This window comes from Arthrobacter sp. 05T420, from assembly GCF_056396305.1.
In genome coordinates, this window is record NZ_JBFTLG010000007.1 from 115,344 (window position 1) to 169,521 (window position 54,178).

General features: G+C 64.0%; 59 protein-coding genes and 4 pseudogenes (2 of these 63 only partly in view). 29 read left to right on the forward strand and 34 right to left on the reverse strand.

The window, feature by feature from the left end; all coding sequences use genetic code 11:
* The 4 genes from AC1DEM_RS08880 to AC1DEM_RS08895 form a co-directional block, all read right to left on the reverse strand.
* On the reverse strand, positions 1 to 50 hold the 5' portion of the coding sequence (locus AC1DEM_RS08880; protein WP_476884078.1) for a hypothetical protein. Its footprint begins 346 nt before the window's first position; only the first 50 of its 396 coding nucleotides appear in the window; its start codon is at positions 48 to 50; the stop codon falls past the left edge of the window.
* Between the two features lie 80 nt (positions 51 to 130).
* Positions 131 to 580, reverse strand: a complete 450-nt coding sequence (locus AC1DEM_RS08885; protein WP_476884079.1) for an alpha/beta hydrolase family protein — start codon at positions 578 to 580, stop codon at positions 131 to 133.
* Between the two features lie 701 nt (positions 581 to 1,281).
* Positions 1,282 to 2,268 carry a hypothetical protein gene (locus AC1DEM_RS08890; protein WP_476884080.1) on the reverse strand — a complete coding sequence of 329 codons (987 nt, stop codon included), beginning with the start codon at positions 2,266 to 2,268 and terminating at the stop codon, positions 1,282 to 1,284.
* Positions 2,268 to 2,798, reverse strand: a complete 531-nt coding sequence (locus tag AC1DEM_RS08895) for a hypothetical protein (protein WP_476884081.1) — start codon at positions 2,796 to 2,798, stop codon at positions 2,268 to 2,270. Before AC1DEM_RS08895 ends, AC1DEM_RS08890 begins: the two co-directional genes overlap by 1 nt.
* Before the next feature lie 483 nt (positions 2,799 to 3,281).
* On the opposite strand from AC1DEM_RS08895, the gene AC1DEM_RS08900 reads away from it, so the two are divergent.
* Together AC1DEM_RS08900 and AC1DEM_RS08905 are read left to right on the forward strand one after the other, a co-directional pair.
* On the forward strand, positions 3,282 to 3,518 hold the full coding sequence (locus AC1DEM_RS08900; RefSeq protein ID WP_476884082.1) for a hypothetical protein: 237 nt from the start codon (positions 3,282 to 3,284) through the stop codon (positions 3,516 to 3,518).
* A 193-nt stretch (positions 3,519 to 3,711) separates the two neighbouring features.
* Positions 3,712 to 5,562, forward strand: coding sequence for a MarR family transcriptional regulator (locus tag AC1DEM_RS08905; protein WP_476884083.1), 1,851 nt, complete (start codon positions 3,712 to 3,714; stop codon positions 5,560 to 5,562).
* Between the two features lie 188 nt (positions 5,563 to 5,750).
* Here AC1DEM_RS08905 and AC1DEM_RS08910 read toward each other — a convergent pair whose 3' ends face one another.
* Positions 5,751 to 6,518 carry a hypothetical protein gene (locus AC1DEM_RS08910; RefSeq protein WP_476884084.1) on the reverse strand — a complete coding sequence of 256 codons (768 nt, stop codon included), beginning with the start codon at positions 6,516 to 6,518 and terminating at the stop codon, positions 5,751 to 5,753.
* Positions 6,515 to 7,456, reverse strand: a complete 942-nt coding sequence (locus tag AC1DEM_RS08915) for a ParA family protein (protein WP_476884085.1) — start codon at positions 7,454 to 7,456, stop codon at positions 6,515 to 6,517. Before AC1DEM_RS08915 ends, AC1DEM_RS08910 begins: the two co-directional genes overlap by 4 nt.
* A gap of 711 nt (positions 7,457 to 8,167) precedes the next feature.
* Here AC1DEM_RS08915 and AC1DEM_RS08920 point away from each other — a divergent pair.
* Positions 8,168 to 8,365: a hypothetical protein gene (locus AC1DEM_RS08920; protein ID WP_476884086.1), complete on the forward strand. Its 198-nt coding sequence runs from the start codon at positions 8,168 to 8,170 to the stop codon at positions 8,363 to 8,365.
* Between the two features lie 431 nt (positions 8,366 to 8,796).
* Here the strand turns inward: AC1DEM_RS08920 and AC1DEM_RS08925 are convergent, their stop codons facing one another.
* From AC1DEM_RS08925 to AC1DEM_RS08935, 3 genes are all read right to left on the reverse strand, one after another.
* The gene (locus tag AC1DEM_RS08925) at positions 8,797 to 8,943 is read right to left on the reverse strand and encodes a lmo0937 family membrane protein (RefSeq protein ID WP_441410653.1); all 147 of its coding nucleotides are present in this window, start codon (positions 8,941 to 8,943) and stop codon (positions 8,797 to 8,799) included.
* Positions 8,944 to 9,123: 180 nt separating this feature from the next.
* On the reverse strand, positions 9,124 to 9,321 hold the full coding sequence (locus AC1DEM_RS08930; protein WP_476851104.1) for a hypothetical protein: 198 nt from the start codon (positions 9,319 to 9,321) through the stop codon (positions 9,124 to 9,126).
* A gap of 100 nt (positions 9,322 to 9,421) precedes the next feature.
* Positions 9,422 to 9,796, reverse strand: a complete 375-nt coding sequence (locus AC1DEM_RS08935; RefSeq protein ID WP_476851103.1) for a hypothetical protein — start codon at positions 9,794 to 9,796, stop codon at positions 9,422 to 9,424.
* Positions 9,797 to 10,282: 486 nt separating this feature from the next.
* Between AC1DEM_RS08935 and AC1DEM_RS08940 the strand changes: the two genes are divergently transcribed.
* Both AC1DEM_RS08940 and AC1DEM_RS08945 read left to right on the forward strand, forming a co-directional pair.
* Entirely contained in the window at positions 10,283 to 10,711 is a 429-nt protein-coding gene (locus tag AC1DEM_RS08940) for a hypothetical protein (protein ID WP_476851102.1), read from the forward strand.
* 25 nt (positions 10,712 to 10,736) lie between these two features.
* A complete protein-coding gene (locus AC1DEM_RS08945) occupies positions 10,737 to 11,624 on the forward strand; it encodes a response regulator (protein WP_476851101.1) in 888 nt (295 codons plus the stop codon).
* A 969-nt stretch (positions 11,625 to 12,593) separates the two neighbouring features.
* On the opposite strand, the gene AC1DEM_RS08950 is transcribed toward AC1DEM_RS08945, so the two are convergent.
* Positions 12,594 to 13,022, reverse strand: a complete 429-nt coding sequence (locus AC1DEM_RS08950) for a hypothetical protein (protein WP_441410660.1) — start codon at positions 13,020 to 13,022, stop codon at positions 12,594 to 12,596.
* Positions 13,023 to 13,275: 253 nt separating this feature from the next.
* On the opposite strand from AC1DEM_RS08950, the gene AC1DEM_RS08955 reads away from it, so the two are divergent.
* On the forward strand, positions 13,276 to 14,253 hold the full coding sequence (locus AC1DEM_RS08955) for an MIP/aquaporin family protein (protein WP_476851100.1): 978 nt from the start codon (positions 13,276 to 13,278) through the stop codon (positions 14,251 to 14,253).
* 108 nt (positions 14,254 to 14,361) lie between these two features.
* Here AC1DEM_RS08955 and AC1DEM_RS08960 read toward each other — a convergent pair whose 3' ends face one another.
* Entirely contained in the window at positions 14,362 to 14,592 is a 231-nt protein-coding gene (locus AC1DEM_RS08960; protein WP_476851099.1) for an SRPBCC domain-containing protein, read from the reverse strand.
* Positions 14,593 to 14,678: 86 nt separating this feature from the next.
* Positions 14,679 to 15,866 carry an FAD-dependent monooxygenase gene (locus AC1DEM_RS08965; RefSeq protein ID WP_476851098.1) on the reverse strand — a complete coding sequence of 396 codons (1,188 nt, stop codon included), beginning with the start codon at positions 15,864 to 15,866 and terminating at the stop codon, positions 14,679 to 14,681.
* A gap of 98 nt (positions 15,867 to 15,964) precedes the next feature.
* Between AC1DEM_RS08965 and AC1DEM_RS08970 the strand changes: the two genes are divergently transcribed.
* The gene (locus AC1DEM_RS08970; RefSeq protein ID WP_476851097.1) at positions 15,965 to 16,369 is read left to right on the forward strand and encodes a VOC family protein; all 405 of its coding nucleotides are present in this window, start codon (positions 15,965 to 15,967) and stop codon (positions 16,367 to 16,369) included.
* A 346-nt stretch (positions 16,370 to 16,715) separates the two neighbouring features.
* On the opposite strand, the gene AC1DEM_RS08975 is transcribed toward AC1DEM_RS08970, so the two are convergent.
* The 4 genes from AC1DEM_RS08975 to AC1DEM_RS08990 all read right to left on the reverse strand — a co-directional run bounded on the left by AC1DEM_RS08975 (position 16,716) and on the right by AC1DEM_RS08990 (position 19,160).
* Entirely contained in the window at positions 16,716 to 17,543 is an 828-nt protein-coding gene (locus AC1DEM_RS08975) for a DUF1648 domain-containing protein (protein ID WP_476851096.1), read from the reverse strand.
* A gap of 60 nt (positions 17,544 to 17,603) precedes the next feature.
* Positions 17,604 to 17,762 (reverse strand): hypothetical protein, encoded by a 159-nt coding sequence (locus tag AC1DEM_RS08980; RefSeq protein ID WP_476851095.1) that lies wholly within the window; start codon positions 17,760 to 17,762, stop codon positions 17,604 to 17,606.
* Positions 17,759 to 18,151, reverse strand: coding sequence for a GntR family transcriptional regulator (locus AC1DEM_RS08985; protein ID WP_476851094.1), 393 nt, complete (start codon positions 18,149 to 18,151; stop codon positions 17,759 to 17,761). The genes AC1DEM_RS08980 and AC1DEM_RS08985 overlap by 4 nt, the downstream gene beginning before the upstream one ends.
* 394 nt (positions 18,152 to 18,545) lie before the next feature.
* Positions 18,546 to 19,160 (reverse strand): hypothetical protein, encoded by a 615-nt coding sequence (locus tag AC1DEM_RS08990; RefSeq protein ID WP_476851093.1) that lies wholly within the window; start codon positions 19,158 to 19,160, stop codon positions 18,546 to 18,548.
* A 623-nt stretch (positions 19,161 to 19,783) separates the two neighbouring features.
* On the opposite strand from AC1DEM_RS08990, the pseudogene AC1DEM_RS08995 reads away from it, so the two are divergent.
* A pseudogene (locus AC1DEM_RS08995) lies at positions 19,784 to 19,929 on the forward strand (IS110 family transposase); the annotation flags it as partial.
* A gap of 370 nt (positions 19,930 to 20,299) precedes the next feature.
* The gene (locus tag AC1DEM_RS09000) at positions 20,300 to 21,319 is read left to right on the forward strand and encodes an SDR family oxidoreductase (RefSeq protein ID WP_476851092.1); all 1,020 of its coding nucleotides are present in this window, start codon (positions 20,300 to 20,302) and stop codon (positions 21,317 to 21,319) included.
* A gap of 357 nt (positions 21,320 to 21,676) precedes the next feature.
* Here the strand turns inward: AC1DEM_RS09000 and AC1DEM_RS09005 are convergent, their stop codons facing one another.
* Positions 21,677 to 22,162 (reverse strand): MarR family transcriptional regulator, encoded by a 486-nt coding sequence (locus AC1DEM_RS09005; protein ID WP_476851091.1) that lies wholly within the window; start codon positions 22,160 to 22,162, stop codon positions 21,677 to 21,679.
* A gap of 84 nt (positions 22,163 to 22,246) precedes the next feature.
* On the opposite strand from AC1DEM_RS09005, the gene AC1DEM_RS09010 reads away from it, so the two are divergent.
* The 6 genes from AC1DEM_RS09010 (at position 22,247) to AC1DEM_RS09035 (ending at position 29,739) form a co-directional block, all read left to right on the forward strand.
* The gene (locus AC1DEM_RS09010; RefSeq protein WP_476851090.1) at positions 22,247 to 22,702 is read left to right on the forward strand and encodes a hypothetical protein; all 456 of its coding nucleotides are present in this window, start codon (positions 22,247 to 22,249) and stop codon (positions 22,700 to 22,702) included.
* Positions 22,699 to 23,349, forward strand: coding sequence for a gluconate 2-dehydrogenase subunit 3 family protein (locus AC1DEM_RS09015; RefSeq protein ID WP_441410672.1), 651 nt, complete (start codon positions 22,699 to 22,701; stop codon positions 23,347 to 23,349). Before AC1DEM_RS09010 ends, AC1DEM_RS09015 begins: the two co-directional genes overlap by 4 nt.
* The gene (locus AC1DEM_RS09020; protein WP_476851089.1) at positions 23,346 to 25,007 is read left to right on the forward strand and encodes a GMC family oxidoreductase; all 1,662 of its coding nucleotides are present in this window, start codon (positions 23,346 to 23,348) and stop codon (positions 25,005 to 25,007) included. Before AC1DEM_RS09015 ends, AC1DEM_RS09020 begins: the two co-directional genes overlap by 4 nt.
* On the forward strand, positions 24,985 to 26,778 hold the full coding sequence (locus AC1DEM_RS09025; protein ID WP_476851088.1) for a thiamine pyrophosphate-requiring protein: 1,794 nt from the start codon (positions 24,985 to 24,987) through the stop codon (positions 26,776 to 26,778). The genes AC1DEM_RS09020 and AC1DEM_RS09025 overlap by 23 nt, the downstream gene beginning before the upstream one ends.
* 5 nt (positions 26,779 to 26,783) lie before the next feature.
* Positions 26,784 to 27,890: an enolase C-terminal domain-like protein gene (locus AC1DEM_RS09030; protein WP_476851087.1), complete on the forward strand. Its 1,107-nt coding sequence runs from the start codon at positions 26,784 to 26,786 to the stop codon at positions 27,888 to 27,890.
* Positions 27,891 to 27,972: 82 nt separating this feature from the next.
* Positions 27,973 to 29,739: a glycoside hydrolase family 15 protein gene (locus AC1DEM_RS09035; RefSeq protein WP_476851086.1), complete on the forward strand. Its 1,767-nt coding sequence runs from the start codon at positions 27,973 to 27,975 to the stop codon at positions 29,737 to 29,739.
* A gap of 78 nt (positions 29,740 to 29,817) precedes the next feature.
* On the opposite strand, the gene AC1DEM_RS09040 is transcribed toward AC1DEM_RS09035, so the two are convergent.
* Positions 29,818 to 31,056 (reverse strand): IS256 family transposase, encoded by a 1,239-nt coding sequence (locus AC1DEM_RS09040; RefSeq protein WP_476851112.1) that lies wholly within the window; start codon positions 31,054 to 31,056, stop codon positions 29,818 to 29,820.
* Between the two features lie 272 nt (positions 31,057 to 31,328).
* Complete coding sequence (locus AC1DEM_RS09045; RefSeq protein ID WP_441410677.1) at positions 31,329 to 32,024, reverse strand: hypothetical protein; 696 nt, start codon at positions 32,022 to 32,024, stop codon at positions 31,329 to 31,331.
* Positions 32,025 to 32,320: 296 nt separating this feature from the next.
* On the opposite strand from AC1DEM_RS09045, the gene AC1DEM_RS09050 reads away from it, so the two are divergent.
* Entirely contained in the window at positions 32,321 to 32,995 is a 675-nt protein-coding gene (locus AC1DEM_RS09050; protein WP_476851085.1) for an acetate uptake transporter, read from the forward strand.
* A 6-nt stretch (positions 32,996 to 33,001) separates the two neighbouring features.
* Complete coding sequence (acs, locus tag AC1DEM_RS09055; protein ID WP_476851084.1) at positions 33,002 to 34,981, forward strand: acetate--CoA ligase; 1,980 nt, start codon at positions 33,002 to 33,004, stop codon at positions 34,979 to 34,981.
* A gap of 137 nt (positions 34,982 to 35,118) precedes the next feature.
* On the opposite strand, the gene AC1DEM_RS09060 is transcribed toward acs, so the two are convergent.
* The 5 genes and pseudogenes from AC1DEM_RS09060 to AC1DEM_RS09080 all read right to left on the reverse strand — a co-directional run bounded on the left by AC1DEM_RS09060 (position 35,119) and on the right by AC1DEM_RS09080 (position 38,585).
* Entirely contained in the window at positions 35,119 to 35,868 is a 750-nt protein-coding gene (locus AC1DEM_RS09060) for a GTP cyclohydrolase II (protein ID WP_476851083.1), read from the reverse strand.
* Between the two features lie 190 nt (positions 35,869 to 36,058).
* A complete protein-coding gene (locus AC1DEM_RS09065; RefSeq protein WP_476851082.1) occupies positions 36,059 to 36,907 on the reverse strand; it encodes a Rieske (2Fe-2S) protein in 849 nt (282 codons plus the stop codon).
* Between the two features lie 369 nt (positions 36,908 to 37,276).
* Positions 37,277 to 37,360, reverse strand: a pseudogene (locus AC1DEM_RS09070) (recombinase family protein); the annotation flags it as partial.
* Between the two features lie 271 nt (positions 37,361 to 37,631).
* Complete coding sequence (locus tag AC1DEM_RS09075; RefSeq protein WP_476851111.1) at positions 37,632 to 37,823, reverse strand: ANTAR domain-containing protein; 192 nt, start codon at positions 37,821 to 37,823, stop codon at positions 37,632 to 37,634.
* Positions 37,824 to 38,042: 219 nt separating this feature from the next.
* Entirely contained in the window at positions 38,043 to 38,585 is a 543-nt protein-coding gene (locus AC1DEM_RS09080; protein ID WP_476851081.1) for a hypothetical protein, read from the reverse strand.
* 36 nt (positions 38,586 to 38,621) lie between these two features.
* Between AC1DEM_RS09080 and AC1DEM_RS09085 the strand changes: the two are divergent.
* Together AC1DEM_RS09085 and AC1DEM_RS09090 are read left to right on the forward strand one after the other, a co-directional pair.
* A pseudogene (locus tag AC1DEM_RS09085) lies at positions 38,622 to 38,732 on the forward strand (response regulator receiver protein); the annotation flags it as partial.
* On the forward strand, positions 38,709 to 39,320 hold the full coding sequence (locus AC1DEM_RS09090) for an ANTAR domain-containing protein (RefSeq protein WP_476851110.1): 612 nt from the start codon (positions 38,709 to 38,711) through the stop codon (positions 39,318 to 39,320). The pseudogene AC1DEM_RS09085 and the gene AC1DEM_RS09090, both read left to right, overlap by 24 nt.
* A 103-nt stretch (positions 39,321 to 39,423) precedes the next feature.
* Here the strand turns inward: AC1DEM_RS09090 and AC1DEM_RS09095 are convergent, their stop codons facing one another.
* The 3 genes from AC1DEM_RS09095 to AC1DEM_RS09105 form a co-directional block, all read right to left on the reverse strand.
* The gene (locus AC1DEM_RS09095; protein WP_476851080.1) at positions 39,424 to 39,726 is read right to left on the reverse strand and encodes a putative quinol monooxygenase; all 303 of its coding nucleotides are present in this window, start codon (positions 39,724 to 39,726) and stop codon (positions 39,424 to 39,426) included.
* Positions 39,727 to 39,804: 78 nt separating this feature from the next.
* The gene (locus AC1DEM_RS09100; RefSeq protein ID WP_476851079.1) at positions 39,805 to 39,966 is read right to left on the reverse strand and encodes a hypothetical protein; all 162 of its coding nucleotides are present in this window, start codon (positions 39,964 to 39,966) and stop codon (positions 39,805 to 39,807) included.
* Between the two features lie 354 nt (positions 39,967 to 40,320).
* Positions 40,321 to 40,485, reverse strand: a complete 165-nt coding sequence (locus tag AC1DEM_RS09105; RefSeq protein ID WP_476851078.1) for a hypothetical protein — start codon at positions 40,483 to 40,485, stop codon at positions 40,321 to 40,323.
* 520 nt (positions 40,486 to 41,005) lie between these two features.
* Between AC1DEM_RS09105 and AC1DEM_RS09110 the strand changes: the two genes are divergently transcribed.
* From AC1DEM_RS09110 to AC1DEM_RS09130, 5 genes are all read left to right on the forward strand, one after another.
* A complete protein-coding gene (locus tag AC1DEM_RS09110) occupies positions 41,006 to 41,785 on the forward strand; it encodes an alpha/beta fold hydrolase (protein WP_476851077.1) in 780 nt (259 codons plus the stop codon).
* Positions 41,786 to 42,119: 334 nt separating this feature from the next.
* The gene (locus AC1DEM_RS09115) at positions 42,120 to 42,446 is read left to right on the forward strand and encodes a YciI family protein (RefSeq protein ID WP_476851076.1); all 327 of its coding nucleotides are present in this window, start codon (positions 42,120 to 42,122) and stop codon (positions 42,444 to 42,446) included.
* On the forward strand, positions 42,446 to 43,813 hold the full coding sequence (locus tag AC1DEM_RS09120) for an RNA polymerase sigma factor (RefSeq protein ID WP_476851075.1): 1,368 nt from the start codon (positions 42,446 to 42,448) through the stop codon (positions 43,811 to 43,813). The genes AC1DEM_RS09115 and AC1DEM_RS09120 overlap by 1 nt, the downstream gene beginning before the upstream one ends.
* Positions 43,810 to 44,148, forward strand: a complete 339-nt coding sequence (locus AC1DEM_RS09125; protein WP_476851074.1) for a YciI family protein — start codon at positions 43,810 to 43,812, stop codon at positions 44,146 to 44,148. Before AC1DEM_RS09120 ends, AC1DEM_RS09125 begins: the two co-directional genes overlap by 4 nt.
* Before the next feature lie 128 nt (positions 44,149 to 44,276).
* Positions 44,277 to 44,657, forward strand: a complete 381-nt coding sequence (locus tag AC1DEM_RS09130) for a VOC family protein (protein WP_476851073.1) — start codon at positions 44,277 to 44,279, stop codon at positions 44,655 to 44,657.
* 156 nt (positions 44,658 to 44,813) lie between these two features.
* On the opposite strand, the gene AC1DEM_RS09135 is transcribed toward AC1DEM_RS09130, so the two are convergent.
* Complete coding sequence (locus tag AC1DEM_RS09135) at positions 44,814 to 44,984, reverse strand: hypothetical protein (protein WP_476884087.1); 171 nt, start codon at positions 44,982 to 44,984, stop codon at positions 44,814 to 44,816.
* Positions 44,985 to 45,130: 146 nt separating this feature from the next.
* Positions 45,131 to 46,291, reverse strand: coding sequence for an alkaline phosphatase family protein (locus AC1DEM_RS09140; protein ID WP_476856338.1), 1,161 nt, complete (start codon positions 46,289 to 46,291; stop codon positions 45,131 to 45,133).
* 342 nt (positions 46,292 to 46,633) lie between these two features.
* Between AC1DEM_RS09140 and AC1DEM_RS09145 the strand changes: the two genes are divergently transcribed.
* Positions 46,634 to 46,960: an ArsR/SmtB family transcription factor gene (locus AC1DEM_RS09145; protein ID WP_476851071.1), complete on the forward strand. Its 327-nt coding sequence runs from the start codon at positions 46,634 to 46,636 to the stop codon at positions 46,958 to 46,960.
* The gene (locus tag AC1DEM_RS09150) at positions 46,957 to 47,475 is read left to right on the forward strand and encodes an SRPBCC domain-containing protein (RefSeq protein ID WP_476851070.1); all 519 of its coding nucleotides are present in this window, start codon (positions 46,957 to 46,959) and stop codon (positions 47,473 to 47,475) included. The genes AC1DEM_RS09145 and AC1DEM_RS09150 overlap by 4 nt, the downstream gene beginning before the upstream one ends.
* A 191-nt stretch (positions 47,476 to 47,666) precedes the next feature.
* Here AC1DEM_RS09150 and AC1DEM_RS09155 read toward each other — a convergent pair whose 3' ends face one another.
* From AC1DEM_RS09155 to AC1DEM_RS09165, 3 genes and pseudogenes are all read right to left on the reverse strand, one after another.
* Entirely contained in the window at positions 47,667 to 47,843 is a 177-nt protein-coding gene (locus tag AC1DEM_RS09155; protein ID WP_476851069.1) for a hypothetical protein, read from the reverse strand.
* Between the two features lie 504 nt (positions 47,844 to 48,347).
* Positions 48,348 to 49,349: pseudogene (locus tag AC1DEM_RS09160) on the reverse strand (IS30 family transposase); the annotation flags it as partial.
* 122 nt (positions 49,350 to 49,471) lie between these two features.
* Positions 49,472 to 50,338 (reverse strand): sulfurtransferase, encoded by an 867-nt coding sequence (locus AC1DEM_RS09165; RefSeq protein ID WP_476851068.1) that lies wholly within the window; start codon positions 50,336 to 50,338, stop codon positions 49,472 to 49,474.
* 99 nt (positions 50,339 to 50,437) lie between these two features.
* On the opposite strand from AC1DEM_RS09165, the gene AC1DEM_RS09170 reads away from it, so the two are divergent.
* Entirely contained in the window at positions 50,438 to 50,608 is a 171-nt protein-coding gene (locus AC1DEM_RS09170; protein WP_476851067.1) for a helix-turn-helix domain-containing protein, read from the forward strand.
* Between the two features lie 419 nt (positions 50,609 to 51,027).
* On the opposite strand, the gene AC1DEM_RS09175 is transcribed toward AC1DEM_RS09170, so the two are convergent.
* Together AC1DEM_RS09175 and AC1DEM_RS09180 are read right to left on the reverse strand one after the other, a co-directional pair.
* Positions 51,028 to 51,321: a YsnF/AvaK domain-containing protein gene (locus AC1DEM_RS09175; RefSeq protein WP_476851109.1), complete on the reverse strand. Its 294-nt coding sequence runs from the start codon at positions 51,319 to 51,321 to the stop codon at positions 51,028 to 51,030.
* 598 nt (positions 51,322 to 51,919) lie between these two features.
* A complete protein-coding gene (locus tag AC1DEM_RS09180; RefSeq protein WP_476851066.1) occupies positions 51,920 to 52,186 on the reverse strand; it encodes a GlsB/YeaQ/YmgE family stress response membrane protein in 267 nt (88 codons plus the stop codon).
* Positions 52,187 to 52,680: 494 nt separating this feature from the next.
* Here AC1DEM_RS09180 and AC1DEM_RS09185 point away from each other — a divergent pair, with 494 nt between their 5' ends.
* On the forward strand, positions 52,681 to 52,962 hold the full coding sequence (locus tag AC1DEM_RS09185; protein ID WP_476851065.1) for a DUF3311 domain-containing protein: 282 nt from the start codon (positions 52,681 to 52,683) through the stop codon (positions 52,960 to 52,962).
* On the forward strand, positions 52,959 to 54,178 hold the 5' portion of the coding sequence (gene mctP, locus AC1DEM_RS09190) for a monocarboxylate uptake permease MctP (RefSeq protein ID WP_476851064.1). It continues 475 nt past the right edge of the window; 1,220 of the gene's 1,695 nt are visible here — the first part of the coding sequence; it begins with the start codon at positions 52,959 to 52,961; its stop codon lies beyond the right edge, outside the window. Before AC1DEM_RS09185 ends, mctP begins: the two co-directional genes overlap by 4 nt.

Consider the following 54,178-nt stretch of genomic DNA (forward strand, 5'->3'; position numbering starts at 1 on the left):
TCATAGGGTTCTCCGCCTTCGGCCACCACGACGTCCAGGAGGAGGTTCACCTTGCGAGCAAGGGTCTCCGCCCGCTCTAGCCGATCGCGGGGACTGTCACCGCCAACCATAAATTCAACCCCATCCAATTTCATTCGCTGTTTGCCGCAGCTTGTTCTCCGGCCGGGCCCGGCGGGAACCAATATTCGTACCAGCGGCGGACAGCTAGATTCCACCATACCGGGTCGGAATTCCATTCTTGAGTGTGTCCGGAACAGTCGAACTCCACGAGTTCTATCCGGTCTTTGTGTGTTTGCGCGAAGCGAGCGGAAGTTTCAAAAGGAACAGACCAGTCATTCCTGTTGTGGAGGATCAGGACCGGGATGCTCAGGGCGCCCTGGAATCTGGCCCGGTCAGCACCGCGCACCTCCAACGGCCCCTCGAGGCCGGCCAGTCTGCTGAATGCGCTGAGCGCCAGGAGCCGGGCTATAAGTGAGCCAACGACTTGTGGACAGCGTTGATGGCGGGCGTTGGCACGCAGCACATCCTCCCAGACCAATACCGGCGAAACCACAATGAGGCCCTTGATCATCTCTGCCAACGACGACCGCTGCACGGTATTTAGAGCCATCGTTGCCCCGAGTGACCATCCGAACACTACACATTCAGTTCCGCCGCGCTCCGCAACAAACCGAAGAGCCGCTTCTACATCGCGCCATTCCGATTCGCCCAAATGAGATCTAGCGTCCCCCGAGCGAGGGCCCTCGCCGTCATTCCGATATGAGATGACCAATGAGCTGAGTCCCATGCTCGATGCGCTCTCAACCCCACGCAGTGTCTGTGCCCTGGCACTTCCTTGCCCATGGACGTGGATGGCCCAGCGGTCAGTTCCCCGGTCGATTAACCACGCAGGGGCTGGGCCGAGAGCTGTCTCGACAAAAGTCTCGACCACGTCAGCTGCAACGGACGATGGATCGACCGAGACAATGCCACTCCACCGTCCCCTGGACTCCAGGGACAGGCCCGCAGGCCGATGAAGGAGGCGCCGTGTGACTTTTCCTTCACGGGTGGATATGACCGGACCGATGACGGCCGGAGGGCCGCCTGCCGAGAGCTGCAGACCGAACTGCCCCGGCGCCAGCGTGTGTCTCGTGACTGGGAGCTCGATCTCGTTATCGGAAATTGCCAGAGGGACGATGCCATAGCGGCGCCTGTACGTCGCTGAAGTCGCCTGACGGGCCGCCCACGTCGCACCTGCAATGGCGCCCGCAGCACCAAGTAGCCCGGCGCAGGCAACAGCCTTCAGCGGGGACGCCACGACAGCCGCTCGAGGTGGTCGGAGGCGCTGGCCAGTTTTCGGAGGCCTTCGGCGCCAATTCTGTCTCTTACTTCGGGATCCCGGGCCAAGGAGTCCTGGATTTCCACAATCATGCGGTGCAGCTCGCTGCGCCGGCGGTCCGGGCGTTTCGGAACCACATCAAGGTCCAGCGTAAGCCCGGCATTTCCCGCTACTGCCTGCCCCCAGATAGGTTCTAGCCCCGCAAGCACCGAGCTGGTTCGCGCCGTTTCGTGGATGGCAGTGATTTTGCGGCTGGCAGGAGGCAAAGCCATACCGGTGCAAAGAAAGAGGAACGTAGCCGAATTCAACACCGAATATATTACGGACAAGGCGGAGAGTGTCTCAACCATACCGAGCACGTGAAGTGCATCGAGTACGAGCACATCAACGACGAACAAAACGGCGGACAGGCACCCCACGCCAACGAGCGCGAACGCTACGGTGTAGATTCCGGTGGTCCAAGCCTTCCGAAAGCGCGCGCAGGTCCAGCCTGCGGCGGCCATAACCGCGCCTATGTAGAGATACTGCCCGGCCGAATACAGACCCGCCGGCCACTGCCCTCCATAGTCCCGCATAAACGACGTCGACGTAACAGGAGCATCGATCAGAATGAACAGGATGGTTGCCGATATCGCCGTACCCACAAGTCCTGCTTTGGCCGACGCGTCGTACGAGGATTTCCTGCCGTAGGATGCCGGCTGTGCAGCCCGATGAATGGCCCGGGCGAGAAAATAGACACCCGCCAGCAGGAGAAAGTTTGCTCCCAGGTCCGCATAGTTCCTCCCGCCGACCCACCCGTCTGCGAGCACGTAAACAGGGCTTATATTGAGGACCATGGACACGGAAATCAGCACCGATGCCCATAGGATGCTGGTGTCCTTACCCTGGCCGCGTGATGCGATGACGATGAGCGTCAGGCTGACCATCAGCCCCGCTGCGATGATCTCCATCAGCCGAAGACGTCCTCGAAGGCGCCCGGTTCACCAGGCCCCGCCCTCAACGCCTCGGCCATGAGATCGGCAAGGTACTCGGCCGTGGCCTCTTCCAAGCTCCGGAACTCGGTCCGCATGAGGGCCCTGCGCACAACCTCCGGAGACAGGCCGCGAAAACCGCTCTTCAAGACGGTACCCGCACCGGGCGTTGTGTCGTGGCCAAGGACCATGTGAGCAAGTTCGTGAAGAATGAACTGCTGACGCTGCAGCTCCCAGGGCGTCGGGGGATGAAACACCCACTCGATCTTCGCCCCCGGCAGCCACAGACCACAGATCGATGTGCCGACCAACTTTTCGGTGGCACGAATCCGGATCTGCCTGCCGCGGATTCCTTCGATGACGCTCAAAAGCTGAGTCAGAGTCAGGGCACCTGGCAGTTCCAGTGCTGCGAATGCAGCAGATGCATCGCGGAAAGCCTGTTCAGAGGTAGTTACAGACAGGGAACGCAGAGATTGCGTCACAACAACAGGACCCTTCAATAGCTTCAACAGGGATAGGGTAGGTTGAAACATGTTTCAACCATGTTTTAGTCTGGGTTCAGCATATCCCGGGCAGAACGGGCCCAACCATATCAAGTGGTCCCTAGAAGCGCCTGCTTCGCCAGGAGAAGAAAGGACCCGCATGATCAACACCACGACATCGCCGCCACCCACAATGTGTCCGAATAACCCTTCGCTTTCAATGTCCCAACTCGGCGGGCTGCAGAAAGGGGTGACCCATGTCGGCAGATCGAGCCGTCACCCGACTATGAAGCTAGGGTTTCAGCGCAGGTCTGCGAAGCCAAATAAGAGTGTGGGGCGACACGCGGAGCCGTTTTCTGTAAACAAATCCCCGGATGCCGCTGCAAGCAGTGCTAACTTCGACTCAGCCGATAGCCGTAGACAGAAACTTCACGGTGGTCGACTCCAGGTAGCACCAGCGATGAAGCAGTCACAACCGCGTGTTGTGCGAGATTCAAAGGACTAAAGCACATGACGGCAATAGCAGTTAATCGAGGCGGCGGGCGTCCTAGCAAGGGCCTGCGCAGGTTTATTGGCTTCAGGGCGCAGGAGTGCACCGCTGACGGCATTGCAAAAGTGGCAGCGGCAAAGGGCCTGACCGTTTCGGAATACGTTCTGTCCGCTGTTGAACCGCAGATGAAGTCCGACCTGGCTGCCCTCGACCAGCACGAGTACCAGCAGGAGCTCCCCATTCGAATAGCCTCATAACAGAAGAAGGCCCGCACTAGGCGGGCCTTCGAAGCTGAAGATCCACGATCCGGGAAGCTTGCCGGCGAACAGATCGTAGATCGGATGGAAGACCTTCACAGGCCTTCATTTGTGTTGCAAAACCGATCCTGCAAGATCGGCCCTTAGTCATTCCCTCGACAGGAACAGCATCATCGTACAACAGCACGCCCGCGTGCTGCCAGCCATATACGGCGCTGGCGTGTCGCACGGGCCATCCTCTACACACAGCCCCGCTCAGGCGTGGGCTGCCTTGGCGCCTATCCTCGCAGGTCAGCCCCGAGTTCGCCTCTCTCGGGACGCAGGCAAGACGTACCCGCAAAAGCACGAGCGCACTCTCACTGAGACCCTGCCCACGCTCCCGGCGGCGGTCCGGATTTTCGGCAAGGACGGTACGTGCGCTGCGATTTTCCTTGACTTTGACTCGTCCGTTGCTGGTGTTGACTGGGTCGAAGCCGATGCCCGCGCTGTCCAGACTTGGTTACATTCCTGCGGTGCGCGGTGGATTGAGGACTACTCCCCCAATGGCGGCCGGCACGTCTACGTCCCGCTCGAGAAGCGGGTCACCTTTTCTGAAGCGCGTGATCTTGTCGAGGCGCTGGGCACCCGGTACCGGAGCCTGGACAAGACCCCACACCAGAACCTTTTGCATGGCTGCATGCGCACACCCGGATCCCCGCACAAGCGCGGCGGCCACCAGGAACTGGCGATGTCATTGTCGATGGCCTACGACGTTGCCCGCCGGCCCAACTCGACCACGGTCTGGGCAGCCATGAACACAGACCTGGCGGCGGAGATCGCCGCGGTCAAGGCACTCCGCCTCGAGGGCACCTTCACGACCACGGCCGCGGAAGCCCCGAACCTCCAGCACCCGGCCGGGCGGATGTCCCGCACCATGCAAGTCATGGCTCAAACCGGACTGTACGACACGAACCGGTACGCCTCCGACTCAGAAGCACGCCAGGCCATCGTCGCCGGCGCCGCGGCCGCCGGCCTGGAACTCATCGAGGTCGAGCGCCGGATGCTGCAGGGGACCTGGCCGGGCCTGGCGTCCTTCTATGCCCGCTACGCCGCCCGCCACCGGGCACCGGCACTGCGAAGGGACTGGCTGAAGGCGGTCGCCTACCTGAGCAAAAACCCCGGAACGAAGGCGGGAAAGAACAATGCCCGTATATCCCCCACAAGCCAGCCAAATACACAGGGGCCACTAATACAAGGGAATCCGCTTTCATCGGATCCCGCTGCAGAGCACCGGCACATCCTGACCTGGCGGAATGCCCTCAGGCTTAGGGAATACAGCTATACAGAATCGAGAACCGGGCTGGCACGACGAATGGTGTTGCGGGCGTTGGGGGAGGCAGCCCACATGACCGGTTCTCGATTCATTGAATTCGGCGACCGGTCCATTGCTGTGGCCACCGGTCTGGACCACACTACGGTCGGATCACATCTGCGGGCGCTCAGGAGCGAGATGGATCCCCTGGTGACTTTGGTTGAGCAGGGGCGCGGTACCAAGGGGGACCTCTACATGCTGACCATCCCGGAAGACGTGAGGACCGCTGCGGAAGACCTGAGCTGGCGAAAGGGGAAGATCCGCGCACTTCGGCCTGTTTTCAGGGAACTCGGGCTGCCGGCGGCCTTCGTGTACGAAGCGCTGGAGCACTCCCCCGGCCTGTCGACGGCCGAGATTGTCCGGCTGACCAGGCTGTCTAGGACGGCAGTGAATGAAGCACTTGAGGTCATGGCGGCGTGGAACATGGTGTCCCGCGGGAAGGAGCGCGGTTGGTCGGTGGTGCCGTCGACGTCGCTGAAGGACCTCGCCGAGCATTTCGGGGTCATGGAAGCTGTCGCGGCGCAGCTGCAGCGATACCGGATCGAACGCATCCTGTGGAAGGAATGGCTGTCCAAGAACGTCAACACCGTCGCCGAATTGCTCTCCCCCGGTGAAGACTATCCGTGGGAGGCATTCGAGGGGCCGCCGGACGAGTGGGCCCTGGCGGACATGGCGTTCACGCGGGCCGGATGATGTGGACGGGAGATTCAACGCGCGCAGGACACCACTCCCCTGTTTTGGAGTGGCCCCACTCCCCCGGTGTGAACGGCCGGCATCCGGGCCGGACCAAGATTTCGTGCCATAAGCCACGCCATAAAACCTATGGGACGTCAGGCCCTTGAGTCACGCACGATGGTCAAGTCGGATTCCACGCGCCCTCACTACCCTGCGTCCGGAGCTGTTGTCTGGTCGAGATGAAGCTTGAAGACGGCTGAGACGAGCGCGCTCCGCGACGGTGCGTCAAACTCCTGGACTTTCTCGTCGAGCCAGGCGATCTGCACCCCGTCGAGGCGCAGCTGGATTTGGATGCCGGCTTCCCCTCGACGCCGCGGCGCGCGGCGCGGCATGCCGGAGCTGGTGAGCACGGTCTCTGTCGCGAACTGGCTCGCGATCTGCTCGTTGGCTACGGACTCAAAGGCGTCGATGAGCAGGTCGGCGTATGTGGTCCGGTCCCGGTACACGGCGTCCTTGACGTCAGAGAGCAGCGGAGGAGGCAGGTAGACCCCGACGTTGCGCAAGCCGCCCGGTACGGTCTCTGACGCCTTCTGCGCTGGCTTCGCTGCGGGAGCCTGTCTGGCGGAGGGGCGCGGTGCGGCCTCCGGTGCCAGATTCGGCTCCCCTTCCGGCTTTGGCTTTGCCGGTTCGTTTTCGACTGGTTCGGAGGCGACGCCGGCCGGTGCGGGCGCAACCACAGGAGCAGCTGCCGGCTCCTGGGCATCCTCAGCTTCCTGAACCACCTGCGAAACAGTGTCGACGGGTGCCTCCACGGCCACCTTTACAGCGGGCTCCTGCACCGGCTCCTGGGGAGCAGTGCGTTCCGGCGCCTGTGTGCCCTTCCCCCGCCGGGGTGCCAGCAAGCCCTCCAGCTTTGCCCCGCGAGCCGGTGTGACGGGCGTGAAGGCTTCTGCCAGGCTCTGTCGGCCGCTCATGCCTGGTCACCGCTTTCGATCTCGTTCAGCCGGGCAAGGATCTCGCCGGTCAGTTGTTCGTATTCTTCAGCCAGTCCGCCGGCGTTGCGCGAAAAGAACCCCGCTTCCGGCTTCTGTCCCGAGCGCAGCGCCTTGAGCCGGTTCTTCTGGGCCTCGGTCACGGCACCTTCGAGCTCGTGGAAGAGGAGGCCCTTGCGGCGCGCGTCGGCGCTGGCGCTTTCCAAGTTACGGATGCGGGTCTCAAAGACCGGGGCGACCGTTCCGAGCATCTCTTCAAGGGTGTCGCGAACGCTGCGTTCCAGGCGCAACGAGCGCGGGCCGACACTGAACAGGACGATGCCGGCCAGCTGCAGTGAAGGGTTCCGGTCCCGCACGGCCAGGAAGCGCCGGGCGATGCGTTCAACACCGTCGATGCTTGCGTCGTCGGAGCGAGTGGGGATGACGACAGCGCTGGAGATGGCGAAGGCACCCTCAACGAGGATCCGCTCCCCCGGTGGTGTGTCGATCAGGATCAGGTCGTAGTCGTCGGCCAGCGGCGCTAGGACGGCGTACAGCATGTCTCCAAAGTCGCCGGCGTCGGAACGGCTCGAGCGGGAGACCATGAGTCCCTGGATGTCTTCAAGGTCCTGGCCGCCGGGGATGACGTCGAGGTTTTCCCGGACGTCCCGAAGGATCATTGGCTCGGTGCCGGCGATGAGTGCCTGGAACAGTTCGCGGCCGGTCTGCCGTTCGTAGCCTAGGTCGCGGGCCAGATCCCCCTGCGGGTCAAGATCAACCATCAGCACACGGGAGCCGGCCAGTGCGACGTAGCCGCCGACGTTGGCGGCAGTGGTGGTTTTCCCTACCCCTCCTTTACCGTTCGCCAGAGATACGACCCGGTCGATTGCCTGTGTTTGGCGTGTTTTCGGGCTTGCTGGGGCTGTTATTGATCGTGCCATCGGCCGGTAGTCTCTCCTACGTGGTGGGGCATGTAGTGCTCTGCTTTCAACGCTATGTGAAGTCACCCGGGAATCATGGCAGTGACACGCGCAAGATGGATCACACAAAGTCTGGTGGGAACGCCTGCGGTGCAGCACATGTGAACCCCTATTGGTCATTTCGTTGGCGGTCCGGCTATCCCTTCGATTGGACAGCTTGTTGTATCTAACGCTGTTCCAGGCGTTGTTGATCCCATTGGATGTTCTGTGAGTTTTCCTGTGGAATGCCCCGATGTTAAGTCACGCTATAAAAACTGTTGGGTAATTAGCTGGCCTGCCTGTGGATATCTGCATTGACCGGTCTATTTGCCTAGCAATTGACCTATCCGATTGATGGACTGTGTTTAGTCATGCAGAACGGTATATTTTGTCACCAACCCAGACTCCTGTTGCTCAGTAGGCATTTCTGCCTGTTGTGTGTGTGGCGTCACATCTGGCCCATGAGACGATGGTGCATCCAATGGGAACTATGGCATGACTTATGGCATGAAATCTCGTTGTCTTGAGAGTGTGGGCCCTGTGGGCTGGATAACCAGAATGCGCGCTGGTCCCGACGCCGATGCCCCCACAGTAGTCACGCCCCATGCTAATCGGACCGGCAGGGCTCCGCGGGGGACTGCTGCGTCATAGCCCAGGCACGCTGAGGCCTTGCTATTGGCGTCGTTGACGTCAATGTCGATCCAGCGGTCGATGGGCAGTTCCCACGCCGAAGTGCTGGGAATGGTCTTCATTTTCGTGGACGGCAACGACTACATGCACCCGGAGCTGCGTGCCCTGCTGCTGAACACCGACGGGTTCGGGGTCATCAGCGACCGGCTCCTGTACGCACGACGCGGGTACCGCTGCAGTGGCGGGGGGAGTGCGGTTTAGGGCCCTTGGCGGCTCGCCTACCCGATCGAACCTAGAGCGTCCTCACTCTGCTGCGCTGTGGCAATCAGTCTGGTGAATGACGCAGCGGACCGTTCTCATAAAACGATCGATTGATGAGACACGCGGCGGCTCGCAGAGGGCCTCAGGAGTTCCCGGCACCACAAGGGCCGCCGCTGTCTCGAAATGCCGTCCAACAAAAGGCGGTCTCACAACAGCGAATTGTTCGGGATTGAGAGAATACGGGAGAGTTGCCGGCTGTGATCGGATACCCGAGTTCTCATGCTTACTCCCTCGGCGGTCAGAGGCCCTTGGAAGCCACTTCAAGGCGACTAGTCAAACGACCGTTGTTGACGCTGGACGCTCTTCCGGCACCTGTGGTCTGTCCGACAACTCGGCGGCGGCGGGAACATAGTTCCTATTCACACGCGGGACTACACGCGGGACCTGCCGCGGAGGAAGTGGAAGATCAGGACGACCACGGCAATTACCAGAAGCAGGTGAATGAGCCCACCGCCGATGCCTCCGAGCAGGCCGAGAAGCCAGAGAACAGCGATAATGATGGCTATCCAAAGCAACATGAGAGTCTCCCTTGTTTGTCTGCGGATGGAAATGCTGATTCTGCGCCCTGGCTGGTCTGCGTATTTTGGCACGAGGCGTTCCCTTAAAGGGATCGGGCAGGTTCGGTTCGGGTCCCCGTGCCGCCCGCACCCGGCGCCTGACCGGTCCAGCACGGCGTAGGGCGGAGCTGATGTGGCCGGTTATACGTCAGGAGATTTTTCCGTGGCCGGAGGGTGTTCTCCGGCCAGGTGGTGTGCTTCCTTGAGATGGCGTGCGAGCTTTTCCTCAGCGGCAGCGCGCCGTTGCCCGATGGTGCGCATCTGGTGTGTGGTCAGGTCCTCGCGGCGCGTCCACGCGGCGGCACGTTGTGCCGGCCCGGGTTCGGTGTGTTCGTTCATGACCGCATCGTCGCACACGATCTTTCTGGGCAAAAGGCACAATTTTGCAACGCCTGGGAGCGCAAGCGTTCCCCCACGGATCGAGGAACCGGACCGGGGTCTAGGCAGCCGGAGCCGATGCCGGGCCGTTTTCTTTCGCCGGTCCCCGGCCGATCGGGGTGGTCCGGTCGGCGTCGGCACCCTTGGTTTGGAATCCCTGGGGGAGCGGTGCGAGGGGAAGTTCCCGGTGGACGATGTAATCGCAGGCCGCGGGGCCAATCATCGCCAGCCCGGTGCACAGGCCGCCCGGGTGGTCGGGCTGGATGTTCGCTGCGCGCAGCCCGGCTCTGAAACTTCTGGCTGGAGCGGGTGTGGTTCTCCGGAGGGAGCACCAGCTGAGGTATAGACCGTACAGCTCTTCCTGGGTGAGTCCGTCAGCGTCCTGGTTCCGGGCGATGCAGTCATTGACGAATTCGTGTAGCGGTGACTTCAACATCTTGGCCTCCTGCGTCCGCGGCGTAGCCGCTCAACTGGCACAGCTATCAAGGGGTGAAGCAAAACCGTCCCGGCTTCGGGTACATAGAAAATTTAAGATGCCGGGCTGCGACTGTCAACCGGAGCATACGCCTTGACTTCGAGGCGCATCATGGAGCGGACGTGAGTGTCTGCAGGGGCCTTGAGGGCGTTCCCTTGTCCCTGGAACCTGGCAGCAAGCAATGACAAAGGCCTGGTCCGGTGGGTGAATTTACAGGGGGCAATGGTTTGCATCGGTCAACGGTTCCAAGTGGGCCCCGGAGCCTGGCTCGTCCCGCGGTTCCGGACGGGTGGGCTGACCCAGCGGGCGGCGGTGCAGGGATGGCCCCCTCGGCTGGCCGGTTCCTTGTCAGTGTCAGGACCGGGAGTTAGCCTGATTCACGGGGGCACGACGAGTGAAGCGGGGCCGCTGGATGTGGGCCAGCTTTCCCGGACAAAGGAGTCTGTCATGTCTACCGTTTCCCATCCGAGCAAACCGGGGCCGTCCAGCTGGTCCCAGGGGCAGCGGCTCTGGTGCGCTCAATGCCAGACGGATGAGTACCTGATCATCGAATCCATCGACACCCTCCGGCCACCGCGCATGGGGCTGGTCGACGTCGCGTACACCTGCGTTGAATGTGACTTCTTTTACGCCCACACCGCCTCGGTGGGGGATGTTGCTGTGGTCCTGAACCGGCCGGGCCAACGATCCGGGGTGCTGCAGTTCGGCGGCAACTACCTCCATTGCGGGGAACCGATGACAATGGCCGGATCCCAGCAGCGCAGCATCCATGCCACGCTCTCAACGGAACTGACCGGTGAAGGCCCCCTGGAGGTGTACCTGCGCACCAGGGTGCTGCGCTGCAGCTGCGGGTTCCAAATGGAGATACCCGACTGACACCCTGGGGCTAGGGAACGGAGCAATGATGGCTGACCCGGAACGCCGTCCGTGCACCGCTTTTGTCGGTCGGGGCGTATACCTGCTGGACGATCACGAGGTCGTGAGGCGGGGGTTGCGCCAGCTGCTGGAGTTCGATGGTCTCGGCATCGCCGGGGAATCCGGATCCGCGCGCGAAGCGGTCCGGCGGATTCCTGCCCTTCGCCCGGAGCTGGTCATTATTGATGATGACCTTCCGGACGGTTCCGGTGCCGAGGTGTGCCGTGCCGTTGCCGTGGCGGACCCGCGGATCCGGTGTGTGCTGATGACCGAGGAGGGCGGCGAGACCGTGCTGATCGACGCCATTCTGGCCGGCGCGTGGGGATGCCTGTCCAAAGACGATGAGGGCAGCGAACAGCTCAGGCTCATCCGACGGGCCCTGGCCGGGCACACCGCGTACAGCGGCCGCTTTTATCCGGCGATCGTGGCCCCGTTCTTCCTGCTCCAGCCACAGCGCCCGGATGAGAATCTCCTGACCCTCACGAAACAGGAAATGACTGCCGCGATCGGCCTGGGGAAAGGACTGAGCAACCGCCAAATCAGCAAGGAGATGTTTCTGGCAGAAAAAACCGTGAAGAACATGGTCTCGACCATCCTGACGAAACTCGGCACCGCGACCAGGACGCAGGCCGCCCTGCTTGTCACCGCAACCCTCGACCACTCCGAAAACCCCTCCTACGGAGGCTACCGGTCCAGCCAATTCCCGGACCTGATCCCCGAAGTCACTGCAGCACTGTTGAATTGCACCGGCGAGGCCGGCACCGTGCCACCTACGGACCAGAAGCGGGCAACGGACGCCGCCCGGCTTGCCGCCGCCCTTACTGCGGCCCGGACCGGGCTGAGAGTCAGGCGTCCTCAACAGAGCAGCACTTAAGAGTCCGGAGCGGAGATTCCGCGGGCTCTCCAAACCTGATGGACCCGGAGAGCCTCAGTGGTGTCCGGGACGGCCGCCAAGTTCGAGGCTTAACGGCGGCTCGCTGAAGGGGCGCACGGGGACATGGACGGATAAGGCCGTCACCACCGCCTGGCCGCTATCCGTGGCGAACATGAACGAAGCGACTGAAGGCATGCCAAGGTCCGGTAAGGCATGGGCGGCCGACCGAAAGCTGGCCAGGCATTTGTAGTTTCAGGGCCATAGGACTCTTACCGTTACTCTTGCCCGGCCATAGGTATTGATATGCCGCAGCGGGTTCCCTCCGATAGGCGGGTGCGGTGATGGTTGGCCCGGGTGCCGTTGGAACTCGCCCGGGCTGCCTCCGCGCCGGGGGCGCGTGATGCGGTGGGGGTCCTGGGGTGCGCCTGTGGGCTTTGAACCCTCGTCCCGAGGATTAAGAGTTCACTGCTCTGCCAACGGAGCTACGGGTGTGGGGGAGGCTTGCCCGCCGTGTGCTCGTTCCTTGTTTGGGGCGGCGCCGGCTGCGTTGTTTAGGAGGCGCGCGTCAGCTGTCGTTTGCACGGTTCTGTGTCGCCCTGGCACGTTCGAGGGCAGGGTTCTGCGTTATCGTGCCGGGATTAACGATGTCGTTCATTCTGCCCGTGAGGGACGGTAAAGGTCAGCTCCCGCGCTCCCCGGAAGAGCAGGCGTGCCTCAATTCGTGGCTGACTCAAGCACCGGCGGGTCACGCGTTGCTGCCGGCCACGCCCTCCCTCTGGAATCGGCTAGGCAAAGAATGCGCCGCGCCTCGGGTGAGCGGTCGGCCGGCTTCTCACCCGGGCTGCTGACCGGGTAGTCAGTGACCAGCAGTGCCGTTTACAGCGGCACCGAATATTGCGTCAGCCTGGGGGTTTCACTACTGGTGGTCGACGGCGCTCCCGGCCTGTTCTGCGGGGTGCAGGTGCCGGACTATTCCTGTTTATCTGTCCCGGTGCCGGTGCCGGTGCCGGTGTCCGTATCGGTGTCGGTCTTGGTGCGCGGTTTGCGGACGGGATCCACGGAACCGCTTGCTCCGTAGTTGCCCTCTGGATACTGACCGATTTCAGATTCAGCGGTGCGGCCCGGTGTCGACCCGGCGTCGCCGAAGTTGGCTTTCACGTAGCGTCCCGATTCCTTTGCCTTGTCTCCGAGGGGTTCGGGCAGTCCGCCTTCGCTGCCGGCCGCCCCGTAGTCCCCTTCGATGTATTGGCCTTCCTCGTCGTCCGCATGGCGGCCGCTTTGCGCTCCGGCCTTGCCGTAGTTGCCTTCGACGTACCGGCCGCGCAGGTCTGGTTCTTCCGGCTTCTTCTCCGGGCCTGCCTCATCGGGGGTGTCTTCAATGCTGCTGTCGTCGGACATGGTGGTGCCTTTCCCAAACGAAATCCGCGTCTTTGCGGCGCAATCCAAGCCCACCGTGGGCCGCGCTCCCCGACAGAATCCGCCTCCGGGCCTGCTGGGGCTTGCCGGGACGGGACGGGAGGGGCGGGCCCGAGGTGCTGCCCACGGCGGATAGATCTTAGACCGTTGCCTACGGACACTATTGGCGTAGCATAAATCTACTGGGGTTGTCAATTTCGGTAGGTAGATCAGATGACTCGAGGAGGCACTCGCGATGAGCGATATCAGTCCACTCAGAAATGCAGTCCGTCATGGCAGCGGCCTTAAGCAGTTGGGCGGCACTTGGGGTGAACTTCTTGCAGAGTTTCTCGGCACTTTTGTGCTGATCTCTTTCGGCGACGGCGTTGTGGCCATGGCAGTCGCCGCTTTGCCGGGATCCGGCCGGGCCGCTACATCGACGACGATCTTCCTGGCCGCCGGGGACTGGCTGTTGATCACCTGGGGATGGGCACTGGCGGTGACGATGGCCATCTACGTTGCCGGTGGCGTCAGCGGCGCACACATCAATCCGGCAGTGACCCTGGCGTTCGCAGTCCGGCGTAAATTTCCCTGGGGCAAAGTGGGTCCGTATATCGTCGCCCAGGTTCTGGGCGCCTTCGTCGGCGCCGCGATGGTGTACCTGCTGTATCACGACGCCATCGATGCCTATAACCAGGCCGTCGGGACCGGGCGTGCAGATCCGAAGGGGCTTGCCAGCTACTCCATTTTCGCCACCTTCCCCGCACCCTACTTCAACGGCAGCCCCGTGGGGCCGCTGGTCGACCAGATTGTCGGCACGGCCTTCCTCCTCATGTTCGTGGTGGCCATCATCGACATGCGCAATACCGCGGTCCAGGCGAACCTGGGTCCGTTCATGATCGGGCTGGCCGTTGCAGCCATCGGCATGTCGATCGGCGCGAACGCCGGCTATGCCATCAACCCGGCCCGTGACTTCGGGCCACGGCTGTTTGCCTGGCTGGCCGGATGGGGGCAGACGGCGCTGCCGGGCACCGTGGACGGGGCCTTCAGCTGGTATTTCTGGGTGCCGATCGTCGGGCCTTTCATCGGCGCAGTGATCGGCGTGCTGCTCTACGACTGGTTCATCGGCGACGTCCTCCATGCGCGCATCAGGCTGCAGGAATCCACGCCTCCGGGCCGGGCAGGCGGAGAGACACCTCCGGCGACCGAAACGAAAAGGACGGCCGAAACATAGGCGATTAAGGATTCTGAGAGATGGGCGTCGCAGGGAGATTTGCTCCTCCGGTTCAAAGGCGCCGGCTCGGCCCGGGCGGGCGTATAATCACAATGGCAGGCCATGTCGTCAGGTTCGACTACCCCGGACTGGCGGATACCCACTCCTCGGTCTGCGCAGCGTTTCCGTCAGCTTCTTGAGTATCTGTCCGCGCCAGCCGCCGGCCATGAGGCGGTGAGCTCTCACGTGACTATGCGCCTGCGGGTCGAACCCTTCGTGAATGAGGATCAGCCGCGTGCCGCCGCCTTCGAGAATCAGAGACCACGTCACCGCGCTGTTCAGGTCGTTGCCTGCTGACATCAGGGTGTCCTTCGGATTCCCAGGGTGTTGTGCGGGTCTTTCATGCGGCTTCCACTAATGGTCACTGGGGATGGCGTGGGTCGGGCTTATTTTGCAATTCTGCCCACGATCTGGCGGGCCACCAGTCGGTCGATTCCTGGCAGATGGGTTGCCCGTATGGTCCACCGGCGCAGGAGGCGCTGGGTCCGGTTCGCGGGGAGGAACGATGACGCGGTGCGTCTCCCGGCGGCTTGAGCCTCCTCGACCACGGGTCGCCAGCGTCGCTCGAACTCGGTGAGGGCCGAACTGATCCCCTCGGGTGAGGCCACGGGTCCAAGGATGTCCCCCAGTAGCGCGGCACCGGCGATGGCGAGCGAGCCGCCCTGGCCCGCGAGGAGCGATACGGCCCCGCAGGCGTCCCCCACGAGAACGGTCCGCTCCCTCTGCCAGCCCGGCATGGCGATCTGTGCGACGACATCGTCGTAGGGATGCTCGGGGCACAAGTCCAGCAGCCGGTCGACCGCGTGGCCGAGTCCGGCGAACTCGCGGCGCAGCCGCTCCCGCGGGCTCCCGGGCCGCAGGTGCCGTGGTGCGCCTGTGGCGTCCCGGTAGACCATGAATGCCGCCACCTCGTCCGAGCGGAGGCTGTAGAGCCCGACCATCCGGTCGATGCTGTCGCTGAGGACGAACCTGTTCCGGAAGCTTGCATTCAGGATCGGTTCGGTCACGATGAATGCGGCAGCACGCATGCCCAAGGGGCGCAAGTACTCCTCTTCGGGCCCGAAGACCCGGGCGCGCACTCCGGAATGGATGCCGTCAGCGCCCACGAGGACGTCCGCGGAGATCGTCACGTCCGGCGAGTCATCGACGGCGACCCGCACGCCGTCCTCATCATTCCACACCAGGGAAACGGGCATCCCGTAGCGGACCTGCACCCGGCCCGGGGCCACGTCGTCGAGCGCGGCGAGGGCTGCGCACTCCATGTCGGGGCGCAGCAGGCTCAGGACCTTCCCGCCGGCAAGCCGGGCGAACTGGTCGTAGTCGAGGCTGGACGTCGGGCGGCCTTCTGCGTCCACATACTCGGCTGCCTCGACATGGTAGGCCACCTCTGCGAGCCGCGGGTAGAGGCCGATTCTTTCCGCAGCCTCGACTCCCGGACCGAAGAAGTCCATCATGTAGCCATCGGGACGCGGAGCGGCCGATTTCTCGAGAAGCTCGACGTCCCAGCCGGCCAAGCCGAGCTGGCGGGCCGCGACGAGGCCCGCTATGCCCGCCCCGACAACCACTGCCTTCATGTCCTGCCCCGAACGATCGTAGGCGTGTCTGATATTCGGCGCGTTGACAGGCCGCGAGGTGGCGCGTATTCCTGAGTGCAGAGCAAGGAGGTCTCCTTATGGCCACCGTAAGCGTGCGCTACATCGTCGATGATGTCGATACATCCATCAATTTTTACCGCGAACATTTGGCATTCACGCTCGTCATGCATCCGGCCCCGCCTTTTGCCATGCTCGAGCGCGGTGATTTGCGGCTGCTGCTCAGCGCTCCGAGCGGCCAGGGCGGAGGAGGGCAGAGCATGCCCGACGGCACCAGGCCCGCGCCGGGCGGGTGGAATCGATTCGCGCTGGAGGTGTCTGACCTCGCGGCAACCGTGCGGACCCTCCGCGACGCAGGCGTGCAGTTCCGCAATGACATCGTGACGGGCATGGGCGGAAATCAGGTACTGATCGAAGACCCCTCGGGCAATCCGATCGAACTATTCGAACCGACGATTCCCGAGGCTCGGCTCGCGACATCCTGATCCCAATGGCGGTGGGCCCACACAGTCACAGTCGTGCCCTTCGTCCGGAGGGAATGAGGCATCAAGTCTTTAGGCGTACGCCGGGCATGCAGGACACGGGTCCCGAACGTCCGCCACCGTTGCTGCGAGCAGACGGCAGTTGGCTCCATGAGGGTCGCCGGGGGCGCGCCGGGACCCTGGTCAGGCGGCCTGTGAACGCCGCCCCGCCCGCACACCCGGCACATGGGAAAGCCTCTCGAGGCAGGGGCTTTCGCCGTTACCGATAGACATTGGGGAGGGACGCAAGTCCACTCGCGACGCTATGGTCTGGGTCAGCCGCCAAAACGGAGGCTGACCGCCAGGCCGATCAGCGCGGCCGCACCGGCCAGAAGCATCGCTGCCCTGGGATTGCCGAAGTTAGCGTCCATCCCAGACCGAACCGGCGCGGAACGACCAGCGCATGGTCTTCGCGGTTGATGTAGAACAGGCCACCGCGCCAGTGCTTGTCATCGTCCCGGTGGATCAGGCCGGTGTCTTCCTCGGCGTCGTTCCGCTCCCGGCTGTTCCTGGCCAGGATGACGACGGCCACCACGGCGGCGGTCAGGATCGGGAGGACGATTACCAGCGGCGCCCACGGTGTGACCGTCCCGGTCCACATCAGCAGCGATGATCCCAGCATTCCCAGGTCGATCATCGCGGTCAGCCCGAGCAGGGCCTCGGCACCCAGTGACATGTAATGGCGGTACCAGCGCGCTGAGGTAACGGGGTGTGCCGGGTTGAGATCGGGCCGGCTGCGGACGATGGCCGCTGCTATACCGGCGAGCAGCGCGGTCATGCCGATCTGCACGAACACCAGTGAGAAGGCGGCGCCGACCGACTTGGCGACCACGCGGTTGGGCACCCCGTTCGCGTCGTAGTGGACCGCGAGAACTTCGGGCATCGATGGGTAGCTGATCACGCCGATCACTACCGTGGCGGCCGTGATGATCAGTGCCGGGGCCAGCCAGAGCCAGGGAAACCGCGGTGGATTGGTCCGCAGTTCGGTGTCCACCGCGATGCCCTGGTGCAGGCCCCGGTACCAGCCCCCGGCGGCCTTGGCGGCCCGGATCTCGTGGTTGGCCAGGAAGAAGCAGCCGTACCAGACGCCCTCGAGCACCAGCACCGACAGCGGCAACACCAACGTTGCGCCGGTCACGGCGAAGATGAGCACGCCGGCCGCGGCGGTGGCGATTCCACCGAGGAGTACCCGCCAGCGTTAGATGCTGGTCTGCCGGACCACCGTCGGGTCCCCGGCATGCTGGGGCGGTACCCGGACCCCGAAGGGCACGGCGGGGCTGGTGATCGAGGGCAGCGCCAGGGCGATTACGAGCGCGAGTGCCAGCACCGCGGAGCTCAGGATGATGGCAACGGTCATGGCGTGTCCTCTGGCTTCTTGGCATCAAATGACTCGACTATCGCCCGGCAGGTCGCGAGAACCTCGTCGGCCGGCAGGCCTCTGGCCAAGGCCTCGGCAAGCAGGGTCCGAGCCCTCGCGGTCCACTCTGCGGGGAACGGCGGATCCGCGACCGTCGGGGTCACCACCGCACCGGTCTTGCGGTTGAGCCGGATCAGGCCTTCCTGGCGCAGGAGGTCGTAGGCCTTGTTCACGGTGTGGAAGTTGATGCCGAAGTCGGCCGCGACCGTCCTGGTGGCCGGCAAGGTGCTGCCCTCGGTCAGCGCGCCTTCGGCGATCGCCTCCACGATCTGGTCCCGGAGCTGCTGATAGATCGGTATCTCTCTGGCCAGGTCGACGTTGAGGATCATCCTTCCCACCTCCCACGGTTGTTCTATCGCAGCTCAGGGTCAAAGCCGGTGGCGCCGACGTACGCCATCGCGCCATCAGCAGTATCAACCCACACATAAAGCCACGAGCCGGTCGGGCGGACATTCCCCTGGCGAACTGTTATCAACCGTTTCTCAAATCGCTCCATCGACTGAGGATAAACCCCTTCATTTTCCCTGAACCAGCTGTCCGTATGCCGGTCGATCACCGTGCCCAGGAACGCGCCGCTACGTTCCGTGCAGGTGCTGGCTTGTGACTCGCAGCGATAAATGGCGGTCTTTTCGCAGCGCTATTTTGTCACCCCGCAGATCCTTGAAAAGCTTGTTCGTTCTTCTTGTTCGGTGCTCTCGTCAGGACCGCGTCGTTGCCCCTCGGTTACCCGGGGCGGCCCGACCGACTGCCTGCACGCTCCTGGCGAACCGCGCTCACGGCGCGCACGGCAACTACGGCGGCCACGATCAGCACGGCCGCGGCCAAGGCCGTGCCCGGTCCACCCAGCCGCCCGGTGACGGCACGGGGAAACCCGTGTGCGGGCTGGCCGGTGCTGCCACCTGTGACCTCGTTGTCCGTCACCTCCCATTCGGCAGAGGAGGGGAAGATACCGGCCGGAAGCCTCTGCTGTCGGAGACGCCGACGTGAGGCAAGCCTGCGCCGCACTTTCTCATTCGGAGCGGGCATTACGCCGTCCGCTGCCACCGCGGCGGGGAGGTCAACGATGTAGGGCTCACCGTAATAGGCCGCCGAAGCCACCGAGTCCAGCCAGATGCCGGGCGGGGGTTCCACCCCGCGGCGCGAGAACGCAGCCAAGAGCATCTGCTGGATCTCACCCAGGCTCTTGCCCCGGGCGACCTGCGTGACTTCGAAAATGGCCAGCTGGAGCTGCACCTTCTCATCCGCCGCCGGATCTTTGGCGCTCGGAGCCTGTTCAACGGGGTCGGTGTTAAGTGGCCCGGTCTTGGGTGTGCCCGCGTTGCGCGAGTCGGGGCTCATGGGGGTTCCTTTCTGTCATGTTGGGTCCAACTGCCCTTCGAATTTGCCCGTCCGCGGGCATCGACGGTACTTGCTCGCCGCCCGGTAACTTGACCCGGAAGCCCGTGCGGCGGGGTTGGGACGGTGCTGTTCCGAGTCACCTCTACCGGACTGGGTCCGACCGAACGCGGCCTGGTTATCCGCGAAACGGGGACGAGACAAGGGGCAGGTGTGTCTATCGTGGCGCAATTCCGTCGGTTTGTCGTCGGCGTTGACACTCATGCCATAACCACTTCCACGCCATCACCGCCGCAAGTTACGAACCGCTCAAGACTCTCTCGCGTTGACCGTCGTCCGAAGGGTCCGCGAGGGGCCGGGGTCTTTTTGCCTTGGCGGAAGCCGTTGCCGCGGCGATCTCCGAGCTTGGGAGCCGGAGTGCAGGCCACGGTCGTTGCTCCGGAGACAGGAAATTCCCGATTTGTGGTTCGACCGGGTGGGGCGTTGGAGCCCGGCCGCCCCGCTTCACACCGGCCGTGATCCGGACCAAACACCGGACCCCCGCGGGACTCCGGCAGGAGCCCCGGCAACCTCCACCGCCCCGCGGCTACGACCGGCAGCTCCTGCGGGTTTTCTACAGGTCGGATCTCTCGGCCCTGAAGAGCAGCCCGCCTCCCGGACCTACTACGACCGAAAGCGCGCCGAAGGCAAGACCCACACCCAGACCATGCTCTCCCTGGCCCGGCGCCGCCTCAACCTTCTCTGGGCCGTGCTCCGCGACGGCACCACCTACATCCGAGTTCCCGCAGGCGGGCTCTATGGCCACCTGACGACACGGGCCTGCGGAGCTCCACTCGTGCCGAATCGGTCGTCCACGGAACCCTCTCCAGGAGTATCTGGATAACGGTTGATCCGGGGTTCCTGGTCGTGACGCATGCTTTGCAATAGTGCAGAGTCGCCAGCATGCGGAAGGGCCATGTCGACCAGAACGACCCAAGGGCCGCCACAGTCAGGTATTTTCCTGAGATCCATAAGCCTGCATACTGTTGCGGTTACGCAATGATTCCCGTTAGATTGAAGACTTAGTGGGGGACCCGGCTCGGCGCCCGTGCAGGAAGGGCGGGAAGCTGACGCGATTGCTGACACTCTAAGGAGTCACCCTCATGGACAAGGCCCGGCGTATCGTCGCTATTACCGGATCCAGTGGCGGAATCGGGCGCGCATCGGCGGTTGCCTTTGGCCGTCAAGGCGCCACCGTTGCCTTGCTTGCCCGTGGCGAGGCAGGTCTGGCCGGGGCCGCGCAGGAGGTGGAGGCCGCCGGCGGCCGCGCGTGGACTTTGAGCGTCGATGTCGCCGACGCCGATGCTGTGGATGCTGCCGCCGAGCGAATTGAGCGCGAGTTGGGGCCCATCGACGTCTGGGTCAACGTTGCCTTCACTTCGGTTTTCTCCCCCTTTTCGGAAATTTCCGCAGCTGAGTTCGCACGCGTGACCGAGGTCAGCTACCTCGGTTACGTCTACGGAACCATGTCGGCCTTGAAGCGCATGCGGCCGCGAAACCGCGGCGTCATAGTGCAGGTCGGCTCGGCCCTGGCCTACCGGGGCATCCCGTTGCAAACCGCCTACTGCGGCGCGAAACATGCTATCCAGGGTTTCAATGAATCGCTGCGGTGTGAACTGCTGCATGAGTCGAGCGGGATCCACACCACGATGGTGCAAATGCCGGCGGTCAACACGCCCCAGTTTTCCTGGGTCCTGTCCCGCCTTCCGCGACAGGCGCAGCCCGTGCCGCCGATTTACCAGCCGGAGCTGGCCGCCCGGGCGGTCGTGTACGCGGCGGAGCATCCACAGCGTCGGGAGTACTGGGTCGGCGGCAGCACTGCGGGGACACTCATCGCGAACGCCGTCGCCCCAGGCCTGCTCGACCGCTACCTGGCCAAGACAGGCTTCAACGCCCAGCAGACCGCGGAACCCCGCCATCCCGACCAGCCCAAGAATCTCTGGGAACCTGCCGACAAACGGAAGGATTTCGGGACGCGCGGTATTTTTGATTCCAGGGCCTCCAACCGCAGCGCGCAGCTGTGGGCCTCCCAGCACTATGCAGCGGTGGGCGCGGCCGCAGCCGGGCTCCTCGCCTCCGTGGCCGTCGCGGGCCGCGCGCTTTTGCGGTCGGCGAACCGGTGAAGCCGCTGGAATTGGTCCGGGCGGCGTACGGGATGTGCGAGCTGTTGGCACCGGATTATGTTTCCGGCCTGCTACTGGGTGAGATGCCGGATGGCAGGACCCGCGTGGTGATCCGGATTCTGGGCGCACGGCACCTGGTTCAGGCGGTGCTGACTGTCCGCGGCGGGCGCTCTGCCCACCTTGTCGGAGGCAGTGTGGATGTGGTCCACGCCGCGAGTATGGCCGGGGTCGCCGTGTTGGATAGCCGTCATCGGAGGTCTGCGGGAGTCAGCGCGGCGCTTGCGTTGGTTTTCGCGGCGGGGGAGTTCGGATGATCATCGTCAGCGGTGTTGCTTGCGCGCCTGGCAGCGGCGCCGGTCACACGTGCAGGTCGATGGTGAACCTGCCGTCTTCGGTGCCTTCGCCGCCGTCCGCCGCGGCAAACGCGTCCATTCCCAGCGCCGTGGCGCCGCGCAACTCGTTTGTCATCCGTCCCATCACCGCGGCAACGGCGTTTCGCCGGTGCTCCAGGACGGTGTTGACCAGCGACGCGCCTTCAGGGGTCAGGGACAACTCCACGTACCGCCGGTCCGCGGGGTCATCGCGCCGCGCGATCAGTCCGGCATTGACCAGCCGGTCGCAGGTGCGGGTGGCGTTGGACGGGTGGACCCCCAGTTCCATGGCTACCGCACCGAGATTTTGCGGTCCGCGCGAGGCAATCATTACCAGCACCCGCAGCTGGGGGCTGGTGACAATGTCTTCGACTTCGACAACTGACTGGGCCACGACACGCAGCAGGACGTTCGCGGCCCTAAGGACCGCATCGATCTGGGCGTCGGCGCGCTCGTCGCTGTTTCTTTCCACGCACCCCAGTATTACCCCGGTGCTTGCGGAGCAGCAAAGTTTGCCCAGCGGCACGTATTTTTCCTGATTGCGGAGGAGCGCACCATGAAGCATGCACCCGAAAGGGAAATGACCCACCTCGTTGATCGCCTGGTCCGCAACGTGAAAACGGGCAGATTCGAACGGTCTCTTTCCGGGCTCACCGCAGCGGGGGCCTTGGTGACAGCGGCAGAAATCTACTTCGAACATGACAAGGCCAGCTTCGGGAACAAATGGATGTGGCTGCCCGTGGCGCTTGGTCCGGTGGGCGCCGCGGCCGGGCTTGCCGGGGTCTTCAGCCGCAGGATGGCCAAAACTGTATTGCCGATCGCCAGTGCCGCGATAGTGGCCAATGGGCTGCAGGGAACCTATCTGCATGCCCGGGGAATAGCCCAAAAACCGGGCGGATTCTCCAATCTGCGCTACAACCTGGAGATGGGACCGCCGCTGCTGGCGCCGCTGCTGGTGACATTGGTCGGCGGCATGGGGCTGCTGGCTTCCGTTCTCAGGCGGGAGCGATGAGCCGGCTTCCCCTGGATAGGGGCGCCGGTGGTGGCCGGTACCCGGGATTCAGCACGCTCGCCCAGTCCGGCCATTGGGACCGGGCAACCGCGGGCGTGGTCCTGGGCCGGCTGGCGCGACCCGCCGACATCCGTTTCTTCACCCCGGCCGAAGAGGCCACTGCCAGGGCACTCTTTGACCAACTCCTTGACCAGCATGCCGAGCCCCGCGTCCCGGTCGTTAACTTCGTCGACGCGCGCCTGGCCGAGAACCAGACCGACGGCTGGCGCTTCGAGGACATGCCTGAAGACGGACAGGCCTGGCGGACATCGCTGTCGGCGCTGGACCGTGCGGCGGAAGAGGCGTTCAACCAGACGTTCGCCAGCTGCAACGACGACCGGCAGGCCGACCTGCTCCGGACCGTCAGGGACCTGGGCGCTTCGTCATGGCAGGGCCTGCCGGCCGGACGCGTGTGGGGGCTGTGGACCCGCTACGCGTGCACAGCCTTTTACTCACATCCGTGGGCGTGGGACGAGATCGGATTCGGGGGGCCCGCGTACCCCCGCGGGTATAAAAATGTGGGACTCAACCGGCTGGAACCGTTCGAAGTGGCCGATACCAGACCCACGGAGGACCCCGTGGCGCTGGACGGTGGAACCCGGAGGTGAGCCACGTGCGGAGCGTGCGGAGCCGTAATGAATCCGCGTGGCTGCTGCCGGCCGGCCCGGGCAGCAACCACCGGCTGCGCGATGACATGCGCGTGTTCGATGACCGTGACGAAGTGGACATCGTTATCGTGGGGTGCGGAGCGGGCGGCTCAACCATGCTGCAACGGCTGGCCCGCGCGGGATGGCGGGCGGTCGCCCTCGATGCTGGCCCGTTCTGGGACCCTGAGCGTGACTGGGTGAGTGACGAGGCCGGCTCGCATCAACTGTATTGGACCGATCCGCGCGTGATCGGCGGTGATGACCCCGTGCCCCTCGGATCGAACAACTCAGGCCGCGGGGTGGGTGGCTCCATGGTGCACTACGCCGGATACACGCCCCGGTTCCACCCCAGCGACTTCCGCACCTTCACCACGGACGGCGTCGGCGCCGACTGGCCCCTGGACTACGCGGATCTGCGTCCCTTTTATGAGGACATCGAAGGGGAACTCCCGGTGGCCGGAGAACCCTGGCCGTGGGGCGATCCGCACCGGTATCCGCACCGGCCTCACCCCGTCTCGGGCAACGGAGAGCTCTTCCTCCGCGGTGCACGCGCCTGCGGGATCACGGCCAAGGTCGGTCCGGTCGCGATCGCCAACGGCCGCTTCGGCAACCGGCCACACTGCATTTACCGGGGCTTTTGCCTTCAAGGCTGCAAGGTGAACGCGAAGGCCTCGCCCCTGATAACCCACATTCCGGACGCACTCGCCCACGGCGCCGAAGTGCGGGCCGATTCGATGGTGACCCGCATCGGCTTCGACGAAGGGACCGGCAGGGCCACCGGTGTCCACTACACCCGGCACGGGCGGGAACGGTTCCAGCGGGCGCGGATGGTGGCCGTCGCCGGATATTCGATCGAAACACCGCGTCTCCTGCTGAATTCGACCTCAGCGAGATTCCCGCAGGGTATGTGCAACGACTTCGACCAGGTCGGCCGGTACGTGATGGTCCAGGGCGCGCCGCAAACGGCGGGCCGGTTCGACGCGGAGGTACGCATGTGGAAGGCTCCGCCGCCGGAAGTCAGCACTGAGGACTTCTATGAAACGGACCCCACCAAGCCCTACAAGCGCGGATTCTCCATTCAGACCGTTTCGCCGCTGCCCATCACCTGGGCCGAGCACGTCTCCGCCCAGGGACATTGGGGAGCGGACTTGCGCCGCTACATGAGCGACTTTCCGCATTGGGCCTGCCTGGGCGCGCTGTGCGAATTTCTTCCGCTGGAAGGAAACCGTGTCACCTTGGCGGAGGAAAAAGACCGGACCGGGCTGCCGGTTGCCGAGTTCAGCTACAGCCAATGCGAGAACGACCGGCAACTGATGGGCGCCGCGCAGGATGTCATGGAGAAGATCCTGAAAGCTGCAGGCGCGGACGAAGTCATGACCATCAAACGCTTCGCCCATCTGGTGGGCGGGGCGCGGATGGCTGCCGACGAACGCCATGGCGTGGTCGACCAGATGTGCCGCAGCTTCGCCGTTCCGAACCTGTTCATCACCGACGGCAGCGTGTTGCCGACACAGGGAAGCGCGAACCCGGCGCTGACGATCATGGCGGTGGCGGCCCGCGCCGCCGAAAGACTGAGCACTGGAAGGGAAACTGATCATGGCATCACAGACAGTTGCTGATTATTTGCTGGCCCGGCTCCGCGAATGGGGCGTGGACAAAGTTTTTGCTTTTCCGGGGGACGGCATCAACGGGTTGCTCGCTGCCTTCGGGAAAGCCGGCAACGAACCGAAATTCATTCAGGCCCGACACGAAGAAATGAGTGCCTTCGAAGCCGTCGGCTATGCCAAGTTCTCCGGCAAGGTCGGGGTCTGCATGGCCACCTCCGGCCCGGGCGCGATCCACCTGCTCAACGGGCTGTACGACGCGAAACTGGACCACGTGCCGGTGGTGGCGATCGTCGGCCAGACAGCCCGCAGCGCGATGGGAGGCTCCTACCAGCAAGAAGTGGATCTGCTGAGCCTCTTCAAGGACGTGGCCTCCGAGTACCTCCAGATGGTCACGGTCCCCGAGCAGCTCCCCAACGTCCTGGACCGGGCCGTACGGATAGCCCTGGCAAGGAAGGCCCCGACGGCGGTCATCATCCCGTCCGATGTCCAGGAATTGGAGTACACGCCACCGACGCACGCCTTCAAGATGGTTCCTTCCAGCCTCGGCATCCGTTGGCCTGAAATCCAGCCCAACGACGACGCGATTCGCGGCGCGGCCCAGCTGCTCAACGAGGGAAGCAAAGTGGCCATGCTCATTGGCCGGGGGGCCCGTGGCGCGGCCGCGGAGGTCCGCCAGGTCGCGGAATTGCTGGGCGCAGGCGTTGCCAAGGCGCTGCTCGGCAAGGACTCCCTGCCCGACGATCTTCCCTATGTGACCGGATCAATCGGCCTTCTCGGAACCCGCCCCAGCTACGAAATGATGCGCGACTGCGACACCCTGCTGACCATCGGATCAAGCTTCCCCTACACCCAGTTCATGCCGGAAGAAGGGCAGGCGCGCGGTGTCCAGATCGACATCGACCCAGGCATGATCGGACTGCGGTACCCCTACGAATTCAACATCGTCGCCGATTCCGCCACCGCCCTGCGGGCATTGATTCCGCATCTGCAGCGGAAACAGAACCAGTCCTGGCGCGCAGACCTGGAAACGAAAATCACCCGGTGGTGGGAGACCATGCGCGCCGAGGCCATGGTCGAAGCCAGCCCCATCAACCCCATGCGGCTCTTCTCCGAGCTCTCCGACCGGCTGCCTGACGACGCAATCCTCACAGCAGACTCCGGATCCGCGGCCAACTGGTACGCCCGGCAACTGAAGTTTCATGGCCACATCCGCGGCTCCTTGTCCGGCAACCTGGCCACCATGGGACCGGCGGTGCCCTACGCCATTGGAGCAAAATTCGCCCACCCCGCACGTCCTGTGATCGCCTTCGCCGGGGACGGTGCCATGCAGATGAACGGCATGGCCGAGCTCATCACCATCCAGCGCTACTGGCGCGAGTGGACTGATCCCAGGCTCATCGTTGCGATCCTGCACAACGATGACCTGAACCAGGTGACCTGGGAAATGCGGGCCATGGGAGGGGCCCCGGCGTTCCGTGAATCCCAAGCCCTTCCCGACGTCGACTACGCGGCTTTCACGTCCAGCCTCGGGCTGCAGGGCATCAGCGTGGGGTCCCCCGACGAACTCGGGGACGCATGGGAGAAGGCACTCGCAGCGGACCGGCCGACCGTTCTGGATGTGCGCACAGACCCGGACATCCCGCCAATCCCGCCCCACGCCACCCTGGAACAGGCACTCAACAGCGCAAAAGCGGTCATGAAGGGCGACGACAGCGGCTGGGGCATCATCAAAGAAGGCGTCAAAGCCAAGGCCCAGGAGTTCCTCCCGCACAAGAAGGATTGACCGTCATGATCGATTCAAGCCTTCAGCTGGGACGTCTTGACGTCTCGGCCTACACGGTGCCGACCAGCGCGCCGGAGGGCGACGGAACCTTGGCGTGGGACGCCACCACCATCGTCCTGGTCCAGGCCGTGGCCGGCAGCTGGACCGGCATCGGCTGGACCTTCGCGCCGGGGGCCTGCGCGGCGCTGATCAAGGAGACCCTGGAACCGGCCGTTACCGGGCTCAACCCTTTCGACGTTCCTGCAGCGGCCGAAGCCATGGCCCGGGCGGTGCGCAACACTCCACGCCCCGGACTGGCCGGCTACGCGATCTCCGCCGTCGACTGCGCGCTCTGGGACCTCAAGGCACGGATCCTCGGCCTTCCCCTGCACCGGCTCCTCGGGGCGGCGCGGGCGGAGGTGGAGATTTACGGCAGCGGCGGGTTCACCACCTATTCAGAGGCCCAGCTCCGACGCCAGCTGGAGGGCTGGACCGGCCAGCAACAGATCCCGCGGGTCAAGATCAAAATCGGCGAGGACCGCGGCGCGAACACGGCCCGCGACCTCCTCCGGATCCGTCAGGCACGGGACACCATCGGGCCGCACGTCCAGCTGTTCGTCGACGCCAACGGCGCTTACACCGCCAAGCAAGCCGTTCGGGTTTTCGACGCCGCGGCAGAGCAGGATCTGACGTGGTTCGAAGAACCGGTATCCAGCGATCACCTTGAGGGGCTTCGCCAGGTCCGGCAGTCTGTCACGGCGGATGTCGCAGCCGGCGAATACGGTACGACCCTGTTCTATTTCCAGCAGATGTGCGGCGCCGGCGCCGTTGACTGCCTTCAAGTGGATGTGAGCCGCTGCGGGGGAATCACGGAGTGGTTCCGGGCCGCCGCGGTAGCCGCGGCCCACGGCCTGGAAGTCTCCGGGCACTGTGCACCGAACCTGACCGTGCCCGCGGCTGCAAGCACCCGCAATTTCCGTCACCTGGAGTGGTTCCACGACCACGTCCGGATCGAGGAGATGTTCTTCGACGGGACGCCCGATCCACAAGGAGGCAGCGTTCGGCCCAGCGACGACCGGCCCGGCAACGGACTCATTTTCCGGGCCCTGGACGCCGAACCATACCGAATCTAGGCCGTGGAGCAGAAGGAGCCAGCTTGAAACACTCAGCTTTTCAGGGACGCAGGCACGCCGGTACGGGCCTGGCGGACACCTGATGACACCAGCCCAGCCCGATGGCGGGGAAGTCTTCTTCCCGCCCCAGGTTCTGCGCGACTATGCCCTGCTGGCGGACGGTGAACGGGGCGCGGTGATCGGCCCGCGCGGTGACGTTGTCTGGCTGTGTGCCCCGCAATGGGATGACCCCGCCGTGTTCTCGTCCCTGGTGGGCGGCGCCGGGGCATTTTCCGTGACACCCCTGAACCCGCGCTATGTGTGGGGAGGGCACTACGACGACGGCACACTGATCTGGAACAGTCGCTGGGTCACCACGGACGGCATCGTCGAATGCCGCGAGGCCCTCGCGATGCCGGGGGACCCCGCCCTGGCGGTGCTGATGCGTCATATCCGGGTTGTATCGGGCACCGCGCCGGTCCGGGTCCTCCTGCACCCCCGGCCGGGCTTCGGCCGGTGCCGGGTGGACCTTTCCAACGGCGGGGACGGTGTGTGGTCCGGTGAGGGCGGCGGACTGCACCTTCGCGTCAGCGGGATGGGCCGGGCAAACGCGAACGATGGCGTGCTGCAACAGGATGTGCAGCTTAGGCCCGGAGAGGAACACCACGTCGTGATGGAGCTTTCCGCCAGGCCGCTACCGACCCGGCCGCCCGTCCCTGCGGATCTCTGGACGGCCACCGGGCGCGCCTGGGCCACAACGGTACCTGCAATGAACGGGACTGTTGCCCCTGCCGACGCCCGCCGGGCTTACGCGGTCATGCGCGGGATGACCGGCGCAACCGGTGCCATGGCCGCAGCCGCCACCATGGGCCTGCCGGAGCGTGACGAGGCAAAACGCAACTACGACTACCGCTACGCCTGGATCCGGGATCAATGCATTGCCGGCCAGGCCGCCGGTGCCGGCGGAGCCACCGGCCTCCTCGACAGCTCGGTGCACTTCGTCAGCGAACGGTTGCTGGCGGACGGAACCAGCCTCAAACCCGCTTACACCGTCCGCGGCGGCAGGGTCCCGGACGAGCACACACTCGACCTTCCGGGTTACCCGGGCGGGACGGACAAGGTCGGCAACTGGGTAAACGGGCAATTCCAGCTGGACAGTCTCGGCGAAGCCCTGCTGCTTTTCGCCACCGCCGCCCGCCATGACCACCTCGACAACAGGCACTGGCACGCAGTGGAGCAGGCGGTGGCGGCCATAGAGGAGAAGTGGGCCGAGCCGGATGCCGGCATCTGGGAACTCGAGAACGAACGGTGGACCCATTCACGGCTGATGTGCGTCGCCGGCCTCAAAGCCGTCTCCCGGTATGCCCCCGCCACCCAGGTCTCTGCCTGGGGACCACTGGCAGACAGGATTCTGGCACATACAGCCGACACCTGCACGCACCCCAGCGGCAGATGGCAACGATCGGCCGACGACGAGAGGATCGACGCGGCACTGCTTCTTCCCGCCATCCGCGGAGCCGTCCCCACCGGCGACGGCCGCTCCCTCGCCACGGCAGCGGCCGTGAGGAAAGAACTCCTCGATGATGGATACGTTTACAGGTTCAGGCACGGGCCAGGCCCCCTGGCGGACGCCGAAGGCGCCTTCCTCCTGTGCGGCTTCTTCTTGGCCCTGACCGAACATGAGCAGGGCAACACCACAGACGCATTCAGACTCTTTGAACGCAACCGGGCCGCCTGCGGTTCCCCGGGACTGTTCACCGAAGAATACGACGTCGAACAGCGCCAGCTGCGCGGCAACTTCCCCCAGGCGTTCGTCCACGCCGCCATGCTCGAAACAGCTCACCGCCTCGCCCGGCCGGCGGCACCATGACGACAGTTAACACACCCTCTTGCAGGAGGACACCGCCACTGGGGAGTGTCCGTTTAACGGTGGATTCACCGTTGGCATTTAGTTGATTCTTCCGTCGAAGCTGATGGCGAAGGCATTCAGGGCCGGCTTCCACCGTGAGGCCCATCGTGCCCTGCCTTTGCCGGTCGGGTCCAGTGCCCGGGTCGCCAGGTACAGGCATTTCAGGGCCGCCTGCTCGGTGGGGAAATGGCCCTTGGCCCGGACCGCGCGCCGGTAGCGGGCATTGAGGGATTCGATGGCGTTGGTGCTGCAGATGACCCGCCGGATTTCGACGTCGTAGTCCAGGAACGGCACGAACTCGCTCCAGGCGTTCTCCCACAGCCGGGTCACCGCCGGGTACTGCCGGCCCCACTTGGTCGAAAACTCTACGAACCTTTCCTTGGCCGCGGCCTCGGACGGTGCCGTGTAGACCGGGCGCAGATCACGGGACATCTCGTCCCAGTACTGCCGGGCCGCATACCGGAAGGTGTTCCGGATCAGATGCACGATGCAGGTCTGGACGACGGCGAGTTCCCACACGGTGTTGATGGCCTCCGGCAGGCCTTTGAGTCCGTCGCAGACCGTGATGCAGACGTCCTCCACGCCGCGGTTCTTGATCTCGGTCAGCACCGAGAGCCAGAACTTTGCGCCTTCGCCGCCGTCCCCGGCCCATAGCCCGAGGATGTCGCGTTCACCGTTGACGCTGACACCGATAGCGACATAGACCGGCCGGTTCGTGACCTGCCCGTCACGAATCTTGACGTGGATAGCGTCGATGAACACCACCGGGTAGACGCGGTCCAGCGGCCTGTTCTGCCACTCGGTCATCTCGCCGATGACCTTCTCGGTGATCCTCGAGATCGTGTCCTTCGAGACCCTGGCGCCGAACACCTCGGCGAAGTGGGCTGCGATTTCTCCGGTCGTGAGCCCTTTCGCGCTCAGCGACAACACGATCTCGTCGACTCCCGTCAGCCGGCGCTGGCGTTTCTTCACGGTCTGCGGATCGAACGTCGCACCGGTGTCCCGCGGCACGTCGATCTCCACCGGCCCGATCTCCGTCATGACGGTCTTGGTGCGGGTGCCGTTGCGGGAGTTCCCGCTCCCGCGCCCGGACACGTCGTGTTTTTCGTATCCGAGGTGTTCGTCCATCTCCGCTTCCAGAGCGGTCTCCAGGACGTTTTTCGTCAGCCGGTTCAACAGCCCGTCCGGGCCGACGAGATCGATACCCTGCTCTTTGGCCTGGGCCAGGAGCTGCTGCGCTAACTCTTGCTGATCCAATTCAGTCGCCATGGGATCCATGGTTCCGCTCATGATCAGTCCTCCCCGCCAGGCATCGCCCGGTGTGTCTGGCCAACCCTGAATCCACCGTTATTCAGACACTCCCCGCCACTGACCATACGGAGGCCGAGATATTTCGACGAAAACTGAGACCAGCCGCAAGTCACCTTGCGGAAAATTGGCTGGCGGGGAGCAGTTGTTCGTTGTGAACCGGTGTGTGTGACATATAGGGGCAGGGCGCTTCGATCGTGGAACGGCTGTCGTTCGTGTCCGGCCCTTTGCTGCCCGGCGGCCTACTGGCCAAGCAGGGAGACGGCGTGGGCGATGACGAGTGCGAGCAGCACGAATCCTCCGAAGGCCTCCAGTCCCATCAGGGATTTTGCCCGGGCCGAAAGGGGCATCGTGTCTGTGGGGCTGAATGCCATCGAGTTGGAAAGGGAGAAGTAGACGTAGTCGACAAATGAAGCCGTCCAGTCCGTCTTCACGGAGGACCGGGCGGCAACTTCCTGCACTGCGTCGTGGTCTTCGTCCTGGGGGAACCGGAAGTCTGCCCGGGGCAGCTCATGGCGCGTGGCGTGGCGCCGGGTGACCGGACCGCCCCGGTCCAGTTCCCAGTAGACCAAGGCGAACGCGATGACGTTTGTCACCCATACCTGAAGGGCCGCGAGCAGCAGCGTTGGCCCGTTGCTGTTTCCGGAGTTCGTGAGGAGAATGACCAGTTGGACGAGTGCTGCCTCGTTGGCCACGACAAGCAACAACGCCTGGCCGACGGAAAGATGCCTTGACCAGCGGGTTTCGCGGACCAACCTGCGTGGATTCAGGATAATGAGCGGAATCAGCAGGGCCAGGCCGACGACAACAACGGAGTAGCGTACCGCCGGAAGGAACGTCGTGGGCAGCGTGGCGTATAGCGCCAGTGCGATGAGAAGGCCGATGACGGCAGGCCAACGGTGTTCCGCCCGGGCCTGCCGTTCATTGTGGGTGGTCATGGTCAGGAGTGTAGGTCCTGGGCCGGGACGGGAGCCGCAGAGTCGACTTTTGGTCCGCCCGGCGTGGCGCCGTTCGGTTCGAACGGTACACGCATGCTCGACCCTAGGCGGTACGGTTCAGGCCAAGAGGGGGCATGGTCCTGCCGGCACTTCACCACTGGGCCAAGCAATGTGATCTGCGACACAAGGGTGCGCGACCTGAATCACAACAAATTCAGATAATTTCCTTGCGCATTCAGGAGTAGCCTGTTATACGTCACCAGCAATGGTGCTGGTGTTGACCAAGGAGTCGTGCCATGAGTGTCGAATCAAGCTCCGCGGCGGGGACCGTCCCGGCGGGAGGTGGTCGCAGGGCTGAAAATCCCGTACCAGCCCAAGACGCAGTTGTTTCTCCACAGGGGAGCACCAGCCCACCCTTTGCCGATCCGGCAGCTTTGGGTCTGGGCGCTTTCGCAATGACCACGTTTGTCCTCAGTGTCATCAATGCCGGCCTGATCCCCAAAGCAGTCGAACCCGTTGTCCTGGGACTGGCACTGTTCTACGGCGGCATGGCGCAGTTCGCCGCCGGAATCTGGGAATTTGCCAACCGCAACGTTTTCGGCGCGACGGCGTTCTGCTCGTACGGAGCCTTCTGGCTGTCCTTCTGGTTCCTGAGCCAGTTCAGCGCGGGCAGTCTTCCGGCAGCGGACGCCGGCAAAGCTGTCGGCCTCTATCTTCTGGGCTGGGCAATCTTTACCGCCTATATGACCGTTTCAGCTTGGCGCGTCAGCATGGGTGTCTTTGCCGTTTTTGTCTTCTTGACCCTGACCTTCATTGCGCTGTTTCTCGGCGCCTTCTTCGGGGCAGCCGGGCTGTCGATGCTGGGCGGCTGGCTGGGCATCGTGACGGCGCTGATTGCCTGGTACTGCTCCCTCGCGGTGGTCGCGAACTCCACCTACAAGCGGACTGTGCTTCCGGTGGGACGACGGTGACAGGCCATGGCAGCAGACCCAACAGAATCGGATGAGACCCTCGCAAACCTGTTGCACGAGCAGCGGCGCTTTCCTCCGGACGCCGGCTTTGCGGCGCAGGCCAACGCTACATCGTCGGACTATGACGAAGCTGCCGGCGACAGGCTGGCGTTTTGGGCGCGGCAGGCGGAGCGGCTGGACTGGTCCCAAAAATGGAGTGAGGTCCTGGACTGGTCGAATCCGCCATTTGCCAAATGGTTCGTCGGGGGCAGGCTCAATGCCGCGTACAACTGCCTTGACCGGCATGTAGCTGCCGGCCGCGGGGACAAGGTCGCCTACTACTTTGAAGGAGAAGCCGGGGACACCCGTGCCATCACCTATGCTCAGCTCACCCACATGGTCTGCCAGGCGGCGAACACGCTGACCGATCTGGGCGTCAAGCCGGGAGACCGGGTTGCCATTTACATGCCGATGATCCCGGAAACCGTCGTGGCTATGCTGGCCTGCGCACGAATTGGAGCACCGCACACCGTCGTGTTCGGCGGGTTTTCCGCGGACGCGCTCCGGACGCGGATCCACGACTGCGACGCGCGGATCGTCATAACGACCGACGGCGCCTACCGCCGCGGCAAGGCCAATGGGTTGAAGCCCGCCGTCGACGAGGCCCTGCTGGACTGTCCGGACGTTCGCAACGTCCTGGTGGTCCGCCGCACAGCCCAGGAGGTCGACTGGACACCGGGCCGTGATATTTGGTGGCATGACTCGGTTGAGCTGGCTTCCGCCGATCACGACGCCGAGGCCTTCGACGCTGACCATCCCCTGTACGTGATGTACACCTCCGGCACCACGGGCAAGCCCAAGGGCATCCTGCACACCACTGGGGGCTACCTCACGGCGTGCGCCTACACCCACTGGGCGGTGTTCGACCTAAAGGCCGAGACCGATATTTTCTGGACAGCCGCGGACATCGGCTGGGTCACCGGGCACAGCTACATCGTGTACGGTCCCTTGGCCAACGGTGCCACCTCCGTGCTGTACGAGGGCACGCCGGATACCCCGCACCAGGGCCGCTGGTGGGAAATCATCGACAAGTACAAAGTCTCGATTCTCTACTGCGCCCCGACCGCCATCCGTACCTTCATGAAATGGGGCGCCCAGATACCGGCCAAGTACAGTCTCAGGAGTTTGCGCGTGATCGGAACCGTGGGCGAACCGATCAACCCGGCGGCCTACATCTGGTACCGCGAGAACATCGGGCACAACCACACGCCCGTGGTGGACACCTGGTGGCAGACCGAGACCGGAGCCATCATGATCAGTCCGCTCCCGGGAGTCACAGCGGGTAAACCGGGCGCCGCCATGAGGACGTTGCCCGGGGTCGTGGCCGACGTCGTCAATGACGCGGGCGCACCGGTTGCCAACGGCTCCGGCGGCTATCTGGTCCTCAGGGAACCCTGGCCATCCATGTTGCGCACCATCTGGGGTGACAACGACCGGTACGTGGAGACGTATTGGTCACGGTTCCCGGGGCTCTACTTTGCCGGGGACGGCGCGAAGAAGGACGAGGACGGGGATATTTGGCTTCTCGGCCGGGTGGACGACGTGATGAACGTGGCAGGACACCGGCTCTCGACGACGGAGATCGAATCGGCGCTCGTCGCCCATCCGAAGGTGGCCGAAGCCGCCGTCGTCGGCGCCCTCGACGACACCACCGGGCAGGCCATCGTCGCCTTCGTCATCCTGCGCAGCGATGCGGGCGACGGCGGACCGGAGGTCGTGCAGGAGCTGCGCGACCATGTAGCCAAGGAAATCGGCAAAATCGCCCGGCCCCGGCAGATCATGGTGGTCACCGAGCTGCCTAAAACCCGGTCCGGGAAGATCATGCGACGGCTCCTCAAAGACGTGGCGCAGGACAGGCCGATCGGGGATGTCACCACCCTGGCCGACTCCTCAGTGATGGATCTGATCAAAGCCGGCATGCCAGGCGGCGCCGCCGGCCCGCACTAATTGCCAGGTCGAGGCGTTCAGCCGGGGCCTTCAACGGGAGAGATGACATGGATGACTTCCTCGCTTACCTGGATACTTCGGAGGTCCGCTCCGGCAAACTTGAGGAACTGGTAGTGGCCGGAGGCGACGGAATTCCTTCACATGTCGGTCGGGATCGGTCCCAGGACGATGGTGTGGGCGGTGTGGTCGCGTTTGGTGGCCAGGTAGCGGGCATTTGCGGAGGAGAGGTGGACCCGGGTGGGCACGCGTTCGGCCACAGCGACGCCGTTGGCCTCGAGCTGGAGGGCCTTGTCGGGGTTGTTGCTCAGCAGCCGGATCCGGTGCGCTCCGACGGCGAGCAGCATCTGGGCCGCTGCACGATAGTCCCGCTCGTCCTCACCGTGGCCGAGGGCGACGTTCGCGGCGTAGGTGTCGAGCCCGCGGTCCTGAAGGGAGTAGGCGTCGAGCTTCTCGTAGAGTCCGATGCCCCGGCCTTCCTGCCTCAGATACAGCAGGAAGCCGCCCTCACCGGCGATCCGCTCGGCCGCCTCGCGGAGCTGTGGGCCGCAGTCGCACCTCTGCGATCCCAGGACGTCCCCGGTGAGGCATTCGCTGTGAGGGCGCACCAAGGGGGCGGCAGCCGCGGCGAGGGCGCCGTGCCAATCACCGAGCCCCAGCAGCAGGTGCTCCTTGCGGTCCACCAGATCCCGGAAAGTGAACGCATCTGCGGTCGTGGCGAAGCCGTCGGTGAACCTGAGAGGGATACGCACCCGGGTACGCACCAGGGCCCCAGGGGGAACCGAGCGCTCCCGTCCGGCGGATCCAAACGAGGCTGAGTCGGCGGACGCCGTGCCGACACCGTCCATTCCAGCCCCCGGTCCTGTTGCAGTGAGTCGTTCCGTGGACATTGAGCCCCTCCTTCTGGGATTTGGAATCGCGGCGTCTGGTTTTTGGCGATGACCTTTCCGTCGTGAATTCGATTGCGCTCCTGGTCCGCGCACATCGTCGCGAGGTGGCGCGGCCTCAGGCCTGGACCGACGTCCGCAGGCCCTCACGCTCCCCGGAGCGCTGCGGGTTGAGGCGTGCGTAGTGCCGGCCCTATCGTCGGCGGACCTCGATTTGACCGTCGTTGAGCCGCGTTTCGTATGCGGGCTGCGGGTGGCTGGCTGGCCCGCGCACGACGCTCCCGTCGTTGAGGCGAAAGGTGCTTCCGTGCCAGGGGCAGGTGACACAGCCGTCGGCGATTTTCCCTTCATCCAGTGGGCCGCCCATGTGGCTGCACATGCTGTCCAGGGCGTGAATCTGGGTGCCTGCGCGGTGCAGCAGCAGGGAGACGCCGGCAATGTCCACCTTGCGCTGGTCGCCGTCGGGCAAGTCATTCTCACTGAGCGCAGGTGTCCACTTCGTAGGGCCGTTCCTGTCTGCGGTCTTGTTGACGTTCACGGCGCTGGCATAGGTGAGATGTCCGCCGAGGAAACCGCCGAACATCAGGATCCCGAACCCAGCCATGCCCAGTGACTTTCCGACACCGCGGTGTCCGCGCGCGCGGGCCACAGCGGAGATTGTGTAGAGGCAGAGGGCTGTGCTGTTTGCGACCGCGTGAACTAGCCCTGTTCTCCTTGCCTTCCCCTGGGTGTCCGACCAGTCGTTGAGCCCGGCTGCCGCAGTGGGAACAGCAGCGGCAATGCCCGCGCACACCAGGATGTCGGCGGCGGGGGCGGAATCCACGCCCCCTATCGTGTCAAGGAGCATTGCCATGGTCCACGCTCCGATGGGCAGATCCGTGAGGACCGGATGCAGCGGATGGCCCAGGGCGGTGCCGCTGACGATGTTTCGAACAGTGCGCGCCCGCACTGCCCGCCCGACCGCGGCGGCAACGGCTGAAGCCACCCCGTCAAGCCGCTCGGAATGTTCTATGGCGGCGACCACGGAATTCAGCGGGTTCACGGCAGCTCCTCTGTCTCGTCAGTTCTTGAATCTGGAGTGTTCAGGACTGTGTCTACAACCGGTCTTCACTGAAGCGGCGGAAGTCCGGGTGGCGAATGGTCAAAGCTTTCCACCGAAACGGCCGTCGTGACAAGGTGTCCGAGCCGCCGGGGCGTGAATGAGCGGCGTACGTGAGCCGCGTGGATACGTCTTCGATCCTCACGAAGCGCCGACGTCATGGCCCGCCCCAGCCGGACGCCCGCCTGGCGGAGTCAGATACCCGAACTCAGGTCCAGAGTCGGTCCCGAGGCGAGGAAGGAGTCACTGGAGACCGCAACTCTCATGCCGGTGCTGAGAGTTTCTCCCAGTAGCCGCGGAGCTCGGCGTCGTCAGAGCGGCCAGGGTATTGTTCTGGGCGGTGAGGTCTTGGTCGTTGGTGGATACGCGCGCATATCCGATCAGCAGTCCGGTCATGGTCGTGCCCGTACCGTTTATCCCCAGCCACCGGGCATTTTCTCGGGCGGGTCCTATGCCGACCTCAGGATTTGCCGGTGTTCGCGGGCGGGACCTTGGTCTGGGGGCCTGACAGGTGCGGGACACCCTCGCGGGGGACGTTTCCCCGCGGGCTTGTAGACCCTATCGCCACCTACATCGAAGCCGCAGGTGCGGCGTTGCCGCGCCGCACTGTCGATACCGCTGTTTTACCTCCCGCACCGGTGCGCTTCCGGCCTTTTGAGCAACGTGCTTACGCGTCGAAGTGCGTCCGGACTCTCGGGTCCTGGGATAGTGAAGCGACGACCGAGGCGGCGATGTCCAGGAGTTTGACGTTTCGCGTGTTGGAAGCGTTTTTCAGGATCTTGATGGCGGTCTCCTGGCTGCAGCGGTTCTGCGCCATGATGGCGCCGGTCGCCAGGTCGATAATGGTCCGGGATTCGATGGCTGCAGTGGGGGGATTGGTTTACGCGCCCAAAGACTTTCAGGCTGTTCTCAGGCCGAGGGGGGAGATTAGTATCTGGACGCTGTAGATCTGGCCCTCTGGCGTCGTTGCAGGCCCCGGCCGCACGTCCAACCTCAACCCACGTGCGGCCGGCTCTCAAAATCGTAGACCTGACCCCGCCGTCGCCCCATCAGCGTCTCGCTCCATGGTGAGCCGCGGTCAAACCCGCCGCCGACGGCCGGTCGCCGACGCTTCCTCTTCCCGCCGTGCAGCCCAATGTTTTTGTGCAGCCCGAGGCAAGCCAGTGGCATTCTGTGGTGTGTCGTGCCTCCACGGCGGCGGCGTCACCACGCTGAGGCTCCGTCCGGATTCATCGAGGATATGGCCAAGTCGCGTGTACGCCCGGACCACAGCCTGACGTGAGATGACTATGCTGCCGGGCGCGCGCTCGGCCAGTTCCCGTTCAAACGCCGGCGCCTCCAAGTAGTCGCGGACCCACAGCGTGACCTCCAGGTTCTGTGCGCCGAGAACCTGGGCGCTCAGCCGGCAATTTGTTTGGGCGGCGAAGTAACGGCCGGCATCGTCAACGTATTGCGCCGGGACATTGAGCATCAACGTCACCTCCCGGAGGCCCCGGTTCGCTGCGGAGGACGCGTCGCACCTCAGCGTGATGTAACCGGAAGCGAGAAACCGTTCCACCCGGCGTCGGGCGGTTTGCGATGAGACGCCGCAGGTAGCGCCCGCAACCAAGTCGTCGTACATGTTCCGGACCTAACCAACGAGCACCGCTGGGCCGCCTACACGGCGCCCGCGCTGGAGGCGGGTGTGGGATCCGGCCTGTCTGTACCACTGGTCCTTGAGGGAGAAGCAGAAGCGGGCCTGAACCTGTATTCCACCCGGTCCCATGGCTTCACCGATGAGGATATCGACACGGTCGAAGCGTACTCATACCACGCGTCCAAAGCACTCCGCCTCGCGGTCCGGATCAGCCAACTGGCCGAGGCGAAAACAAACCCCACCGCTGCCATAGAATCCCGGACGATCATCGACCTGGCAACCGGCGCCATCATGGCGCAAAACCGCTGCAGTCAGGACACGGCCATAAAAATCCTAAAAATTGCTTCCAGCACCAGATACGTCAAACTCCGGGACATCGCCGCATCAGTGGTCGCCTCTCTTTCACAAGACCCGACAGTCCGGCCGTACTGCGACGCCTGCCTGCTGGGCCTGCACGGTAGCGACGTGGGCAGATCCACTTCACCCTATTCACCGACGAAACGGAGTAACGTTGAAGTGAGTCCGGGCGGCTGGATCCCCCAATACAGTCGTCCGGTAACTCATGTTCCCAGAGTCATCGAACCTGGAAATTCCGGGCGGTCCGCCGCTGGGCCAACCACTGCAGTCACGCTCCAGCGGGGGGCCATCCGGCGCGACACCCTCGAACGATCACGAAAGCCGCGTCGCCAGGAACACCGAAGTTCCGGGCCGGCTTTTTAGCGGCGTGCGTATTGGGAAGCCTTCGCGCAAGGCTGTGCCGAGGCACCACAGAAAGTGGCCTAGCGTCGTTTTGATCAGGAACCGGTATCGAAAAATCCGAACCTCAATCGTGCAGTGGAGATCCGACGACTTCGAAACCCTGGCTGCTCATCGATCCCGACAGCAGCGGCATCGCTTCGGCAATGCTGCTCCGGACCGAGTCTAGTTCCAGGGAGGCCCTGTGGGCGCTCTCGGATATCCACAACTCGGCAACGAACACCGTGTCGGGTTGGTCGTCGTTTACCCCTACTTCGTAGAGGAGGCAACCCAGTTCCGCAAGCCCGTCGGCTCGCCTGGTGAGGAGTTCTATGAGGCCATCGCGCGCGCCCGGCTTGGTGCCGAGAGTCGCCAAACGTGCGTGTGTCATGAGTCCATACTCATCGAAGGCTGCAGATATGGCCTGCTGCGCCCCTCCCGCAGCGCCCGGAATGCGTCGGATCGAGGCTTAGCCCAGCAGGGGGACGGCATGGGCGATCACGAGGGCCAGGAGAACGAAGCCTCCGGCGGCTTCGAGTCCCATCATCATTTTGGTCCGCGGCGACGGGGGCATGGTGTCGGTGGGGCTGAAGGCCATGGAGTTGGACAGGGAGAAGTAGGTGTAATCCACGAAAGAAGCGACCCAGCGGACCGTGTCGCAACTTCCGTGACGGCGTCGTGGTCTTCGTCTTGGGGGAACCGGAAGTCCGCGGCCGGGAGGTTGCCCCGGTGGGTATTGCGCCGTGCGACCGGTCCGCCGCGGTCCATTTCCCAGAAACCAAGGCGAACGCAATGATGTTCGTTACCCAGATCTGCAGTGCTGCCAGAAGGAGCGTGCGCCGCCCGTCGCCGCTGCCGGAGTCGGTCAGAAGAATGATGAGCTGCACCAGGGCGACGCCGTTGGCGGCGACGAGGAGGAGTGCCTGGCTCGTCGCTAATCGTTTGGACCAGCGTGTCTCTTTGTGCAGGCGGCGGGGGTTGAGGATCAGCGGGGGATCAGCATCAGGAGTCCGATTCCCACCACCGTGTAGCGGATGGCCGGCAGGAAGGCGCTGGGAAGGGCGGCATAGAGGCCCAGCGCGATGAGCAGCCCGATTACGGCCGGCCAGCGGTGTTCGGCGCTGTCCTTCAGATTTGCGATCTCAGACATTCACCGAGTCTAGGCAAAGCTGCGGTCCATCCCGGTCCGGGCGCGCACTGAGCCGACAGCAGATGGCCGCCTGGCGCGAGGGAACGTCGGGTCAGGCGGCCCAACTCGGTTGCGAGAAGCCCACCCAAGACACTCCCGCCGAACTCAGATGGTGGTTTCCGCCGCGCTCCAACCTGTGACGGCCTCTGCTGGCGCGGCCAGCTAGAGGTTCCAATGGTGTCCGACGCAGGCTCGGTCCAAATCGGGCACTGACTGTGTCTGCGACATTTCTTGGTTGTTGTCCACGATGGACGAGTTCTTGTTCGGGTTGCTCGCCAGCGCCGGAATCTGCGATGCCGTCGCGGGTCTTGATGGACCGCGGTCGGGTTTCGTTGGCCGCTACCCACGGATCCGTTTATCCACCGCCTCTGCTGCTTACAGGGAGGGGATGTTACGGTGAGTTTTCCGTTCGGGGACGGCATGAACTTCAGCATTCACCCGAACCGGCCCGACATCCGGCACTGAAGAACAGGACGCGCAAATGATTGACTTTCTGAGCTCGGCCGACGGCACGAAAATCGCCTTCGAACGGACAGGTGAAGGACCACCTCTGATCATTATCGGCGGTGCATTGAACAGCCGGCGTTCGGCCGACGGGCTGGTGCCTTGGCTGGCCCCGCACTTCACCGTGTACGCCTATGACCGTCGGGGGAGAGGCGAGAGCTCCGACACCCTTCCCTACAGTCCCGGCCGTGAACTAGAGGATTTGGAAGCGCTGATAGCCGCGGCGGGCGGTTCGGCCTACGCTTACGGCCATTCCTCGGGTGCCATCCTGATTCTTGAAGCAGCGGCTGCCGGAGCGGGCATCTCCAAATTGGCGGCCTACGAGCCGCCATATCTGACCGGGCATGCCCCCGAAGAACCTTGGGAAAATTTCAGGGACCGGGTCCAGGAGGCACTGAACGGGGGAGACCGGGAAGCCGCCGTGGAACTGTTCATCCGCCATACCGGCTCTGACTTCGACGAAGGAATCAAAACCATGCCGTGGTGGCCCGCGCTCCTCAGCGTTGCCCAGACCCTGCCGTATGACCTCACCCTCACGGCCGACGGCAGCGTCCCGGAGAGGCTGTCGAATATTCAGGTTCCCACGCTCGGGATCTACGGTGGTGCGAGCCCTTCCTGGGCCGGGAATGCCATCAATGCCGTCGCCGCAGCCGTTCCTGGCATGAAAAAAGAAAAGCTGGAAGGCCAGGACCACGCAGTCGCCAGCGATGCTGTCGCACCGGTCCTGATCAAGTTCTTCAACGGCGCCCCAGCCTAGGCTGCCATCGACCCCAATACGGCGGGAACTTGGAAAACGACGTTGAGGCTAACCCACTCGGCCGATGGTGAGAACCCCGAGCCTATGTAGAGCCTATGTTCCCGCCGGGCGCGCGACGATACTGGACATCGTCCCTCGTGGCGACGTGATCTCATCCCGGACGGGAAGCCGTTCGCGGTCTGGGACATCCGCGCCGCCTTGAGTTCGTGCTGAGCCCTGGCGTTGAATGCGTGGGGATGGCCCCGGAAAAGAATTTCCCACCAGATGTCCTTTTGGCGGCTCCCCGGTCGTCGTGCTGATGTAACTAACGAAAGAAGGAGACGTCGTGGAGTACATGCTTTTCATCTGTAGCGATCCCACAGCGCCGGAATATGTGGCCGCCGAGGACAACATTGTCGAATGGGGGGCCGAGATGGAGGCGCGGGGCGTCGCCCGTCACGGTGACAGGTTGCGTCCTGTCGAGGACGCAACCACGGTAGTGGTGCGCGGGGGCGAAGTGGTGGTCTCGGATGGGCCGTTCGCGGAGACGAAGGAATGGATCGCGGGCTATGACATCATCGCTTGTGCCGATCTTGATGAGGCTATCGAGGTGGCGTCCAAGCACCCCATGGCCCGGTTCGGCAAGATCGAGATCAGGCCCGTGTGGCCGCTCGGGGAATAGTGATTCGCCCCGAGGCCGGCATTGATGATCAGGGTAGGGAAGACGCGCCGGAGCTGACGGACGTGCGGGCCGTCGTGGAGGCCGCGTCCGTCGGTGAGGCAGCACGAATCACCGCAACCCTCATCCGCGTGACGGGCGACTGGGGCCTGGCCGAGGATTGTGTCCAGGATGCGTTCGCCAGGGCCCTCGTCGACTGGTCGGAGCACGGCGTTCCCAGGAATCCCGGGGCGTGGCTGACTACCGTGGCCAAGAACAAGGCAATCGACCGCATGCGGAGCGCCGCCAGCGAAAGGCGGGCGGTCCGTGAACTCGCCATTCTCACCGAGCTCGAAGGGCTCGAAGACAAGGCCGGCATAGGGACGGCGGCAGAGGATGACACGCTGCGGCTGATTCACACCTGCTGCCACCCGGCCCTCCCGCTTGAGGCCCGGGTGGCCCTGACCTTGCGCACAGTCGCGGGACTCGCGACCGGGGAGATCGCCCGCGCGTTCCTGGTCTCCGAAGCAACCATGGCCAAACGGCTCGTTCGGGCCCGGGCGAAGATACGCGATGCCGGGATCCCATACCGGGTGCCGCCGCCGCAGCTGATATCCGAACGCACCGCCGGAATCCTGGCCGTGCTGTATCTGATGTTCAACGAAGGGTACTCGGCCACCGGGGGCAACTTACTGATCCGCGAACCACTCGCCCGGGAAGCGATTCGCCTGACCCGGCTGCTGGTTGTGTTGCTCGACGGGTCCCCGCAGGAACCTGAGGCCCTGGGCCTCCTTGCGCTCATGCTGTTCCACCATGCCCGGCGGGGGACGCGGACGGACGCCGCAGGGGACTTGGTGACCCTTGAGGAGCAGAACCGCGGATTGTGGGACAAGGTTGCGGTCGCGGAGGCTGTGGCGCTGCTGGCGGCCGCGGAGCAAATGGGCGTTTCACGCCGTTCCCGAGCAGGTAGCTACCGTGTGCAGGCCGCCATTGCTGCCTGCCATATGATCGCCCCGGACTCTGGCAGCACGGACTTCGCCCGGGTGGCACAGCTGTATGACCGCCTGGCGCACATTGCACCGTCACCGGTCATCGAGCTCAACCGTGCCGTTGCCGTCGCGATGTCTCAGGGACCGGAAGCAGGACTTGACCTCATCGACGAGCTGGACCGGACACGGTCCCTCGAGGGGTACTACCTCCTGCCCGCGGCGAAGGCTGATCTCCTGCGCCGCCTTGGCAGAAAGTCAGAGGCCAGCTTCGAGTATGAGCGGGCCCGTGACCTCGCTCCCTCCGAGGCCGAGCGCCGCTACCTCTCCAAACGCCTGGCCGAGACAAGCGCCGGGTCCCCATCCCCACCCGATCCCCGCACCGCCGCGAAGGAGTACAAATGAAACACCTCATGCTGATCCCCAACGACGTTGACACCTGGAACGCACTCTCCCCGTCCGAAATCGAGGCGATCATGCAGGCACATACCTCGTTGCAGCAGGAACTCAGGGCATCCGGTGAGTTCGTGGAGGCACATCAGCTCGGTGAAGAGGCGAAGTTCGTAAGACGTGACGGCAGCACCTGCACCGTGACCGACGGTCCGTACCTTGAGACCAAGGAAATCGTGGCCGGCTACTACATCGTCGACTGTGTGGGCATGGCCCGCGCCGTGGAAATCGCCGGAAAATTCGGAGAGGCCAAGTTTTGGCCGATCGAAATACGCCGGATCGACCCCTGACCCGCACGGCCTTGAATAGTTGTGTGATCAGAGTTGCGCCGTACCGCCTCGTCACAACCGGGCAGAGGAAGCTGGAACAGGCTCACCCCAAGATCCAAGCGTCATTTGACGAAAATTAGGAGAGGTAAATGCGCGTACCAATGAAATTGGAACTGGTGCCGCTGCCGGTAGCAGACGTCGAGCGGAGTAAGACCTTCTACACGGACACCGTCGGCTTCACTTTGGATCATGACGTGCAGCCCGGGAACGGCATGCGGATCGTGCAGCTCACGCCACCCGGTTCAGCATGCTCCATAGTCATCGGCGCCGGAATGGCCAACAGCAGCCCAGACGACGGCACGGTCAAGGGCCTGCACCTAGTGGTCGAAAACATCGCTGCGGCGCGCGACCAACTCATCAAGCACGGGGCCGCCGTGACCGAAATAGAGGACATGGGAGGCGTCAAGTTCGCGTACTTCAGCGATCCCGACGGCAACTCGTGGGCGCTACAAGAAATCGGAAAGGGGTGACCCCGCCCGGGGTGCTCACCGACGCCGGCGGCCTCACACCAACCCTGGCGGACACCCTACCCACTCCGTCGAATCGGGCAGCGAATCGTGCGCCCACGGTACCTGCGCACGCTCCGCTGACCATGGGCCCCATCCGCATAGGTCGCGCCGCGACTCCTAGTCACTGAGATCGAAGTCGAGATCAAGTTCCTCCGGTGTCCTCAGCTGTCGTTGGGCGAAGTCGATCGCTAGCTGCAGGGCATCGCTCCGCGCGTTTTTCCATGGTCCGCTCAGACCGGCTCCATCTTTAAGGGAGGTGGAGCCGGTCTCTGGGGTGCGCTTCGTCATTCTGAGGGTGAAATGACGTTGTGGCGTGCCCCTGACTGGGCTGCTGTGCCACAACGCAACAGTAGGTTCTGAAGCTGCGCTTTTTCTTGCACTGTGGGAGCCCCGGATCGGGGAACGGCAATGTGGAGGTTCGGTGACGCGGGCGGTTACCGGGCGTTGAAGACGTCCGGGCCGAAGCTGTTCAGGCCCGGTGCCCCCGCGTATCCGAGCCGGGGTACTGAAAAGATGTCCTCGATGCTGGCGAGCAGGCTGTAGTGGTTGTACATCGTGTCCGACGTCGTCCCGCCCTTGGTGAACGGGGAGATCACCAGTGCGCCGACGCGGCCGCCCGCGGTGCCTCCGGTGACTCCCGACGGGCCGGAGGTCTTGGCTTCGGTTTCGTCGAAGGTGATGACCAGCACCCCGTCCTGTTTGTAGGCGGGGGAGTCCAGGATGGCGGGGATCTGCTGCTGCAGCCAGCTGTCGGCGCTTTCGAGGCCGCCCGGGCTGCCGTCGACGCAGGGGCTGTCGTGTCCGTCGTTGCACAGGTTGGGTGTGATGTAGGAAAGGTTCGGTGTCGTGTCCGTGGACTTCAGGTCATCAGCGAAGTGGGTGTAGTCCACCACGTTGTTCGGGCAGTCCGGAGACGATGTGATTTCGTCAAAATACACGAACGGGTTGTGGCGCGTTGCGTATTGGTCGCCCTCCTTCGCCTTGTGATGGTCGTCCGTGGAGCCGGGCTCGGGATGCTGGCAGGGCGTGCCCATGTCCTCCATGTAGCCTTTCCAGGTCTTGCCGGCGGAACTGAGCTGGCCTGCAAGGGTGGGAACCGAAGCGGGGTACACACAGCCGGTACCCTGCACCTGGCCCGCCTCGGATGTCCCGGTTTGTTGGAACTCGGCATATACAGGGCAATCGGCGCGCGTCATGGCGTTCGAGCCCTGCCCGGAAATCTGGGCCAGGTAGTCGGGGAGGGAGTTGTGGTCTGTCCCGTAGTACTGGGAGAGCAGCACGCCCTGTGCGCGCAGGGTCTTCGATAAGTAGGTGGCCGCCGACTCGGGGCCCCAGACGTCGTTGTAGTCGTGGTTCTCCAGGTTGATCACGAAGACGTGGCCGGGTTTCCCCGAGGCCTGTGTGGGTTGTGGGGAGGGGGTTGTCGTAGGAGTGCCGGGGGCGGCCGTTGTCTTGCCCTGGCCCGGCGATGGCCCGCCTCCTGGCGGGGTGGGCTCACAAGCCGTGGCCGCCACGGCGAGGATTGCAGCAAGAATCAGCGCCGCCGGTCGTGCCGCGCGGCTCCGGCCCAAGAATTTTGCGACATTCTGGCTCATCGGTTCCGGCTTTCTCTCTGGCCCGGCTCCCAATGGGCCAGGTGTCAAGTGGCGTCTACCGTTCCACACCAGAATCAACATTGTGTCTGTAGCCCCTGAGTAAGCCCTGTGAAGCCTCTCGGGCTCGGGACTCCACGGCTGGGCCCCCGCACGTTTTCCAGAGACAGGACGGCTATTTCTGGCCCCACTTGGTGACCCGCCGGGCACTTGCGACGGTTACCTGTGACCGCCTTCAGCGTTGGATTCACCAGTGGATGGATGCGGCGGAAGGCCGGTCCGGATGGAATCGAAGGCGGCTTAAGTACCTTGACTGGTACGTAACCGACTTGGTACAAAAGGGTCATGGAAGCCGCTCTAAAGGCCCTCGCGGATGATAGCCGACGGAGAATGCTGGAGGCCCTTGCTGACGGCCCGGCAACCGCGGGTGAACTGGCAGCGCTCCTGCCGATTGCACGCCCGGGTGTCTCGCGGCACCTGCGGGTGCTGCGAGAAGCGGGTCTGGTCGAGGTGCACCAAGAAGCGCAACGGCGGGTTTACTCCCTCCGCCCACAGCCGCTCACTGAGATCTACGACTGGCTGGATCGATACGTGGCCCTGTGGGAACAGCGGCTGGATGTCCTGCACACCGAAATAGCACGCGGCAAGCGTGAGCGAAGGAGCACCCCGTGACCAACAACACCCCTGGAAGCGTGCGCACGCTGGGCACCCTGCGAGCGGTGGAGGGCAACGGCATCGTGCGACTTGAGGTCCGGTTCGACACCGATAGGGAGGACGTGTGGTCGGCGCTCACCGATTCCGGCCGTCTCGCCCGCTGGCTCGGCGAGGTAGAAGGCGATCTTCGCGAGGGCGGTGACTTCAGGGCCCGCTACTTTGCCAGCGGGTGGGAAGGCAGTTGTCGTGTGGAAGTGTGCCAGCCCCCACAGTGGCTCCGGATTCTGACCACGGCCCCAGACGAACCGGACGGCGTGATCGAGGCGACGCTTAGCGCTGACGGCGATCAAACCATCCTGGTTATTGAGGACCGCGGCTTGCCTCTGGAGCAGATCGCCGCCTACGGGGCAGGAGACCAGATCCACGTCGAAGATCTCGCCGCCTACCTCGCCGGACGTGACCGCTGCGACGCACGGGTGCGGTGGCAAGAACTCCACCCCGCATACCAGGAGCTGGCCGCAAGGCTCACCTAGCACGACGGCAGATCTGCCGGTCGCAACCCCCAGCGGGTTCCAACGTTGAAACTCCTTCGTCCGCGGCGCCCTGACTGAGACCCCAAGTCGATGAGGCACCGAAGACGGGCCCGCGACAAGACTTCCCAGTCATCGCAGGGTGGGGCAAGTTTCAACCGCCCTCGAGGGGCCAGAAATACGTGACACAACCATCAGAACCGTGACAGGAGCCGAGCCATGGACTGGACTGTCCCGGCCAGCGCAGCGCTGATTCCGGCCAAGGCCAGTAGTGCGCTCATGGCGATGATCTGAGCCAGGAAGAATGGCAGCGCCACTCCAAGTGTGGCGGCGTACGTCAGAGTAAAACTCAACGTTGGAGGTTCGCTCATGCAACCGTGACCTCCAGCCAGATTCTATTTGCCTCGTTCTCGTCAACACTAGCTGCGGGGCTCTCCCATGCGTCGATGCAGCGCGGGCACTCTGATCCGGTGGGCCTCGGGCCCTTGCCGCGCGGCGGGTGCGGAGGTAGGTTTTGCAAGCCGTGGCCGTCCGCCCGCAGTGGGGCGCGCCGCGCGGCGGTGGTTGACCCGGGTGTGGCGTGGGAACCCGCCCGGGCCGACCACCTAAACGTGTGGGCTGACGGCTCCGGTCCGGCCGGTGGGATGCGGGACAGTGGAGGGTCGGCTCTCAGGCTGTTCTCAGCGCGAAGAGGGACATTGAAAATAGCCCCGAAATGCCGACCCCTGCTCCGCCTTCGACCCAAAGACTCCGGCCGCACGCTCTCCTCAACCGGCGTGCGGCCGGGCATCACGTCGCCCCCTGCAGAGTCAAAAAGCACCTGGAATGGATAGGACTCGGGACTGCCTTCCGTTTCGCATGCAACAACTAGGCCCGTTGATGCCCCGCTGCCAGCGTGAGTGCGGATCGCAGAAGTAAATGTCGATACCGGCGTCCACTTTCACGGTTTTCCAGTCCTGCATTTCGATGCCCTGGTCCCAGGTGAGGGAATGCCTCAGCGCCTCGGGGAGCGTCTTGATCTTGGCTGCCAGGGCGTCACGCATTTGTTCTGCTTTGTATCTATCCGGCAGGTGAACGAGCATCGTGTAGTTGGTGGTTCTCTCCACGAGGGTCCCGATCGCGGACTGGTTGCCCTTGCCGATGATGAGGTCACCCTTCCAATGCCCTGGCACCGCACGGTCCTGAACCTCCGCGGGACGCTCGGAGATATTGACCATCCCCGGGATCCGGTTCTTCCGCTGACCGGCCTTCCTGCAGGGCTGCCGGAGCGCACGTCCGGTGCGTAAACACGCGGCCAGATCACGGTTGAGTGCTCCGCGGGACTGAACGTAGAGGGACTGGTAAATGGTCTCAGGTGACACCCGCATCTCCGGTTCATCGGGAAACTCAACCCGCAGGCGTCCTGCGATCTGCTCCGGCGAGTACTTCTTTTTCAGGTCCTCTTCCACCTTCGCACGCAACACCGTGTTCGTGTGCAGTTTCGACGGTTTCGGCCGCGAAGCCCGCTCATACGCCAACGCGTGAGCCGATGTTGCCCGGCAGGGCAACCCGGCCACCGAATTGCGCCGAAGCTCCCTGGACACCGTCGAGGCCGACCTGTCGATCACGACCCCGATCCGGCGCAGCGAGTGTCCCTGGGCGCGCAGCACCGCGATCTCTTCACGCTGGGCGAAGGTCAGGCACCTGCCCTTCAGATCCCGGCCGCGGCGTGGCCTGACACCCCCGGCTTCGGCCAGGACCCGGCGACCGGTCCGCCTGCTCGTATCGATCGGCACAACAGCGTCCGTGATGAAATCGCCGGCCTGCATCCCGGCCCAAAACAGCTGCAGAAGATCCGGTCTTACATAAATTGAATACCTCGCCACGACAACACCCATCCGCTAAGTGTTGCAATCACCGCAAGAACCCAAGGATCCCTTACCGGGCCAGACTGAGACTGTCTCCACTCTTCAGGATGGAGGTCGTGGTTTCGACCCGAGCGGGCATCGTAGGTCGGTTGTCAGCCAAGCTCGGCTCGGCGGCGAGGCTCGGCTCCGTACTCTGACCACCGGCCTGCGTAGAGACGGCCGCGGCCGAGTCCTGCATGCTCGAGAGCGAGAAGGTTGTGGCAGGCCGTGACGCCTGAGCCACAGTAGGAGATGACGGCAGTCGCGTCTTCGATCCCAACCTTCGCAAACGCTCGTCGGACCTCGGCGATCGGGCGCAGGTGTCCATCGGGGGCGAGGTTCCCACGGCACGGGACGTTCACTGCGCCGGGGATGTGTCCGGCTTGGGGATCGGTGGGCAGCTGGACGCTTCCGTCGAAGCGGTCGGCATTGCGGGCGTCGAGGATGATCCCGGCAGCCCCTGCGGTGATGTCCTGAAGCTGGGCGAGACGGGCCTCGGGCCACGGAGACGGCGTGAAGGTCGCGGGCGCCGGCTCCACGGGCGTCGTCTCCAGCGGTCCCGTCCATGCGGCAATCCCGCCGTCGAGCAACGCCGCCCGGTGCCCGAGCGCACGCAGCATCCACACGAGCCGCGCGGCGATGACTCCCCCCGCGTCGTCGTAGGCGATGACGGTCGTGTCGTCGCCGATTCCCAAGGAGGACATTCCATGTGCGAACACTTCAGAGTCGGGAAGCGGGTTCAGCCCGTGTGGTCCCGAATTGCCCGACAGCCATGCGGCCAGGTCCACGAACACCGCATCTGGAAGATGCCCGCCGTCGTACGCTGCACGGCCCGACCCGCCGTCGAGGTACCAGCGAACATCAGCGGTGACAACGTTACGTCGGTTCGCCTCGAGCCACGCGGCATCAATAAAGGGTGGAAGATCTTCTTGGGTTATCCGGCTGTCGTCCATACAGTGCAGGCTAGAGGATGTGTCCATAATTTGAGCAAAAATGTTCTATGATGTGGACATTCTGCAGAGGATGCGCCGCACCACGGCAGGCGCCCGTAAGCCGGTCGATCACCGTGCCCAGGAAACGTGCCGCACGTCTTGGCCGCCGCCAACAACCGCCACGGCGGAAGACCCCGCAAAGTGGACGACGCTGCCGCTGCCAGGGCCAAGGAACTCAAGGGCAAAGGAATCAGCGCCCGCGACATCGGCAAGATGCTCGGAGCATCCCGCGCCACGGTCTACCGATACCTTATATAGGCAACGCGGAGAGCGATCCCGACAACGCGGCGATGACATCCAAGCGGTCCGCCCAGCCCTCGTCCGCGAATGTCCGGCACGTCCCGCCGGTGGGTGCCGGTCTGGCCGTCCTGGCGGGCACCCATCAGACTGGCATATTCAGGAGGTAGGGCCGGTCCCGGACGTTCTTGTCGACGACCCCGCTTCGATTGCGGCCAATTCGTCAGAGGCGCTCATGAGGGCCCTCCTCTATGAAGATCTTGCCAACAGACTAGTCCCAATGCGGGGCAATGGAACCGGTGCTCAAGTACTCCCTGGCGCCACCGAAATGGAGCTCAGTGCCAAGGCGCAGGTAGGCCCGATCCTATTCCAACGGGCTCGATCCAACGCCCAGGCAAGTGCGACTGTTCCTGCCTGGGGGCATTTGCTGGTTCTAGGGTTTAGCCGCCGCTCTCCTCGGGTCCTTCGGTGTCGATGTGTTCTTTGCGGACCTTCTCCTTGATGGTCACGTCTTCGGTGACCGTTTCCGTGCCGATGTGGACCCGTTCGACCGGGACAGTCTCCTTGGTGACGATGATTCGTTCCTCGTGGAGGATGATCTCGTTCTCATCGTCCGCACGGTCCGCTACGTCGTTGCGGTTTTCCTCCGTAATCGGTTCTCGCTCGATCCGTACTTCTTCGCGCTGCACTGGAACGGTCCTGGTTTCGTATTCCGAGGTGACGTATTTGCGCAGGCGTGCCCCGCCCGCGGCCGGCTGTTCGGCGCCGCCCCCTGCCGGGCGCGGCTGGGGCCGGGTTGTGGTGTCTTCAGTGGTGGGCGCGGTGGCGTCGTATCCGGGGTGCCGGTGGCGGCAGGGGGAGTACTGCGGTCTGTTGCGGTGGTGTCTTGTGTGGCGGGGGCCAAGGTCTCGTCGGTGGTGGCGTTGTACCCGGTGGTGGTCGGTGTCCCGGTGCGTTGCGTTCCGGGGTCGGGGGTGGAATCTGCCGCATCTGCCGTCGCCTCGGTGTAAGTGCGTCCGGTGTCGAGCTGATAGTGCTGGTAGAGCCGGCCTTCCTCGGCAGGCTCCAGTGGCCGATCGGCGTCGATCCTCGGCGCGTCCTTGACCTGGTTTTTGCTGTAGGGGACCACGATGTCATTTCCCTCTGTTCGGGCTCCTTCCAGGGGTACGAAGGATTCGGACATTCCGAATAGGCCCGTCCTGGCGGTTACCCAGCTCGGCTGTCCGTCATTGTTGTCCACGAAGGCCTGGCCGATGGAGCCGATCTATTCTCCGTCCTCTGAAAGAACATTTGCGCCTTGGTTGAGCAGGGGCAGCAATGGGCCGGTGGACCTTATGCCCTGCTTCTGCGGCCGGCAACGGCGCCATAGATCAAGAGCACAATAACGGCCCCGAGGATGGAGAGGAGCCAGGTCCGCAAATCGAAGAAGTCAGCGAGGCCTCCGCCGAAGATCAACGAACCTATCCAGCCTCCGAGGATGGCGCCCACGACGCCAATTACGAGTGTGATCACCCAGCCGCCTCCCTGCCGGCCGGGAAGGACCGCCTTGGCGATAGCTCCTGCGATAAGGCCGAGAATGAGGAATGCAAGAATTCCCATGACTGTCCGTCCTTTCGGTTGCCGGTCGTGGAATGCGGCCGATATCAAGATCTAATCAGCATGCTTAGTAGCACGCAATACCTCGTGGGCGGTGGCGCGTCAGTGCTCAATATCCGCCGCTAGTGGCCTCACAGATCAGACTGGATCGTTGGGACTCCGCCGGGGCGACCCTTTCATGCCAGACGGTCCCGCGCGGTGGCGGACAAGGCCAAACCGTAGCTGAGCGTCGATCGGCTGGCGGATCGTATTCAGCTCGTGTCGACGGCCTGAAGTCTGGCGTGGGGGGCTGATTGGGCAACCAACCTGAATTGGGGACATCGGCGCCGCTGTTGGCTTGCTCCTCGCCGTCGGAGGCGGATGCATTTGCCCTGTTGGAGAATAAATCCAGTGTCTATCCTGTGTGTAAAGACCGCTGTGACAGACGGTCCACAGGCCGCCGGCACGTCCCGGGAAGTCCTCCCGCTCCGGGGGCCCGTCTCAATGAGGAGGCGTCGATGTCCAGTCCCGATGTGCCAACGCGCGGGCCGGCCAGACCCGGTCCATATGTCGTCACCGGAATCCTGTTGGCCATCGCCATTGTGATTCCGTTGTATGTGCCCGCGTATTCTGTCGGTGAGCCGCGTTTGGCCGGTATGCCGTTCTTCTACTGGTACCAGATGATGTGGATTCCGATCACCTCGGCCCTGGTGGGGATCTCCTACTGGCTGGTCGGCAAGGAGGATCGCCGCCGGCGCGAATCCGTGCGCGGCGTGACCGGTGATGAGGAGGAGCGATGAGCGGGGCAGCCGTGCCGCTGGCCGCTCCGGACCGGCCCATTAGCTGGGTTCCACTGACCATTGTGATCATTCTCTTCGTCCTGGTGGCGGTCTTGGGGTTCGTGGCTGCGCGGTGGCGGCGGGGAGAGGGGACAGGGCTGCACAGCCTTGACGAGTGGGGCCTTGGGGGCCGCGGGTTTGGAACCTGGGTGACCTGGTTCCTGCTCGGCGGCGACCTGTATACTGCCTACACTTTCGTGGCCGTTCCGGCTGCAATGTGGGCCACTGGCGCCGTCAGCGGATTCTTCGCGGTGCCGTACACAATCGTTCTGTACCCGATCGTGTTCCTTTTGATGAGCCGGTTGTGGTCCGTCTCGCACCGGCATGGGTTTGTCACGCCGGCCGACTTCGTCGGCGGCCGCTATGGCAGCAGGGCGCTGACCCTTGCCGTCGCCGTCACCGGCATCGTCGCGACGATGCCCTACATTGCGCTTCAGCTAGTCGGAATCAAGGCCGTGCTCACGGTGCTGGGCCTGGGCAGTGCGGAGAACGTACTGCTGACCGACCTGCCGCTGATCATCGCGTTCGTGGTCCTGGCCGCGTATACGTACACCTCGGGCCTGCGGGCTCCGGCCCTGATCGCCGTTGTGAAGGATCTGCTGATCTATCTGGCGGTGATCGTCGCGGTAATTTACCTGCCGATCAAGTTCGGCGGCTGGGGTCCCATCTTCGACTCTGCCGAGGCGAAACTCGCTGCGGTCAACCCTGCCACCGGTAAACCCACTGGAGTCTTCATTCCGGGCGCGAACAGTTACTCGGCCTACTGGACGCTGGCTCTGGGCTCGGCCTTGGCGCTTTTCATGTACCCGCACTCGATCACGGGCGTCCTGGCGACCAAGAGCAGGAATACGATCCGGAAGAATGCCGCGGTGCTGCCGCTGTACTCGTTGATGCTGGGGTTCTTGGCTCTGCTGGGCTACGTGGCCATCTTCGCCGGAACCAATCCCGTTGACGTGAACGGCGCTGTCAACCCGCAGTTGGTGGTCCCGCAGCTGTTCCTGGATCAATTCCCGGCCTGGTTTGCCGGAATCGCCCTGGCCGCCATCGCCATCGGGGCTCTGGTCCCGGCCGCGATCATGTCGATAGCCGCGGCGAACCTGTTCACCCGCAACATTTACCGCGATCTGATTAAGCCCGACGCCACTCCCCGGCAGGAAGCAAAGGTGTCCAAGATTGC

Bases quoted from the DNA above. Each gene is read 5' to 3' on its own strand.
- AC1DEM_RS08890 (WP_476884080.1), bottom strand. From the start codon at position 2,268: ATGGAGATCATCGCAGCGGGGCTGATGGTCAGCCTGACGCTCATCGTC.
- AC1DEM_RS08900 (WP_476884082.1), top strand. From the start codon at position 3,282: ATGACGGCAATAGCAGTTAATCGAGGCGGCGGGCGTCCTAGCAAGGGC.
- AC1DEM_RS08910 (WP_476884084.1), bottom strand. From the start codon at position 6,518: ATGAGCGGCCGACAGAGCCTGGCAGAAGCCTTCACGCCCGTCACACCG.
- AC1DEM_RS08915 (WP_476884085.1), bottom strand. From the start codon at position 7,456: ATGGCACGATCAATAACAGCCCCAGCAAGCCCGAAAACACGCCAAACA.
- AC1DEM_RS08920 (WP_476884086.1), top strand. From the start codon at position 8,168: ATGTCGATCCAGCGGTCGATGGGCAGTTCCCACGCCGAAGTGCTGGGA.
- AC1DEM_RS08925 (WP_441410653.1), bottom strand. From the start codon at position 8,943: ATGTTGCTTTGGATAGCCATCATTATCGCTGTTCTCTGGCTTCTCGGC.
- AC1DEM_RS08930 (WP_476851104.1), bottom strand. From the start codon at position 9,321: ATGAACGAACACACCGAACCCGGGCCGGCACAACGTGCCGCCGCGTGG.
- AC1DEM_RS08935 (WP_476851103.1), bottom strand. From the start codon at position 9,796: ATGTTGAAGTCACCGCTACACGAATTCGTCAATGACTGCATCGCCCGG.
- AC1DEM_RS08940 (WP_476851102.1), top strand. From the start codon at position 10,283: ATGTCTACCGTTTCCCATCCGAGCAAACCGGGGCCGTCCAGCTGGTCC.
- AC1DEM_RS08945 (WP_476851101.1), top strand. From the start codon at position 10,737: ATGATGGCTGACCCGGAACGCCGTCCGTGCACCGCTTTTGTCGGTCGG.
- AC1DEM_RS08950 (WP_441410660.1), bottom strand. From the start codon at position 13,022: ATGTCCGACGACAGCAGCATTGAAGACACCCCCGATGAGGCAGGCCCG.
- AC1DEM_RS08955 (WP_476851100.1), top strand. From the start codon at position 13,276: ATGAGCGATATCAGTCCACTCAGAAATGCAGTCCGTCATGGCAGCGGC.
- AC1DEM_RS08960 (WP_476851099.1), bottom strand. From the start codon at position 14,592: ATGTCAGCAGGCAACGACCTGAACAGCGCGGTGACGTGGTCTCTGATT.
- AC1DEM_RS08965 (WP_476851098.1), bottom strand. From the start codon at position 15,866: ATGAAGGCAGTGGTTGTCGGGGCGGGCATAGCGGGCCTCGTCGCGGCC.
- AC1DEM_RS08970 (WP_476851097.1), top strand. From the start codon at position 15,965: ATGGCCACCGTAAGCGTGCGCTACATCGTCGATGATGTCGATACATCC.
- AC1DEM_RS08980 (WP_476851095.1), bottom strand. From the start codon at position 17,762: ATGACCGTTGCCATCATCCTGAGCTCCGCGGTGCTGGCACTCGCGCTC.
- AC1DEM_RS08985 (WP_476851094.1), bottom strand. From the start codon at position 18,151: ATGATCCTCAACGTCGACCTGGCCAGAGAGATACCGATCTATCAGCAG.
- AC1DEM_RS08990 (WP_476851093.1), bottom strand. From the start codon at position 19,160: ATGAGCCCCGACTCGCGCAACGCGGGCACACCCAAGACCGGGCCACTT.
- AC1DEM_RS09000 (WP_476851092.1), top strand. From the start codon at position 20,300: ATGGACAAGGCCCGGCGTATCGTCGCTATTACCGGATCCAGTGGCGGA.
- AC1DEM_RS09010 (WP_476851090.1), top strand. From the start codon at position 22,247: ATGAAGCATGCACCCGAAAGGGAAATGACCCACCTCGTTGATCGCCTG.
- AC1DEM_RS09015 (WP_441410672.1), top strand. From the start codon at position 22,699: ATGAGCCGGCTTCCCCTGGATAGGGGCGCCGGTGGTGGCCGGTACCCG.
- AC1DEM_RS09025 (WP_476851088.1), top strand. From the start codon at position 24,985: ATGGCATCACAGACAGTTGCTGATTATTTGCTGGCCCGGCTCCGCGAA.
- AC1DEM_RS09030 (WP_476851087.1), top strand. From the start codon at position 26,784: ATGATCGATTCAAGCCTTCAGCTGGGACGTCTTGACGTCTCGGCCTAC.
- AC1DEM_RS09035 (WP_476851086.1), top strand. From the start codon at position 27,973: ATGACACCAGCCCAGCCCGATGGCGGGGAAGTCTTCTTCCCGCCCCAG.
- AC1DEM_RS09040 (WP_476851112.1), bottom strand. From the start codon at position 31,056: ATGGATCCCATGGCGACTGAATTGGATCAGCAAGAGTTAGCGCAGCAG.
- AC1DEM_RS09045 (WP_441410677.1), bottom strand. From the start codon at position 32,024: ATGACCACCCACAATGAACGGCAGGCCCGGGCGGAACACCGTTGGCCT.
- AC1DEM_RS09050 (WP_476851085.1), top strand. From the start codon at position 32,321: ATGAGTGTCGAATCAAGCTCCGCGGCGGGGACCGTCCCGGCGGGAGGT.
- acs (WP_476851084.1), top strand. From the start codon at position 33,002: ATGGCAGCAGACCCAACAGAATCGGATGAGACCCTCGCAAACCTGTTG.
- AC1DEM_RS09060 (WP_476851083.1), bottom strand. From the start codon at position 35,868: ATGTCCACGGAACGACTCACTGCAACAGGACCGGGGGCTGGAATGGAC.
- AC1DEM_RS09080 (WP_476851081.1), bottom strand. From the start codon at position 38,585: ATGTACGACGACTTGGTTGCGGGCGCTACCTGCGGCGTCTCATCGCAA.
- AC1DEM_RS09095 (WP_476851080.1), bottom strand. From the start codon at position 39,726: ATGACACACGCACGTTTGGCGACTCTCGGCACCAAGCCGGGCGCGCGC.
- AC1DEM_RS09105 (WP_476851078.1), bottom strand. From the start codon at position 40,485: ATGTCTGAGATCGCAAATCTGAAGGACAGCGCCGAACACCGCTGGCCG.
- AC1DEM_RS09110 (WP_476851077.1), top strand. From the start codon at position 41,006: ATGATTGACTTTCTGAGCTCGGCCGACGGCACGAAAATCGCCTTCGAA.
- AC1DEM_RS09115 (WP_476851076.1), top strand. From the start codon at position 42,120: ATGCTTTTCATCTGTAGCGATCCCACAGCGCCGGAATATGTGGCCGCC.
- AC1DEM_RS09125 (WP_476851074.1), top strand. From the start codon at position 43,810: ATGAAACACCTCATGCTGATCCCCAACGACGTTGACACCTGGAACGCA.
- AC1DEM_RS09130 (WP_476851073.1), top strand. From the start codon at position 44,277: ATGCGCGTACCAATGAAATTGGAACTGGTGCCGCTGCCGGTAGCAGAC.
- AC1DEM_RS09135 (WP_476884087.1), bottom strand. From the start codon at position 44,984: ATGACGAAGCGCACCCCAGAGACCGGCTCCACCTCCCTTAAAGATGGA.
- AC1DEM_RS09140 (WP_476856338.1), bottom strand. From the start codon at position 46,291: ATGAGCCAGAATGTCGCAAAATTCTTGGGCCGGAGCCGCGCGGCACGA.
- AC1DEM_RS09145 (WP_476851071.1), top strand. From the start codon at position 46,634: ATGGAAGCCGCTCTAAAGGCCCTCGCGGATGATAGCCGACGGAGAATG.
- AC1DEM_RS09155 (WP_476851069.1), bottom strand. From the start codon at position 47,843: ATGAGCGAACCTCCAACGTTGAGTTTTACTCTGACGTACGCCGCCACA.
- AC1DEM_RS09165 (WP_476851068.1), bottom strand. From the start codon at position 50,338: ATGGACACATCCTCTAGCCTGCACTGTATGGACGACAGCCGGATAACC.
- AC1DEM_RS09180 (WP_476851066.1), bottom strand. From the start codon at position 52,186: ATGGGAATTCTTGCATTCCTCATTCTCGGCCTTATCGCAGGAGCTATC.
- AC1DEM_RS09185 (WP_476851065.1), top strand. From the start codon at position 52,681: ATGTCCAGTCCCGATGTGCCAACGCGCGGGCCGGCCAGACCCGGTCCA.